The sequence below is a fragment of the Arthrobacter sp. genome (genome assembly GCF_031179985.1).
Classification (GTDB): Bacteria; Actinomycetota; Actinomycetes; order Actinomycetales; family Micrococcaceae; genus Arthrobacter.
The window spans coordinates 1-57,525 of sequence record NZ_JAPSHJ010000022.1 but is presented as its reverse complement, the minus strand read 5'-3'; the positions used below and the strand labels follow the sequence as shown (position 1 = coordinate 57,525).

Annotated in this window: 53 protein-coding genes (1 of these 53 only partly in view); 32 read left to right on the top strand and 21 right to left on the bottom strand. The window is 62.7% G+C overall.

Annotated features, from left to right (window positions below; all coding sequences use genetic code 11):
- From RIN13_RS12020 to RIN13_RS12000, 5 genes are all read right to left on the bottom strand, one after another.
- Nucleotides 1-1,612: the 5' portion of a sarcosine oxidase subunit alpha family protein gene (locus RIN13_RS12020; protein WP_309107570.1), read on the bottom strand. It extends 1,346 nt beyond the left edge of the window; only the first 1,612 of its 2,958 coding nucleotides appear in the window; its start codon is at nt 1,610-1,612; its stop codon lies beyond the left edge, outside the window.
- Nucleotides 1,609-2,022, bottom strand: a complete 414-nt coding sequence (locus RIN13_RS12015) for a sarcosine oxidase subunit delta (protein WP_309107569.1) — start codon at nt 2,020-2,022, stop codon at nt 1,609-1,611. The genes RIN13_RS12020 and RIN13_RS12015 overlap by 4 nt, the downstream gene beginning before the upstream one ends.
- 15 nt (nt 2,023-2,037) lie before the next feature.
- On the bottom strand, nt 2,038-3,258 hold the full coding sequence (locus tag RIN13_RS12010; RefSeq protein WP_375164768.1) for a sarcosine oxidase subunit beta family protein: 1,221 nt from the start codon (nt 3,256-3,258) through the stop codon (nt 2,038-2,040).
- A complete protein-coding gene (gene glyA, locus RIN13_RS12005; protein WP_309107584.1) occupies nt 3,255-4,553 on the bottom strand; it encodes a serine hydroxymethyltransferase in 1,299 nt (432 codons plus the stop codon). Before glyA ends, RIN13_RS12010 begins: the two co-directional genes overlap by 4 nt.
- 172 nt (nt 4,554-4,725) lie before the next feature.
- Nucleotides 4,726-5,403, bottom strand: coding sequence for a GntR family transcriptional regulator (locus RIN13_RS12000; RefSeq protein WP_309107568.1), 678 nt, complete (start codon nt 5,401-5,403; stop codon nt 4,726-4,728).
- A 119-nt stretch (nt 5,404-5,522) separates the two neighbouring features.
- Here RIN13_RS12000 and purU point away from each other — a divergent pair, with 119 nt between their 5' ends.
- From purU to RIN13_RS11930, 14 genes are all read left to right on the top strand, one after another.
- Nucleotides 5,523-6,437 carry a formyltetrahydrofolate deformylase gene (gene purU / locus RIN13_RS11995; RefSeq protein WP_309107567.1) on the top strand — a complete coding sequence of 305 codons (915 nt, stop codon included), beginning with the start codon at nt 5,523-5,525 and terminating at the stop codon, nt 6,435-6,437.
- A 54-nt stretch (nt 6,438-6,491) separates the two neighbouring features.
- Entirely contained in the window at nt 6,492-8,984 is a 2,493-nt protein-coding gene (locus tag RIN13_RS11990) for an FAD-dependent oxidoreductase (protein WP_309107566.1), read from the top strand.
- Nucleotides 8,985-9,115: 131 nt separating this feature from the next.
- The gene (locus RIN13_RS11985; protein ID WP_309107565.1) at nt 9,116-9,742 is read left to right on the top strand and encodes a cyclodeaminase/cyclohydrolase family protein; all 627 of its coding nucleotides are present in this window, start codon (nt 9,116-9,118) and stop codon (nt 9,740-9,742) included.
- Complete coding sequence (locus RIN13_RS11980) at nt 9,739-10,614, top strand: bifunctional 5,10-methylenetetrahydrofolate dehydrogenase/5,10-methenyltetrahydrofolate cyclohydrolase (RefSeq protein ID WP_309107564.1); 876 nt, start codon at nt 9,739-9,741, stop codon at nt 10,612-10,614. Before RIN13_RS11985 ends, RIN13_RS11980 begins: the two co-directional genes overlap by 4 nt.
- A gap of 60 nt (nt 10,615-10,674) precedes the next feature.
- Entirely contained in the window at nt 10,675-11,550 is an 876-nt protein-coding gene (locus RIN13_RS11975) for a methylenetetrahydrofolate reductase (RefSeq protein WP_309107563.1), read from the top strand.
- Between the two features lie 12 nt (nt 11,551-11,562).
- A complete protein-coding gene (locus RIN13_RS11970; RefSeq protein ID WP_309107562.1) occupies nt 11,563-13,890 on the top strand; it encodes an FdhF/YdeP family oxidoreductase in 2,328 nt (775 codons plus the stop codon).
- On the top strand, nt 13,887-14,489 hold the full coding sequence (gene folE / locus RIN13_RS11965; protein WP_309107561.1) for a GTP cyclohydrolase I FolE: 603 nt from the start codon (nt 13,887-13,889) through the stop codon (nt 14,487-14,489). The genes RIN13_RS11970 and folE overlap by 4 nt, the downstream gene beginning before the upstream one ends.
- A 311-nt stretch (nt 14,490-14,800) precedes the next feature.
- Nucleotides 14,801-16,018 carry a formaldehyde dehydrogenase, glutathione-independent gene (gene fdhA, locus RIN13_RS11960; RefSeq protein WP_309107560.1) on the top strand — a complete coding sequence of 406 codons (1,218 nt, stop codon included), beginning with the start codon at nt 14,801-14,803 and terminating at the stop codon, nt 16,016-16,018.
- 127 nt (nt 16,019-16,145) lie between these two features.
- Entirely contained in the window at nt 16,146-17,441 is a 1,296-nt protein-coding gene (locus tag RIN13_RS11955) for a molybdopterin molybdotransferase MoeA (RefSeq protein WP_309107559.1), read from the top strand.
- Nucleotides 17,429-18,310, top strand: a complete 882-nt coding sequence (fdhD, locus tag RIN13_RS11950; RefSeq protein ID WP_309107558.1) for a formate dehydrogenase accessory sulfurtransferase FdhD — start codon at nt 17,429-17,431, stop codon at nt 18,308-18,310. Before RIN13_RS11955 ends, fdhD begins: the two co-directional genes overlap by 13 nt.
- A gap of 146 nt (nt 18,311-18,456) precedes the next feature.
- Nucleotides 18,457-19,260 (top strand): IclR family transcriptional regulator, encoded by an 804-nt coding sequence (locus tag RIN13_RS11945; RefSeq protein WP_375164767.1) that lies wholly within the window; start codon nt 18,457-18,459, stop codon nt 19,258-19,260.
- 763 nt (nt 19,261-20,023) lie between these two features.
- Nucleotides 20,024-21,847: a BCCT family transporter gene (locus tag RIN13_RS11940; RefSeq protein ID WP_375164769.1), complete on the top strand. Its 1,824-nt coding sequence runs from the start codon at nt 20,024-20,026 to the stop codon at nt 21,845-21,847.
- Nucleotides 21,848-21,931: 84 nt separating this feature from the next.
- A complete protein-coding gene (locus tag RIN13_RS11935) occupies nt 21,932-22,132 on the top strand; it encodes a hypothetical protein (protein ID WP_309107556.1) in 201 nt (66 codons plus the stop codon).
- 181 nt (nt 22,133-22,313) lie between these two features.
- Nucleotides 22,314-23,369: a DNA polymerase IV gene (locus RIN13_RS11930; protein ID WP_309107582.1), complete on the top strand. Its 1,056-nt coding sequence runs from the start codon at nt 22,314-22,316 to the stop codon at nt 23,367-23,369.
- Between the two features lie 226 nt (nt 23,370-23,595).
- On the opposite strand, the gene RIN13_RS11925 is transcribed toward RIN13_RS11930, so the two are convergent.
- Entirely contained in the window at nt 23,596-23,946 is a 351-nt protein-coding gene (locus RIN13_RS11925; RefSeq protein ID WP_309107555.1) for a cupin domain-containing protein, read from the bottom strand.
- 481 nt (nt 23,947-24,427) lie between these two features.
- Here RIN13_RS11925 and RIN13_RS11920 point away from each other — a divergent pair, with 481 nt between their 5' ends.
- On the top strand, nt 24,428-24,664 hold the full coding sequence (locus tag RIN13_RS11920) for a hypothetical protein (RefSeq protein WP_309107554.1): 237 nt from the start codon (nt 24,428-24,430) through the stop codon (nt 24,662-24,664).
- A 27-nt stretch (nt 24,665-24,691) separates the two neighbouring features.
- Here the strand turns inward: RIN13_RS11920 and RIN13_RS11915 are convergent, their stop codons facing one another.
- Entirely contained in the window at nt 24,692-25,045 is a 354-nt protein-coding gene (locus RIN13_RS11915) for a TraR/DksA C4-type zinc finger protein (RefSeq protein WP_309107581.1), read from the bottom strand.
- A gap of 132 nt (nt 25,046-25,177) precedes the next feature.
- Between RIN13_RS11915 and RIN13_RS11910 the strand changes: the two genes are divergently transcribed.
- Genes RIN13_RS11910 through RIN13_RS11900 form a run of 3 tightly spaced genes read left to right on the top strand, consistent with a single transcriptional unit; the run spans nt 25,178 to nt 27,745 of the window.
- On the top strand, nt 25,178-25,780 hold the full coding sequence (locus RIN13_RS11910) for an XRE family transcriptional regulator (protein WP_309107553.1): 603 nt from the start codon (nt 25,178-25,180) through the stop codon (nt 25,778-25,780).
- On the top strand, nt 25,773-26,495 hold the full coding sequence (locus RIN13_RS11905) for a phenylalanine--tRNA ligase beta subunit-related protein (RefSeq protein WP_309107552.1): 723 nt from the start codon (nt 25,773-25,775) through the stop codon (nt 26,493-26,495). The genes RIN13_RS11910 and RIN13_RS11905 overlap by 8 nt, the downstream gene beginning before the upstream one ends.
- A 32-nt stretch (nt 26,496-26,527) precedes the next feature.
- The gene (locus RIN13_RS11900; protein ID WP_309107551.1) at nt 26,528-27,745 is read left to right on the top strand and encodes an aminotransferase class I/II-fold pyridoxal phosphate-dependent enzyme; all 1,218 of its coding nucleotides are present in this window, start codon (nt 26,528-26,530) and stop codon (nt 27,743-27,745) included.
- Between the two features lie 10 nt (nt 27,746-27,755).
- On the opposite strand, the gene RIN13_RS11895 is transcribed toward RIN13_RS11900, so the two are convergent.
- Both RIN13_RS11895 and RIN13_RS11890 read right to left on the bottom strand, forming a co-directional pair.
- Nucleotides 27,756-28,982 carry an MFS transporter gene (locus tag RIN13_RS11895; RefSeq protein ID WP_309107550.1) on the bottom strand — a complete coding sequence of 409 codons (1,227 nt, stop codon included), beginning with the start codon at nt 28,980-28,982 and terminating at the stop codon, nt 27,756-27,758.
- A gap of 29 nt (nt 28,983-29,011) precedes the next feature.
- Nucleotides 29,012-29,899, bottom strand: a complete 888-nt coding sequence (locus RIN13_RS11890; protein ID WP_309107549.1) for a dihydrodipicolinate synthase family protein — start codon at nt 29,897-29,899, stop codon at nt 29,012-29,014.
- A gap of 126 nt (nt 29,900-30,025) precedes the next feature.
- Here RIN13_RS11890 and RIN13_RS11885 point away from each other — a divergent pair, with 126 nt between their 5' ends.
- Nucleotides 30,026-31,435 carry a PLP-dependent aminotransferase family protein gene (locus RIN13_RS11885; protein WP_309107548.1) on the top strand — a complete coding sequence of 470 codons (1,410 nt, stop codon included), beginning with the start codon at nt 30,026-30,028 and terminating at the stop codon, nt 31,433-31,435.
- A 12-nt stretch (nt 31,436-31,447) separates the two neighbouring features.
- Here the strand turns inward: RIN13_RS11885 and RIN13_RS11880 are convergent, their stop codons facing one another.
- On the bottom strand, nt 31,448-32,248 hold the full coding sequence (locus tag RIN13_RS11880; protein ID WP_309107547.1) for an alpha/beta hydrolase: 801 nt from the start codon (nt 32,246-32,248) through the stop codon (nt 31,448-31,450).
- A 103-nt stretch (nt 32,249-32,351) separates the two neighbouring features.
- The gene (locus tag RIN13_RS11875) at nt 32,352-32,492 is read right to left on the bottom strand and encodes a hypothetical protein (RefSeq protein WP_309107546.1); all 141 of its coding nucleotides are present in this window, start codon (nt 32,490-32,492) and stop codon (nt 32,352-32,354) included.
- Between the two features lie 270 nt (nt 32,493-32,762).
- On the opposite strand from RIN13_RS11875, the gene RIN13_RS11870 reads away from it, so the two are divergent.
- The 7 genes from RIN13_RS11870 (at nt 32,763) to RIN13_RS11840 (ending at nt 39,082) form a co-directional block, all read left to right on the top strand.
- A complete protein-coding gene (locus RIN13_RS11870) occupies nt 32,763-33,032 on the top strand; it encodes a hypothetical protein (RefSeq protein ID WP_309107545.1) in 270 nt (89 codons plus the stop codon).
- An 80-nt stretch (nt 33,033-33,112) separates the two neighbouring features.
- Nucleotides 33,113-33,919, top strand: coding sequence for a hypothetical protein (locus RIN13_RS11865; RefSeq protein WP_309107544.1), 807 nt, complete (start codon nt 33,113-33,115; stop codon nt 33,917-33,919).
- On the top strand, nt 33,916-34,302 hold the full coding sequence (locus RIN13_RS11860) for a VOC family protein (protein WP_309107543.1): 387 nt from the start codon (nt 33,916-33,918) through the stop codon (nt 34,300-34,302). Before RIN13_RS11865 ends, RIN13_RS11860 begins: the two co-directional genes overlap by 4 nt.
- 112 nt (nt 34,303-34,414) lie before the next feature.
- On the top strand, nt 34,415-35,206 hold the full coding sequence (locus RIN13_RS11855; protein ID WP_309107542.1) for a PIG-L family deacetylase: 792 nt from the start codon (nt 34,415-34,417) through the stop codon (nt 35,204-35,206).
- Nucleotides 35,207-35,568: 362 nt separating this feature from the next.
- Nucleotides 35,569-36,000 (top strand): hypothetical protein, encoded by a 432-nt coding sequence (locus tag RIN13_RS11850; RefSeq protein WP_309107541.1) that lies wholly within the window; start codon nt 35,569-35,571, stop codon nt 35,998-36,000.
- Nucleotides 36,001-36,137: 137 nt separating this feature from the next.
- A complete protein-coding gene (locus tag RIN13_RS11845) occupies nt 36,138-36,470 on the top strand; it encodes a hypothetical protein (protein WP_309107540.1) in 333 nt (110 codons plus the stop codon).
- A 308-nt stretch (nt 36,471-36,778) separates the two neighbouring features.
- Nucleotides 36,779-39,082 (top strand): bifunctional SulP family inorganic anion transporter/carbonic anhydrase, encoded by a 2,304-nt coding sequence (locus RIN13_RS11840; protein ID WP_309107539.1) that lies wholly within the window; start codon nt 36,779-36,781, stop codon nt 39,080-39,082.
- A gap of 4 nt (nt 39,083-39,086) precedes the next feature.
- Here RIN13_RS11840 and RIN13_RS11835 read toward each other — a convergent pair whose 3' ends face one another.
- Both RIN13_RS11835 and RIN13_RS11830 read right to left on the bottom strand, forming a co-directional pair.
- On the bottom strand, nt 39,087-39,224 hold the full coding sequence (locus tag RIN13_RS11835; protein WP_309107580.1) for an RCC1 domain-containing protein: 138 nt from the start codon (nt 39,222-39,224) through the stop codon (nt 39,087-39,089).
- A 348-nt stretch (nt 39,225-39,572) separates the two neighbouring features.
- Nucleotides 39,573-40,505 (bottom strand): LysR family transcriptional regulator, encoded by a 933-nt coding sequence (locus tag RIN13_RS11830; protein WP_309107538.1) that lies wholly within the window; start codon nt 40,503-40,505, stop codon nt 39,573-39,575.
- A gap of 159 nt (nt 40,506-40,664) precedes the next feature.
- On the opposite strand from RIN13_RS11830, the gene RIN13_RS11825 reads away from it, so the two are divergent.
- Complete coding sequence (locus tag RIN13_RS11825; RefSeq protein WP_309107537.1) at nt 40,665-41,966, top strand: aromatic ring-hydroxylating dioxygenase subunit alpha; 1,302 nt, start codon at nt 40,665-40,667, stop codon at nt 41,964-41,966.
- Nucleotides 41,963-43,378, top strand: coding sequence for a ferredoxin reductase (locus tag RIN13_RS11820; RefSeq protein WP_309107536.1), 1,416 nt, complete (start codon nt 41,963-41,965; stop codon nt 43,376-43,378). The genes RIN13_RS11825 and RIN13_RS11820 overlap by 4 nt, the downstream gene beginning before the upstream one ends.
- 369 nt (nt 43,379-43,747) lie before the next feature.
- Here RIN13_RS11820 and RIN13_RS11815 read toward each other — a convergent pair whose 3' ends face one another.
- The 5 genes from RIN13_RS11815 to RIN13_RS11795 form a co-directional block, all read right to left on the bottom strand.
- On the bottom strand, nt 43,748-45,442 hold the full coding sequence (locus RIN13_RS11815; protein ID WP_309107535.1) for an APC family permease: 1,695 nt from the start codon (nt 45,440-45,442) through the stop codon (nt 43,748-43,750).
- 121 nt (nt 45,443-45,563) lie between these two features.
- The gene (locus tag RIN13_RS11810) at nt 45,564-47,117 is read right to left on the bottom strand and encodes an aldehyde dehydrogenase family protein (RefSeq protein WP_309107534.1); all 1,554 of its coding nucleotides are present in this window, start codon (nt 47,115-47,117) and stop codon (nt 45,564-45,566) included.
- Between the two features lie 31 nt (nt 47,118-47,148).
- On the bottom strand, nt 47,149-48,876 hold the full coding sequence (betA, locus tag RIN13_RS11805; RefSeq protein ID WP_309107533.1) for a choline dehydrogenase: 1,728 nt from the start codon (nt 48,874-48,876) through the stop codon (nt 47,149-47,151).
- Between the two features lie 396 nt (nt 48,877-49,272).
- Nucleotides 49,273-49,857, bottom strand: coding sequence for a TetR/AcrR family transcriptional regulator (locus RIN13_RS11800; RefSeq protein ID WP_309107532.1), 585 nt, complete (start codon nt 49,855-49,857; stop codon nt 49,273-49,275).
- A gap of 194 nt (nt 49,858-50,051) precedes the next feature.
- Nucleotides 50,052-51,431: an EAL domain-containing protein gene (locus RIN13_RS11795; RefSeq protein WP_309107531.1), complete on the bottom strand. Its 1,380-nt coding sequence runs from the start codon at nt 51,429-51,431 to the stop codon at nt 50,052-50,054.
- 298 nt (nt 51,432-51,729) lie between these two features.
- Between RIN13_RS11795 and RIN13_RS11790 the strand changes: the two genes are divergently transcribed.
- The 3 genes from RIN13_RS11790 (at nt 51,730) to RIN13_RS11780 (ending at nt 54,463) form a co-directional block, all read left to right on the top strand.
- Nucleotides 51,730-52,209, top strand: a complete 480-nt coding sequence (locus RIN13_RS11790) for a hypothetical protein (protein WP_309107530.1) — start codon at nt 51,730-51,732, stop codon at nt 52,207-52,209.
- Nucleotides 52,210-52,533: 324 nt separating this feature from the next.
- Nucleotides 52,534-53,418 carry a TolB family protein gene (locus RIN13_RS11785; protein WP_375164766.1) on the top strand — a complete coding sequence of 295 codons (885 nt, stop codon included), beginning with the start codon at nt 52,534-52,536 and terminating at the stop codon, nt 53,416-53,418.
- A 4-nt stretch (nt 53,419-53,422) separates the two neighbouring features.
- Nucleotides 53,423-54,463 carry a Gfo/Idh/MocA family oxidoreductase gene (locus RIN13_RS11780; protein WP_309107528.1) on the top strand — a complete coding sequence of 347 codons (1,041 nt, stop codon included), beginning with the start codon at nt 53,423-53,425 and terminating at the stop codon, nt 54,461-54,463.
- Here the strand turns inward: RIN13_RS11780 and RIN13_RS11775 are convergent.
- On the bottom strand, nt 54,437-55,471 hold the full coding sequence (locus RIN13_RS11775; protein WP_309107527.1) for an AAA family ATPase: 1,035 nt from the start codon (nt 55,469-55,471) through the stop codon (nt 54,437-54,439). The two genes, RIN13_RS11780 and RIN13_RS11775, sit on opposite strands and share 27 nt — an antisense overlap.
- A gap of 560 nt (nt 55,472-56,031) precedes the next feature.
- Between RIN13_RS11775 and RIN13_RS11770 the strand changes: the two genes are divergently transcribed.
- A complete protein-coding gene (locus RIN13_RS11770; protein ID WP_309107526.1) occupies nt 56,032-56,436 on the top strand; it encodes a VOC family protein in 405 nt (134 codons plus the stop codon).
- Between the two features lie 227 nt (nt 56,437-56,663).
- On the opposite strand, the gene RIN13_RS11765 is transcribed toward RIN13_RS11770, so the two are convergent.
- Together RIN13_RS11765 and RIN13_RS11760 are read right to left on the bottom strand one after the other, a co-directional pair.
- Nucleotides 56,664-57,044, bottom strand: a complete 381-nt coding sequence (locus RIN13_RS11765; RefSeq protein WP_309107525.1) for an STAS/SEC14 domain-containing protein — start codon at nt 57,042-57,044, stop codon at nt 56,664-56,666.
- 136 nt (nt 57,045-57,180) lie between these two features.
- The coding region (locus tag RIN13_RS11760) for a YciI family protein (protein WP_309107524.1) at nt 57,181-57,525 on the bottom strand (345 nt) is incomplete at its 5' end.

Genomic DNA, 57,525 nt, shown 5'->3' with positions numbered 1-57,525 from the left:
CGTTGACGCCGGAGGTCTTGCCCTGGTCATTTGCGGTGCTGATGGAGGTGTAGCGCTTGATGTGCTCCACGGACCGCATTCCGGCTCCGGTGGAGCGCAGGACGTCGGCGACGCTCTGGTCGCGCTGGAAGTCAACGAAGTGGTGATGCCAGTCATCCGGGGTGCCGCTCTGCCCTGGAACCAGCCACAGCTGCCGGGTGGGCGCGGACGCCTTCGGCTCGGGAAGGGCTGGGGGCTCGTCGGCTGCGGCTGAATTTTCCGGCCTGAAGCCGGCGGCAACGGCTGCCGCGACGCCGGCGGAGATGCCTTCGGCGACGCAGTCCTGGAGTTCGAAGCTGCCGCGGCCGGAGCCGATTATCTGCTGGTTCGGGACAGCGGTGCTGGGCACAAAGGCGGCCAGGTCGTCGTCCCAGCGCAGCTTGCCCTGCCGCTGGGAGTGGAGGTGTACCAGCGGGCTCCAGCCGCCGGAGACTGCCAGCAGGTCGCAGGCGATCTCTTCGATGCCGGAGGTGAGTTCGCCGTTGTCGTTGATACTGCGGACGGTGACGCCGTCCAGCCGGCCATCCGTTCCACCCGCGGTGGCGGCCACCGCGCTGCCGATCAACACGCGCGTCCCGGCTTCGACGGCGGCAGCAGCTACCTCCGTGAGCTTGGGACGTGCGTCAACGACGGCAGCGATCCTGATCCCGGCGGCGCGCAGGTCCGCGGCCAGGGCGTAGGCGCTGTCGTTGGTGGTGCTGATGACCAGGCGCTGTCCGGGGGCCACAGCGTAGCGGTTGAGGTAGCTGCGAACGGCCGAGGCGAGCATGATGCCGGGGCGGTCGTTATTTTCGAAGACCAGGGGGCGTTCGTGGGCGCCTGGGGCCAGCACAACCTGATTGGCGCGGATGTGCCAGATGCGCTGCCTGGACACGCCGGGTGCCGCCGGGGTGGAGAGGTGGTCAGTGCGGTTCTGGACGGCGATGACGTAGTTGGCATCGTAGGCACCGAAGGCGGTGGTGCGGTTCAGGACCGTGGATTCGGCGCCGGACACGAGCTCGGCTTCGATGTCCGCCACCCATTCAAGGGCCGGCTTGCCTTCGATGGTCTGAGCCAGTTCGGGCGCCGTGGAACCGGACAGCAGGGAACCGCCCAGCTCGGGCTGGTCGTCCAGCAGCATGACCCGTGCTCCGGTGCGGACGGCTTCGCGGGCTGCGGCCAGCCCGGCTGGGCCGCCGCCGATCACCAGGACGTCGGTGTGGACGTACTTCTTGTCGTACTCCGCGCGGTCCTCCTCGGGATCGAGGCGTCCCAGACCGTTAAGCAGTTCAGCCTTCAGGCCGTCCACCAGGGTGACGGTGGTGGCGGGGAGCATGGATTCGGCCACGTGGCCGGGGAATCGCGGTTCCACCCTGACCAGTGCGTTGGATTCCTCAACCCCGGCGGACATGATGCCGCGGGGCCGGTCCTCGTAGAGGGAGTTGCCGACGGCAATGCGGCCGTTGGCGAGCAGGGCGGAGGCGAGGGTGTCGCCCGGGTGACCTGTGAACTCCTCACCGTCCACGGTGAAACGCCAGGAAATGGTGCGGTCGATCCGGCCGCCGGCGGTGAGGCGTGCTTTCTGGGAAGTCACTTTGTTGCTCCTTCCGGGGCGGTGGTGCTGCGTGATGCGGTACTTGTGCTGGTTGCAGCGATGCTGGGCCGGGCAGTTCCAGTTGTGGTGCTGTCCGGGGCGGTGCTGGCGGTTCCGGATTCGGCTGCTGGCGGGGCGGCTGCAGGCCGGGGGGCGCCCATCGGGTAGACAGCCTGGATCTCGTAAGTGACTGTGTCGCGGAGCATGTTGAACCACTGGCGGCAGCCGGTGCTGTGGAGCCAGCGTTCGGCGAAGGCGCCCTTGGTGTTGTCCCGATAGAACAGGAACTCGGCCCATTCGCGGTCGTTCAGTTCGTTCGGGTTTTCCGGATAGGCCACATGGGCCTGGCCGCCGTAGTGGAACTCGGTTTCGTCGCGGGAGCCGCAGTTGGGGCATGAAATGAGAAGCATGACCGGACTCTCTTCTTAGTGGGCCACGGCGGCTGCGCCGTGTTCATCGATCAGGGCGCCGGTTTCGAATCGCTCCAGCGCAAACGGCTTGTTCAGGTGGTGCGGCGTTCCCGTGGCGATGGTGTGCGCAAAGGTGAGGCCGGCGGCAGGAGTACCCTTGAAGCCGCCGGTGCCCCAACCACAGTTGACGAACATGTTTTCCACCGGGGTGATGCCCACAATCGGGGAAGCGTCGAGGGTGGTGTCAACGATTCCACCCCAGGTCCGGAGTACGTGCGCACGGGCGAAGATCGGGAAAAGTTCGACGGCGGCCGCCATCTGGTGCTCGATCACGTGGAAGGACCCGCGCTGTCCGTAACCGTTGTAGGAGTCCACGCCGGCGCCCATGACCAGTTCGCCCTTGTGTGCTTGGGAAACGTAGACGTGCACGTGATTGGACATGACCACTGTCGGGTGGACCGGCTCATGCAGCTCGGAGACCAGCGCCTGCAGCGGGTGGGACTGGATGGGGAGCCGGAAGCCTGCCATCTCGGCCAGGACTGAACTGTGCCCGGCGGCGCAGAGGCCCACCTTTTCGGTGTTGATGGTGCCGCGGTTGGTCTTGACGCCCACCACCTTGTTGCCGTCCTTGAGGAAACCGGTGACTTCGCAGTTCTGGATGATATCCACGCCCAGCTCGTCGCACTTGCGGGCGAAGGCCCAGGCCACGTGGTCGTGCTTGGCGATGCCTGCCCGGGGCTGGTAGGTGGCGCCCATGACGGGGTAACGGATGTTGTCGTTGATGTTCAGGATGGGGCAGAGTTCCTTGACCTGCTGCGGATCCAGCCACTCCGCGTCCACACCGTTGAGTTTGTTCGCTCCGACGCGCCGCATGCTTTCGCGGACATCACCCAGGGTGTGGGCGAGGTTCATCACGCCGCGCTGGCTGAAGAGGAAATCGTATTCGAGTTCCTCCGGCAGGATTTCCCAGAGTTTGAGGGCGTGCTCGTAAATGGCGGCGCTCTCGTCCCACAGGTAGTTGGACCGGATGATGGTGGTGTTCCGGGCCATGTTACCGCCGGCCAGCCACCCCTTTTCGAGGACGGCAATATTGGTCATGCCGTGGTTTTTGGCGAGGAAGTAGGCGGTGGCCAGCCCATGCCCGCCGCCGCCAACGATCACGGCGTCGTAGGAGGACTTGGGCTCAGGGTTCCGCCACAGGAAATCCGGGTGCTCCGGAAGCAGATCGGCCATCATGCCACCTCGGTCGTGTCAGAGGAAAGGTTGGGGTAGAGCGGGAACTTCCCGGCCAGGTTTTCAACCCGCTGCCGAAGTTCTGCCACGGTCTCATCATTGAAATCGTGCTTGAGGGCTGCGGCGATAATGTCTGCCACCTCGGTGAACTCTGCCTTCCCGAAGCCACGTGTGGCCAGTGCCGGCGTGCCGATTCGAAGGCCGGATGAAACCATCGGCGGACGCGGGTCGAAGGGGACGGCGTTGCGGTTGACCGTGATCCCGATCCGGTGCAGGCGGTCTTCGCCCTGCTGGCCGTCCAGTTCCGAGTTGCGCAGGTCCACCAGGACCAGGTGCACGTCGGTCCCGCCGCTGACCACGGTCACGTTGGACTCGGCAACATCAGCAGCCAGCAGGCGCTCGGCGATGATGCGGGCCCCTTCCAGGGTGCGTTCCTGGCGGTCACGGAACGCCGGCTCCGCTGCAAGCTTGAATGCAACGGCCTTGGCGGCAATAACGTGCTCCAACGGGCCGCCCTGTTGTCCCGGGAACACGGCGGAGTTGACCTTCTTGGCGATGTCGGCGTCGTTGGTCAGGATGACTCCGCCGCGCGGACCGCCAAGGGTCTTGTGGGTGGTGCTCGTAACGATGTGGGCGTGAGGGACGGGGTTTGGGTGGAGTCCTGCAGCCACCAGGCCGGCGAAATGTGCCATATCCACCATCAGGTACGCGCCCACCAGGTCCGCGATACGGCGGAATTCGGCGAAGTCCAGCTGGCGGGAGTAGGCGGACCAGCCGGCAACGATCAGTTTCGGCTTGTTCTCAACCGCCAGGCGCTCCACTTCAGCCATGTCGATCAGCATGGTGTCCTCGCGGACTCCGTACGGAACCACCTTGTAGAGCTTGCCGGAGAAGTTGATTCGCATGCCATGGGTCAGGTGGCCGCCGTGCGCGAGGTTCAGGCCCAGTATGGTGTCGCCCGGCTGGATCAGGGCGAACATCGCCGCTGCGTTGGCCTGCGCGCCCGAGTGGGGCTGTACGTTGGCGAATTCCGAGCCGAACAATGACTTGAGCCGGTCGATGGCGAGCTGCTCGACCACATCGACGTGTTCGCAGCCACCGTAATACCGCTTCCCAGGGTAACCCTCGGCGTACTTGTTGGTCAGTACAGACCCCTGCGCTTCCATCACGGCAGTGGGCGCAAAGTTTTCGGAGGCGATCATCTCCAGCGTGCCCTGCTGACGCAGGAGTTCCTGCTCCACAGCGGCGTGGATCGCAGGATCGGTCTCTGCGAGCGTGCGGGTCAGAACGTCGACCATCATTTCTCCCTAGCTGTTGCCTAATATCCTGTTGATATATTAGTTGCGTAGCTCCCAGTATGCTACCGGCAGCTATGGGTGTCAACAGATTTTCAGGGTCAGTGCAGAGATGCCGAAAGCGCGGCGTTGAGGGCCGCGCTTTCGGGTGACAACTGGAGAGATAAGGCTTGGACTAGGTGAATAGAGCCCTGCGGACGGCATCCTCGAAGCCGCTGACATGCGCCCTGGCAAGATCCGCGGCCAGGGCTTCGTCCCCCTCAATCACTGCTCCGAGCAGTTCCACATGCTCATGCACGTGGTGGGAGAGATCAGGAAGGCGATCCAGCACCATGCACCAGATGCGCGTGGCGAGATTGTCATAGCGGATCAGGACATCTTCGAGGTGGGGGTTGGCTGCGGCGGCATAGATTCCCTGGTGAACCTGTGCGTCCAGCCGCAGGGTTTCGACGACGGAGGCCGCGTGCGCGTCAAACGACTCAATCGCCCGCACAACAGTGCGCAACTTCTCACGCTGCCCCTCTGTGGCCACGCGGGCAGCCCGGGCGGCTGCGAGGGGTTCAAGCTGGGTCCGGATCTCGGAAATGAATGCAAGATCGGTTACTTCCACCCGCGTGGCAAAAGTTCCCCGGCGCGGGTACGAAACAACCAGGCGGTCAAGCTCAAGCCGCTTCAAGGCTTCCCGCACGGGAGTCCTTCCCATACCCAGATCCTTGGCGAGGTGGTCGTCATTGAGAAGATCACCCGGCTTAATGTCAAGCATGAGCAGCCGATCGCGGATGCGCTCATACGCCTCTTCCGCCAGCGACTTCTTGACGGTATCGTCCGCGATAGCCAAGACTCCCACTGCCATAACCGGACCCCTTTCCGTTGGAGCAAACAGGCTATTGACCTCGCCCAATGACCAGTATACGCTGATGCCAACCCTAATATATCAGTTCACGATTTGAAAATATATCTAAAGGAGTTGACATGGCTCTAGTAGCTACAGACTTATCAACCAGCACCCTGGCTCAGACTGAGCCCCGCTTGGAAGACAAGGCCCAGAAGTTCGTGCTCACATTGTCGTGCGTCGAACGCGCCGGGATCGTCCAGGCGGTCACTACCTTTCTCTTCGAACGTGGCTTTAACATCGACGAGCACCAGCAGTTCGACGACGGGCTCCGCCAGACACTGCACCTGCGCACGGCATTCTCGGGTACCCCTGACTACACGCCGGCGAGGCTCCAGGAGGAGTTCAGCGCGATCGCGGACCGCTTCGAGATGAAGTTCAGCTTCCATGACCAGACCAAGCAGCGCGTCCTGGTGATGGTGTCCAAGTTCGGGCATTGCCTGAACGACCTGATCTTCCGCTGGCGGGGCGGCAGCCTCGGCGGCGACATTGTCCTGATCGTTTCAAACCACGAGACCCACCGGGCCATGGCGGAGGCAGCCGGCCTCCCCTTCCTCTACGTCCCGGTAACAGCCGAGACGAAGGCAGACGCCGAACAGCGCCTGCTGGATCTCATCGACGAATATGACATCGACCTCGTGGTACTGGCCCGTTACATGCAGGTGCTCTCCGATGACCTCTGCCGCTCCCTTGAGGGCCGTGCCATCAATATCCATCATTCCTTCCTCCCTGGATTCAAGGGCGCCCGCCCGTATCACCAGGCGTACGATCGTGGAGTCAAGCTGGTGGGCGCCACAGCCCACTACGTGACCGCTGAACTCGATGAGGGTCCAATCATCGAACAGGAAGTCATCCGGGTGGACCACAGCTACGGTCCCACCGCACTGTCAACAGTCGGGCAGGACGCGGAAGCGCTGGCACTGTCCCGCGCCGTGCGGTGGCACTGCGAGCACCGTGTGTTGCTGGACCAAACCAGCACTGTCGTGTTCCGGTAAGCACGACCACCACATCAGCAGAGACAACACACGAAGATCAGCAGGAGAAACCACATGGCTTCAACGCCAAGCATTGTCATTATTGGAGCTGGAATCGTCGGCACCAACCTGGCCGATGAACTGGTCACGCGGGGTTGGAACAACATCACTGTCCTGGACCAGGGCCCGCTGAATATGCCTGGAGGCTCCACGTCCCACGCCCCGGGCCTCGTTTTTCAGACCAACCCTTCAAAGACCATGGCACTTTTCGCCAAGTACACAGTGGAAAAGCTCCTGTCCCTCACGGAGGACGGCCAAAGCTGCTTCAACCAGGTGGGCGGCCTTGAAGTTGCCACCACGGAAACCCGTCTGGGAGACCTCAAGCGCAAGCTCGGTTACGCGCAGTCGTGGGGCATCGACGGCAAGATCCTCTCCCGCGAAGAGTGCAAGGAACTCTACCCGCTGATCAACGAGGAAGACATCCTGGGCGGCCTCCATGTACCTACCGACGGCCTGGCCCTGGCTGCCCGCGCAGTCCAGTTGCTCATCAAGCGCACCGAAGCAGCCGGCGTGAAGTACATCGGCAACACCGAGGTGACCGGGATCGAACAGTCCAACCGCCGCGTCACCGGCGTCGAGACCGCCGACGGCGTGATCCCGGCGGACATCGTGGTTTCCTGCGCAGGCTTCTGGGGCGCCAAGGTGGGCGAGCTGATCGGGATGTCCGTCCCGCTCCTCCCGCTGGCCCACCAGTACGTTAAGACCACGCCGGTTCCCGCCCAGAAGGGCAAGAACGAACTGCCCAACGGCGCCCAGCTCCCCATCCTGCGCCACCAGGACCAGGACCTCTACTACCGCGAGCATGGCGAACGCTACGGCATCGGCTCCTACGCACACCGACCCATGCCCGTGGACCTGGACGAACTGGGCAGCTACGAGCCCGGCAGCATCAGCGAACACAACATGCCTTCCCGCCTGGACTTCACCCTGGAAGACTTCCTTCCCGCGTGGGAAGCAACCAAGCAGATCCTGCCGGCACTGCGTGAAAGCGAAATCGAGGATGGCTTCAACGGCATCTTCTCCTTCACCCCGGACGGCGGCTCCCTGGTGGGCGAGTCCAAGGAAGTGGACGGCTTCTTCGTTGCCGAGGCCGTGTGGGTCACACACTCCGCCGGCATCGCCCGTGCCGTGGCAGAGCTCCTCGTGGACGGAAAGTCGCAGATTGACCTCGGCGACTGCGATATCCACCGCTTCGAAGAGGTCCAGCTGACCCCCGAGTACGTCAGCGAGACCTCCCAGCAGAACTTCGTGGAAATCTACGATGTCCTGCACCCGCTTCAGCCCAAGCTCTCTCCGCGCAACCTTCGCGTCAGCCCCTTCCACGCCCGCCACAAGCAGCTGGGCGGCTTCTTCCTGGAGGGCGGCGGATGGGAGCGCCCCTACTGGTTTGAAGCCAACGCGGAACTGCTCAAGGAGATGCCTGACGAATGGCAGCCGCCGGCACGTGACGCCTGGTCCGGGATGTTCAGCTCGCCCATCGCCGCGGCCGAAGCCTGGAAGACCCGCACCGCGGTGGCCATGTATGACATGACTCCGCTCAAGCGCCTTGAGGTCTCCGGCCCCGGAGCCATGAAGCTGCTGCAGGAGCTGACCACCGCCGACATGACCAAGAAGCCGGGGGCCGTCACCTACACCCTCTTGCTGGACCCCGCAGGCGGGATCCGAAGCGACATCACCGTGGCCCGACTGAGCGAAGACACCTTCCAGCTCGGCGCCAACGGAAACATCGACACCGCCTACTTCGAGCGGGCCGCACGCCACCAGACGGAAAGCGGTAACGCCAGTGACTGGGTCCAGGTGCGCGACACGACCGGCGGAACGTGCTGCATCGGCTTGTGGGGACCCCTCGCCCGGGACCTGATCGGCACGGTCAGCAGCGACGACTTCTCCAACGAAGGCCTCCGTTACTTCCGGGCGAAGAAAGTAGTCATTGGCGGCGTCACTGTAACCGCAATGCGCCTGTCCTACGTGGGAGAGCTGGGCTGGGAGCTATACACCAGTGCAGACAACGGCCAGCGCCTGTGGGATGCGCTCTGGAAGGCCGGGCAGCCATTTGGTGTCATCGCTGCGGGCCGCGCCGCATTCAGCTCGCTGCGCCTGGAAAAGGGCTACCGCTCGTGGGGCACAGATATGACCACCGAGCATGACCCGCTGGAAGCAGGACTCGGCTTCGCAGTGAAGATGGCCAAGGAAAACTTCGTCGGAAAGGCAGCACTGGAAGGCCGGACCGAGGAAAACTCCGCCCGCCGCCTGCGCTGCCTGACCATTGACGACGGCCGCAGCATCGTCCTGGGCAAGGAACCTGTCTTCTACAAGGACCAGGCAGTCGGCTACGTCACGAGCGCTGCCTACGGCTACACCGTAGCCAAGCCCATCGCCTACGCGTACCTTCCCGCCGTCGTCTCTTTGGGCGACTCGGTTGAGGTGGAGTACTTTGGCAGGCGCATCCAGGCCACCGTCACGGCGGATCCGCTGTACGACCCCACAATGACCAGGCTCCGCGGCTAACAGCCCACGGGCCATTCAAAGGCACGCGGCCCGGACCCAATCCCCTTCGCAACAAGGATCCGGGCCGCTGCTTTTCCAGTGCCCGCCGCTCCCCCTGCCCGGTCGACTCGAGCTTCAGCCCAGGAAGACACATGATCAGTTCAGAAACAATAAACGACTATCTCACCAGGCTTGCCTCGCGTGAACCCACCCCCGGCGGCGGCGCAGCCGCGGCGCTCCACGCAGCCCAGGGAGCGGCACTCGTCGGAATGGTTGCCAGATACACCACCGGCACGAAATACGAGCAGCATGCCGAACTCGTGACAAGGGTCATCGCCTCTGCCGACAGGCTGGTGGTCGAGGCCCTGCGCCTCGCGGACGCCGATCAGCATGCGTTCCAGGGTGTCATCGATGCGTACAAGCTGCCCGCCGGTACTGACGATCTCAAGGCCGCACGAACGGCATCCGTCCAAAACGCACTCAGCCTGGCCGCGAAAACGCCGGCGCAACTCATCCTCCTTGCCGGCGATGTTGTGGATCTTGCCACGGAACTCTTCGAGGTGGCCAATAGCAACGTGATCAGTGACGTCGCCGCCGCCGTCGACGCCGCGCGGGCAGCCGCCACGACTGCTCGAGTGAACATCGACATCAATGTGGTTGCCATCAAGGACACCGAAGCCCGGTCCCGGCTGGCCGAGCAGACCGACGGCCTTGAGGAAAAAGTCATACTTGCAGCCGACTCGCTCGCCAAGCGCGTTCGCGAAAGGATACTCGGTTGAACACCACACTCCTCTCCGGACGGACCCTGGCCAGGCTCATGCAACAGAGGGCCCACGACAACGCCAGGGACCTCGAAACCGAAGGCCTGCACCCGACGCTTGCAGTTGTTGTGGCCACCGACGACGGCTCCACTCACTGGTATGTCCGGTCGATCGAACGGGCTGCAGAAAACGCCGGCATCATGTGCCGGATCGTGGACCTGGGCCGTGACGCGACAGAACAGGTGCTGGCCAGTGTCCTGAAAGACCTCAGCGCTGAGCCGTCGGTACACGGCATCATCCTGCAGACGCCGTTGCCGCCCGGCGTCGATGCAGATGCCCTCGTTGGGCATATCGCCCCTGAGAAGGACATCGACGGCGCAAATCCGCTGAGCCTCGGCCGCCTGGCTGTCGGCCACCCCTCGTTTGCACCCGCCACGGCCCGCGCCGTCATCGAGATCCTTGACCACTTTGACATACCGGTGGCGGGCCGGAACGTCGTCGTCATTGGACGCTCGGCCGTTGTAGGAAAACCGCTGTCCCTGCTGCTGCTGGAACGCGACGCCGCCGTAACCGTCTGCCATTCCAGGTCAGGGCCGCTGGAGAAATACACCAAGACGGCCGACGTCGTGATCGTTGCCGCCGGGCGGATCGGCCTGCTGAACAGCAGCCATATTTCTTCCGACGCTGTAGTGATCGACGTCGGCACCAACGTCCTTCCGGACGGGTCCCTCGTAGGGGACGTGGATCAAGCCAGCGTCCTGGGCGTTGCTGCCGCACTGACGCCCGTTCCTGGCGGGGTCGGGTCAGTCACCACCTCCCTTCTTCTCCTGCACACCATCGAAGCCGCGCGGGAACAGTCGCGTTCCTTCGTCCGGGGAGGAGCCGCGTAATGTCGGATAAATGCAATCCGCCCGAGGGGTTATTGCTGTGATGCGGAAGAACGGAGAGCAATGAGCAAGGAAGCTGTTGCACGGGTACGGCTGGAAGTTGTTCCGTCTCCCGACCTCCTCAAGCAACTCTCCGCGGCTTTTGACACCAAGAGTTCCGTCAGCGTGACGTGCCTCCCCCACCACGGGCCCGGCCAGACTGTGGAAGCGTCGGTAATCCTGGCACGCAAGGGTTATTACACAGTTCCCCATCTCGCGGCCCGCAGCATCACCAGCCAAGCGGAACTGCATTCGCTTCTGCTGCCACTCCAGGAAGCGGGGGTCTCGGAGCTTTTTCTTGTCGCCGGGGACCGGCGAACGCCTGCAGGGCCCTACTCGTGGAGCGGAGAACTTCTCGAGGCGGTCAAAGCGTATTCTTCTGAATTCTCCATAGGCATTGCCGGCTACCCGGAAGGCCACCCGCACCTAAGCCAGGAGCAACTCAGCAGCAGCCTGCATACGAAAGCACCCTATGCGTCGTCTATAGTCACGCAAATGTGCTTCTCAGCCGAGGCGATCAGCCGCTACATCACGACAATCCGCAACAGCGGCCTGGAGTTACCCGTCTGGGTTGGAGTGCCCGGCCCGGTTTCCGTCAGGAAGCTGATGTCCCTGGGGGCACGCCTCGGGGTCGGCCGCTCTCTCAAGCTTGCCCGGGGGACGGGGATGGCGGGAGCACTCGTGCGCGGGAACGACTTCCTCAGCTACGACAGCGGACGCCTGATTCGCGAGGTCCACCAGGAGTTGGCGGGCGACCCCCTCTTTGCCGGGTTCCATGTCTATACCTTTAATGACCTCGGCCGCTTGCCTGGCCTCCTGGATGATCTGCCGGCATTGCAGCCGACCGCCACGTTGGCTCCCCGCAATGCCGCCGCCCCACTGTTTCCTGCCAAGATCTGAAGGGAAGATCACATGGCTTCCAAAGCCCCCAAACACAATATCGACGAGTCAGAACTGAGCGTGACGAAGCCGAAGTCGAAGGCTGTCGGCATCCCAGCGGTCATGAACTCGCTGAAGATCTCCCTCGAGCAGATGGGTCCGCTGCGCAGCGTCCAAACGCTGCTGGCAGTCAACCAGGTTGATGGCTTCGACTGCATGGGTTGCGCCTGGCCTGAACACGAAAAGCGCAACGCCGCAGAATTCTGCGAGAACGGCGCCAAGGCAGTGGCGGAAGAAGCCACACGCCGACGCGTCACGCCTGAGTTCTTCGCACAGCACTCGATTGCTGACCTGAAGACGCGCGACGACTACTGGCTGGGTCAACAAGGCCGCTTGACGCACCCAATGCTGCTCGACGAAGGTGCCACCCACTACAGGCCGATCGACTGGGACGACGCCTATCAACTGATCGCCGAGGAAATCAGGGACATGGAGCACCCCGACCAATCGGTCTTCTACACTTCCGGCCGGACGTCGAATGAGGCAGCCTTCGCCTACCAGCTGCTCGTCCGGGGCATCGGGACGAACAATTTGCCGGACTGCTCGAACATGTGTCATGAATCATCCGGCTCAGCACTGGTCGAGACCATCGGCATCGGCAAAGGCTCTGTCAGCCTCACTGATGTGGAGACGGCGTCGCTGATTTTCGTGGCGGGCCAAAATCCAGGCACCAACCACCCCCGCATGCTCAGCGCCCTGGAGAAGGCAAAGAAGAACGGCGCCGTCATCGTCTCCGTGAATCCGCTTCCCGAGGCCGGGCTGCTTCGGTTCGAGAACCCGCAGACCATTTCCGGAATGGTGACGGGAACCGAATTGACCGACGACTTCCTGCAGATCCGTGCAGGTGGCGATCAGGCCCTCTTCCAGGGGCTCGGCAAGTACCTGCTCGAAGCCGAAGCCCAGGGGCGCAAGACCCCTGGCCTGAGCACAGTGCTGGACCATGAATTCATCAAGCACCACACCGTGGGCGTTGACGAGTACCTCCGGCACCTTGAAAAGGCCGAATGGGACGACATCGTCGAGGCCACCGGACTCACACTGGAACAGATCGAGTCCACGGGCGAACGCCTGCTGGCCTCGAGCGCCACCATCGTCTGCTGGGCCATGGGCCTGACCCAGCACAAGCATTCCGTACCCACCCTCCGTGACGTGGTCAACGTCCTGCTTCTCCAAGGCAACATCGGGAAGCCCGGAGCCGGCGTCTGCCCTGTCCGCGGCCACTCCAACGTCCAGGGTGACAGGACCATGGGCATCTTCGAAAAGATGCCGGAGACCTTCCACGACCGGCTTGACGACGAATTCCGGTTCCTCTCCCCCAGGGCCCATGGGTTCGATACCGTGGCTGCCATCCGCGCCATGCGGGACGGAAAGGTGCGCGTCTTTATTGGCATGGGCGGCAACTTCGTGCGGGCCGCCCCGGATTCCGAGGTTACCGAACAGGCGCTGGCAAACACACGCCTGACCGTGCAGATCTCCACGAAACTGAATCATTCCCACGTCTCGACGGGCCGTCGCGCCCTGATTCTTCCGACGCTGGGGCGCACCGAGAAGGACACCCAACGTACAGGCGACCAGCGGGTGACCGTGGAAGATTCCATGAGTGCGGTCCACGCCTCCCGCGGACGCCTTAAGCCCGCCAGCGAGCACCTGCAGTCGGAAGTGGCCATTGTGTGCAACCTCGCCCATAAGCTGTTCACGGACGATGCAAACCACCCGCTGCCCAATACTCCCAAAGCCGACTGGCTCGCCATGCGGGACGACTACTCGGTTATCAGGAAACATATCGAGGCCGTCCTCAGCGGCTTCGAGAATTTCGAGGAACGGATCCAGAACCCCGGCGGGTTCATCCTCCCCCACCCGCCCCGCGACGCCAGGAAGTTCGACACCGCTTCAGGCAAGGCCCACTTCACAGGAAATGACCTCGAATTCATCAGGGTCCCTGCAGGACGGCTGGTCCTTCAAACACTGCGCTCCCACGACCAGTACAACACCACTATCTACGGCAAGGATGACCGCTATCGCGGAATCCATGGCGGGCGCCGGGTCGTCATGATCAACGCCGAGGACATAGCGGAACTGGGGTTCACGGACGGGACCATGGTGCATCTCATCTCCGAATTCAAAGGGACGGAACGCCGGGCCGAAAATTTCCGCATCGTGGCGTACTCGACGCCCAAGGGCTGCGCGGCAGCCTACTACCCCGAAACCAATGTCCTCGTTCCGCTTGATTCAGTAGCAGACACCAGCGGCACGCCCACCTCCAAGTCCGTCATCATCCGACTCGAACGCGCTGAACCGTGAGCGCCCGCCTGAGCACACAAACGACAGTGGCCAAGGGGGTGGACGGGCCCAGGGTGGAACGGGCAGTCCGCGAATACCTTCTGGCTATCGGGGAGGATCCTGACAGGCCCGGGCTGTCGGACACCCCTGCCCGAGTCGCCCGGGCCGCCGCGGAAACGTTTGGCGGGCTCCATGAGGATCCTCTGGCAGCCCTGGACAGGACCTTTGACCTGGGCCACGGTGAAATGGTCATCGTCAAGGACATCCCTTTCTATTCCACCTGCGAACACCACCTGGTGCCCTTCCATGGTGTGGCGCATGTGGGCTACATCCCTTCGGCTGAGGGACTCGTAACCGGCCTGAGCAAGCTGGCAAGGCTGGTGGACGTGTTTGCGCGACGCCCCCAGGTCCAGGAGCGGCTTACCACCGAGGTGGTAGACGCGCTGGTCACATCACTGCGTCCGCTGGGCGCGATTGTGGTGGTCGAATGCGAACACCTGTGTATGTCCATGAGGGGCGTCCGCAAGCCAGGGGCAAAGACCATCACCTCCGCAGTCCGCGGCGAACTACGCCTGCCGGCCGCCCGTGCTGAGGCACTGAGCCTCATTCGCAGCCGCTAAGAAATGTCTGGACACTGCCTTGGGACTCCCCTACGATGTAACTGATATATCTTTAGTTGTCATGCAAAAATATCAGTCGTTTTGCATGACCGGTACGGCATCCCGCTGACAGTCTTCGTCTTCGCGAAGTATGAGCTGTCCCGTTCCCGTGAAGGGTGCTTCGGTGGTTTTTGACGCCTGGGGAGGTACATCGAAGCACCGTTTTCGGGTGACGGGGCACTCCGGCGATTTGCCGGACCAGTGCAGGGCCAACCGTGAGGCAGGCCTGGCATCAAAATCCCAGCACCACCCCCGTATCCAAAGGAGTGTCCATGTCAGGAAACAGAGCCGTCGCCTATAAGGAACCCGGCGTCGTCGAGATCATCAATACCGACTACCCGACGTTCGAACTTAAGGATGGACCCGGCGTCAATCCCGCCAATGTCGGCCGGAAGGTTCGCCACGGTGTGGTCCTCCGCACGGTTACCACCAACATCTGCGGGTCGGACCAGCACATGGTGCGCGGCCGCACCACGGCGCCGCGGGACTTGGTCCTGGGGCACGAAATCACCGGTGAGGTGGTGGAAGTCGGCCCGGATGTCGAATTCATCAAGGTCGGCGATATCGTCTCCGTGCCCTTCAATATCTCCTGCGGCCGGTGCCGCAACTGCAAGGAACGCAAGACAGGTATCTGCCTGAACGTTAACCCCGACAGGCCCGGCAGCGCCTACGGCTACGTGGACATGGGCGGCTGGGTTGGCGGCCAGGCGGAGTACGTATTGGTTCCCTACGCAGACTGGAACCTGTTGAAGTTCCCCGACCGGGACCAGGCCTTGGAGAAGATCATGGACTTGACCATGCTCTCGGACATCTTCCCCACTGGCTTCCACGGAGCAGTCACGGCAGGAGTGGGCGTCGGTTCCACTGTCTACATCGCAGGCGCTGGTCCGGTGGGTCTGGCAGCCGCCGTCGGTGCGCAACTGCTCGGTGCGGCAGTCGTCATTGTCGGAGACATCAACGAAGACCGCCTCGTTCAGGCCAGGTCCTTCGGATGCGAAACGGTGAACGTCTCCAAGGGTGACCCGAAGGACCAGATTGAGCAGATCCTCGGCGTGCCCGAAGTGGACTGTGGTGTGGACGCAGTCGGATTCGAAGCCCGCGGGCATGGCAAGGACGCCTCGCACGAAGCGCCGGCCACTGTGCTGAACTCCCTCATGGACATCACTGCAGCAGGTGGCGCCCTGGGCATCCCGGGACTCTACGTGACCGGCGACCCCGGGGGAATCGACGAGGCGGCCCAGCATGGATCCCTCTCCCTGTCGCTGGGAACCGGGTGGGCGAAATCTTTGTCCTTCACCACCGGGCAGTGCCCCGTGATGAAGTACAACCGCCAACTGATGATGGCCATCCTGCATGACAAGGTGCAGATCGCCAAGGCAGTGAATGCCAAGGCAATCCCGCTCGATGAAGCGCCGCGCGGATACGCGGAATTCGACGCCGGCTCAGCAACAAAGTTCGTGCTGAACCCGAATGGATACGTTAAGGCGTAGCAGGCCGCTGACGGGGCCGGAGATCGGGGCAAACACCGTACGGTGCGATCCCACATTCTCCGGCCCCTCCTTTCAGTGCATCATTACCTTCAGAAAAGGGGCACCTTTGCTCGTCCAGGAAACTACCGTGAGCAGTCGCACATCGAAGTTGCTCCCTGCTTGGGGACCATCCGGGCATACCTCCCCCACCTGGTCCGAAGCGCGCCAGCTGGCTTTCGATTGTGCTGCCCCGCTCGCACCGGTGGAGGTCCCGCTCTCATCGGCAGCAGGCCGCACCCTGACCCGCGACGTCGCCGCCCTGCAGGAGCTCCCCCACTACGACTCCTCTGCCATGGACGGCTGGGCCATTAGCGGATGCGGTCCATGGGTCATTACCGACAAACGGAAATTTCTCCTACCCGGGAGTGCCGGCGTCATAGCCACCGGCGGGCTGGTACCTGCCGGTGCCACGTCGATACTCCGCAAAGAAAGCGGAGAGATCCACCAAGACGCTGCAGGCAACACTCTCCTGCGGCTTAATGACACTGCAAAGCATGGTGAGCCGGGTCAGGGCCGCCATATCCGTCCTGCCGGCGAAGAAGCTGCGGCCGGTGAAGTGCTGATCCCCGCCGGTACGGAATTGAACCCCGGCCACGTTGCGCTCGCAGCCGTGGCCGGCCATGACCATCTCCAGGTGCGGGGCAAACCGCTGGTCGGAATCGTACTGACAGGTTCCGAAGTAGTGACGGCGGGTGTTCCGGAACCAGGACACGTCAGAGACGCTTTTGGTCCCCAGCTGGGCTTAGTCATTTCCCTTCTGGGCGGCACACCCGCCGGCTCCGTGCGCATCGGGGATTCCTACGGTGAATGGCTCACGGCATTGGGCGGCTCAGAAACATTACCGGGACCAAGGCCGGACGTAACCATAACCACTGGTGGAACCGGATGTTCCGGGACAGATCATTTTCGCAATGCCGTCGCCGCTCTCGGCGGACACCTGCTGCTGGATGGCATCGCCATGCGCCCCGGCCATCCGGCTGTCCTGGCCGGGCTGCCGGACGGCCGCTTCGTCGTCGGACTCCCCGGCAACCCCTTGGCAGCAATGATGGCCCTCATCAGTATTGGTGCACCACTGCTGGATGCACTGGGAGGAAGGTCCCTCTCCGCCGTCGGGCAGGTGACGTCTGCAGCAGACGTTGATCCCTGCCCCGGCCGTACTAGCCTGATTCCCTTCAGGCTCATCGAGGGGTTGGCTTTTCCCGTCCCGCACACCGGCCCCGGAATGCTCCGAGGACTGGCCGCAGCTGATGGTGTCATGGCTGTCCCCCCTGGCGGACTCCTGTCCGGCGAGACGGTCTCTGTGCTCCCGCTCCCCTGGACAGAGTCCAACAACACGATCCTGTCCACCGCCAACCGAGGGCGGAGCACCACATGGCACGCATGACTCAACGCCGGAGGATCCATCGCTTCCACCTCGATGGATCCGGCACTGAATACCCGGTACGGTTCAAAGAAGACTTACTTGCCGCTGAGGAGCCCCTGGAAATCCGTATCAGCGGCCGCTCTTTCGCGGTCACCATGAGGACCCCTGGGGACGATTTTGACCTGGTGGCAGGGTTTCTGGTTTCGGAAGGCATCATCAGCTCCCACTCCGAGCTGGTATCACTGCGCTTTTGCAGCGGAGATGCGGGGGCAGAACAGACGTATAACGTCATCGATGCCCAGCTGAGACCGGATGTTCCCATGCCCGACACGATGCGGCATGTCTACACTTCAAGCTCCTGCGGCATCTGCGGGACGGACTCAATCGATTCCGTCCGCAAGACCCTTCGCTTTGACCCGTCCCGTGACGCGCTGCGGGTTCCCGTGGATGTCCTCGCCGAACTCCCGGAGCGGCTTCGCGAGGCCCAGGCGGTGTTCGATAAGACGGGCGGCGTGCATGCGGCCGGCCTGTTTAAAGTGGACGGCACCACCCCGGAGTTACTCTGTCTCCGTGAGGATGTTGGACGCCATAACGCCGTGGACAAAGTTGTAGGTTGGGCGTTACGACAGAACCTGTTGCCGTTGAGCGGCATCGTCCTCCAGGTTTCAGGACGGGCATCCTTCGAGCTTGTCCAGAAGGCAGCTATGGCGGGCATTCCTGTCTTATCTGCCGTGAGTGCGCCGTCAAGCCTTGCCGCCGAGCTCGCCGTCGAAACCGGGGTGACATTGGTTGGCTTCAACCGGGGGCACAGCCTGAATGTCTATGCCGGCAGGGACAGGCTGGGCCGCCCGCAGAACGTGAGCCGAGAGGAGAACTATGTCCTGCTTTGACGTCATCTAGGCCGCAAGACTGAACGGACACATGCTTCCGTTGTAACAGGGGAATTGCGGGGGTCTAACCATTCCGGTCTAGGATCAAACACAAGGCGGGTATTTTCAGCCTCTTGTTTGGCCACAGAAAGACGTAGGTGTGGATCATGGCCAGAAATGACCTTGACGCCCAAAAGAATGCAAACGGGCAGGCTGGCGGCGTGCAGTCCGTTGACCGTGCCCTGCAGATCCTCGAGATCCTCTCACGCGACGGACATGCAGGCGTGAGTGACATCGCGGAGGAAATGGGCGTTCACAAGTCCACCGTCTTTCGGCTGCTCGAATCCCTTGCGGGCTCTGAGATGGTCCAGCAGAACAGCGGCCGTGGAAAGTATCAGCTTGGCTTCGGCATCCTCCGCCTCGCCGCCTCCATCCCCGCCCGCCTCAGCCTGGTGCGGGAGGCCCGGCCGATCCTGGAGGATCTGGCGCATCAGAGCAAGGAAACGGTCAACCTTGCAGTCCTGCGTTCAGGTTACGCCGTCAACGTTGACCAGGCGCTTGGACCCTCCAGTCTGGCCACGCACGACTGGGTTGGAGGCCTGACCCCTCTCCATGCCACTTCCAGTGGCAAGGTTTTTCTGGCAGCGCTGCCCGCCGATGAACGCCGGAAGATCCTTGATGAGGTTGGCCTGTCTGCCCGCACACCCCGCACCATCACCAGCCGGGAAGCACTGGAAAAGCAGTTGCTGGATGTCGCCCATAACGGGTATGCGGAGTCGAGAGAGGAACTCGAGATCGGCTTGAACGCTCTTGCTGTTCCGGTCTATAACCACGTGGCCGCAGTAGTTGGCTCGGTGAGCATTTCAGGACCGGCCTTCCGCTTCGACACTGATAAGGTCCCCGAGCTCATCACATCCCTCCGCGAAGCGGGATTGCGGATCAGCGAGAAAATGGGCTACACGCAACGGTGACCCCGCACCTTGGCCGGCGTCGACGTTCTACTGGTTGATGCGCTGGACGAGCTCCACTGAGGCGGCCGCAAAGCTCAAGACCCCGCGGGCGGCCCGTGCTAACGACAGGTCGGCCCAGGAAGCTCCCACGACCGCTGGTGTCTCTTAAGATTGACCCTTAAATCCATCTCAATTGCTCATTACGCAACAGCTATCAGCATCTGCAACAGAGGACGTAGGGCCACGCTTACTGTCAAGGGTGGTTTGAAGGTTCAGAAATATCTTGACATTGAGTGTGACGTGACGCACGCTGTTGCTTAGCGCGAATTCTGTTGTTCCATGCGGAACGATGTGAAAGCCCCCTGCAGCATTCGCCAACCTGATTCCCGGACCCTGGAAAGGTGAAACGTGTACAAGCCCTGCCCTCTCACTGAACCCGCCCCAGGGGAGGCGCTTCGGCTTGCTACGGCTCCGCCGATTGCCTGCAAACAGGCAACATTGACGCACCGCCAGCCAAGCTGCCCGTCCGGACCCACGAGGTCAAAGTTGTCGACGGCGACATCATGATCATCGAATCTGAGGAAGCCCCCAACCTTCCTCCCGGCCTGACAGCTAACGGCCACATCTAAAACAAGCAGTCCATGACTCCCAAGCAAAGGACACACTCATGGCTATAAACAGTGACATCAAACCCCCCAAGAAACCTCCCGTCAGCGAAAGCGAAGCGGACGGCCTAATAATCGAGGACGTGGCTTCAGAAGACGGGATTGAATCAGTCGTGCTCATGCCCGAGGATGGAACGCCAACTGCCCTGCCGGATTCAGAAGAATACGATCAGATCCTGGAAGAGCTGCGCAACGCCAAGACCGAGCAGGCCGTTTCGGCACGCCGGAAGACGAAACTTACCCTGGACAAAGTCACCTTTGGGATCACAGGCGCCATTGCCGTCGCCTTCGTGATCTGGGGGTTCGTTGGCCGGGACAGCCTCTCCGCCTCTTCGACAGGTGCCCTGAACTGGGTTATGGAGTACACAGGATGGCTCTTTATGGTCCTGGCCTCACTCTTCGTCATCTTTGTGCTCTGGCTGGCCTTGGGCAAGTTCGGCAACATTCCGCTGGGCAAGGACGGCGAGAAGCCTGAGTTCCGCACCGTCTCCTGGGTGGCGATGATGTTCGCCGCCGGCATGGGCATCGGGCTGATGTTCTACGGTGTGGCCGAGCCTCTCTACCACTACGTTTCGCCGCCGCCGGGAACCGTTGACGGCAGCACCCCGGCTGCCATCCAGACTGCAATGGCCACGTCCATCTTCCACTGGACCCTGCACCCCTGGGCAATGTATGCAGTGGTGGGCATAGCCATGGCCTACGGAACCTACCGGCTGGGCCGCAAACAGCTGATCTCCGCCGCCTTCACGTCCCTTTTTGGCATCCGGGTAGTTGAAGGTCCGGTCGGCAAGTTCATCAATATCCTTGCCATTTTCGCCACGCTCTTCGGCACAGCGGCGTCGCTGGGCCTTGGCGCGCTGCAAATCGGCAGCGGCATGACGTCCAACGGCTGGGTGGGAGAAATCGGCACCCCGGTGCTCGTGGCCATCGTGGCCGTCCTGACAACCTGTTTCGTCGCCTCCGCCGTTTCCGGCATCAGCCGCGGAATCCAGTGGCTCTCCAATATCAACATGGTCCTGGCCGTGATCCTGGCCCTGATCGTCTTCGTTGCAGGACCCACCCTTTTCATTCTCAACCTGATCCCCGCAGCAGTCGGCGACTACGCGAGGGACCTCGCGGAAATGTCCTCCCGGACCGAAGCCGTCGGCGACGAGGCGCTGCGCAGCTGGATGTCCGGCTGGACCATCTTCTACTGGGCCTGGTGGGTATCCTGGACGCCCTTCGTGGGCATGTTCATCGCCCGCATCAGCCGCGGACGCACTATCCGGCAGTTTGTCACCGGCGTGCTGCTGGTGCCCAGCGTCGTCAGTGTGATCTGGTTCGGCATCTTCGGCGGCACCGCCTTCCATGTGCAGCAGGAAGCCGATAAGGCCGGCACGCCCGGCCTGGTCACCATGGTCGACGGCGTCCCGTCCGTTAGCTTCGACGGCGCTCTTTTCGATCTGGTCAAGAACCTGGGCATGCCGGCCTGGGCTGTCGGGGCGGTCATCGTCCTGGCAATGGTCCTGGTGGGGATCTTCTTTATCACCGGCGCAGACGCGGCCTCCATCGTGATGGGATCGCTCAGCTCCAACGGTGCCGAGGAACCCCGCCGCGGAGTGGTCATTTTCTGGGGCACCCTCACCGGGGCCGTCGCCGCCGTCATGCTCCTGGCGGGCGGAGACGTGCCCTCCGAGGCCCTGTCCGGCCTCCAACGCATCACCATCGTCGCCGCCCTTCCCTTCGTGGTGGTGATGCTGCTGCTGTGCTTCGCCCTCGTCAAGGACCTCCGCCGCGACCCGCTGGCGCTGCGGCAACGGCTGGCCACCAATGTGATGGAACGTGCGATCCGTACGGGCGTGGAGCAACACGGCCATGTCCAGTTCGACCTCGTTACCAGGCATGAACACCACGACGGTTGTTCGGACGGGACGCCCTGCCCGGGGAACGACAGAACCAACTAGATACGGCGGCCGAAGATCCTGGCCCTCCGGTGTCAGGATCTTCGGCCTCCCCTTGTCCTCTTGCCTTTAGAAGAACGGAAGCAAATGCACGACTCCCAGCAAAAAGAGAAGGTCCTTCGCATATCAGGTGAAGGCAACACCTCGTTCACCGTCAGCCTCGAAGATGCCGAACCCGTTACAGTCCGGCTGGAAATCGACGCCAAGTGCGGCTGCCAGGGGGACGGCCGCGCAGTTAGCCGCCCCGGGTCATATATCGATACCGAGGTGCTCGGCCAAAAGAACTAGCCACCCATCGTTCATGCGCAGCCGTCGAGTGCTGAGTAGGTGCCGTTTTGGAGGTTCAAAAGGGCATCAACTCAGCACCCGACGGCTTTAATCCATACGCCCAGACAGCAAAAACAGTGGCGGCGAAGCAGTGGTGCGGAACGCCTGCCCGGGGCAGACTGGGGCTGTGAGCGAACCATGGGTGCTGCATGTGGACCTTGACCAGTTCATTGCAGCCGTCGAAGTGCTGCGCCGGCCTGAGCTTGCGGGCAAGGCGGTGATCGTTGGCGGACGCGGTGATCCGACGGAACGGGCGGTCGTCTCGACAGCGTCCTACGAAGCAAGGAAGTTCGGCGTCGGCTCGGGAATGCCGCTGCGCATCGCCGCACGGAAGGTGCCCGACGCCGTCATCCTGCCCGTAGACGCCGATACTTACCTCGCCGCCTCCGAAAAAGTCATGTCGGTGCTCCACTCGCAACCTGGCGCCACGGTCCAGGTGCTCGGCTGGGATGAAGCTTTCGTTGGGGTGCTGACGGAGAACCCCGAGGCGTACGCCCGGCGATTGCAGCAGGCGGTCCTTGAGGAGACCATGTTGCACTGCAGTGTCGGCATCGGTGACACCTTGGTCCGCGCCAAGGTTGCAACGAGGTTCGGCAAGCCTGCCGGTGTCTTCCGGCTCACGAATGCCAACTGGCTCGAGGTCATGGGGAGCCGGCCGACGATCGAGCTGTGGGGCGTGGGGACAAAGGTGTCGCGTCGCCTTGCCACGCTCGGCATCCGGACAGTTGCACAGCTTGCAGCGTCCAATCCTGATGACCTTGTCCCCGAGTTCGGTCCGAAGATGGGCCCCTGGTATGCCCAGCTCGGGCGGGGTGACGGCGCACGGACAGTCGATGACACACCTTGGGTGGCCCGCGGGCACAGCCGGGAAACCACCTTCCAGCGGGATCTGACTGAGTCCGGGCAGATTCACGACGCCGTCAGGGAGTTGGCGGCGCAGGTCCTGGAAGATGTCGCGGCTGAGGGGCGGCCGGTGATCGGGCTGACGCTCAAGGTCCGCTACGCCCCGTTCCTCACCAAGACGTACGGCCGCAAGATCCCCCAGACGTCGGACCCGGCAGAAGTGCTCGCACGCACCCTCGACCTCGCGGCGAAGATCGAGCCGGATCGCCCCGTCCGGCTCCTGGGGCTGCGGGCCGAAATGCCGATGCCCGAAGACTCACGGCAAGGGCATACCCCTACCCGCAGCGGATGGTGACGGGCCTGCCACAGACCGCTCAGCGATGTGGTGCCCCTGTTCGTAGGTGCGGGATGCCGAGAGTTGGGCGGTTTTGGGAGCTTGGAGCGATCGTTTCGCGTGGCCTTGGAGAAGAACGAAGAGCGGTGCTGTTTCTTCTGCGACCTGCTGCTGTGCCGGAGACCCGCGTGGGCCGCACCCTCAATGAGGGTACGGCCCGTTAACCCAGCGTCGGGTCACACGACGATCAGTCGAAGCCGTGGCAGTAGACCTTGCGGATGGTCTCGGTGACCACCCAGCGGCCCGACCAGCCCTTGGGCTGCACGACTACATCGCCGGCAGACACTTCGTAGACATTGCCGGTGGCGCCGTCGGTGACGGTCACACGGCCGCTCACGATGTAGCAGAGCTCGGTGTCCTCGCGAGGGGTTATATCCCAGCCGCCGGGCTGGCACTCCCAGACACCGGTCTTGACCTCAGTGTCGAACTTCAGGATTGCCGTCTTGGGGTCTCCTGAGTCATAGCCAGCGCGGTAGCCGTTGGGCTCGAGCTCGCCCTGAACCTCAGCTGCAGGGACGTATACGTATGGACGCATCATTTTTCCTTCCAATGGGAATCGTCAATTGTTGACAATTGTAGCCTAGTGGATCATCAGGCGTCTACGCGCTCGCGGTTCGGACCTACTACCTTGATCCGGGATTAACGGCTGGTGCTTGCCGCTGAGGACTACCAGCCTTCATAAGTCAGTTCGGCGTCCGATGTCGAATATGTGCGCGACCGCCGCATGTACCTGCTCCGTCATCCCGTTGCCGGCCTCAATGCGAATTTGTCCGCGATCATCCGGGCAGTTTCGGTTGCGACCCTGCTTCTCCATACCGGTTTTGATACCGCACTGCTGGCAGGGGCTGCCGTGTTCGCCGTCATGGCGCTGGTCTTTTGGCTGTTCATCCCCAAACCTCAAAATTCAAGCCCCCAAAACCTCAACCGAATTGCGCGGCCATTCACAGACGTCCGGCCTTTGGTCCTGCCTCAGGGAGAAAAAGTTCATCGGGTTCGCCGCCTTTTACAGTGTCAATCTGGTGGCGGCCAACCAACTCTACTTCGCTCTTCCCAGGCCGCTCGCCAGCGCCGGAGGGCTCGCCGTTGTCATCGGCAACACCGCCCTGGCCCCACGTTATGAACTCGCCTACACGCCCTCAATCACTACACCCGCTCCCTGGCTCCTCCTGTCCCTGCTCGGAGCGATAACCGCAACGTTCATCGCAGCTTCGTCCCAAAATCGCCCGTCCATGCAGCTGGTCGACGAGAATTCCTGACTGCCCGAGTCCTGTCACCTGGACAAATCAGCGCCTTCCTGAAGCATGGTCGATGCAGAAAGGTGTCCAGGGCCTGGCCTCTAGGCGACCTTCTGGAATGGCCGCCCCGCACACTACACAAACTCCATAACTTCCATCGGATATCCGCTCAAGGGCGCCCTCAATCTGCTCCAGTCCTGCCCGGCTTTGCTCCATCAGCGCAGATGCCTGGGAAAGCTCGAAAGCGATGGTGCTGCCTTCCGGATCATGCTCATCATCCACATTGGAGTTCTTCCGCGACGCACTCACCGAGCCAATGTCCTGACGGAGTGCCTTCAGGAGGGCATACTTGCGGTCCCGCTCTCCCTCGAGAAGGACCCGGAAACGCGCGATGTCCACCATGGCCTGCAAGGCTACCGCCATCACCCGGTACCGTCGAGGCTTCCAGCACTAAGGACTGCGCCAACCTGGGCAAACGGGCTTAGCGAGTTGATCGTTGTTGTACATGCACTATTAGTGCACTATGCTGCATCCATGAATGAAAGCATAGCCTCCCTGGCGTTGGCCATCGGCGCCCGGGTAAAGCAGGAACGTCAGGCCCGCCGCTGGACCTTGGACCAGTTGGCCGAAGCCGCCGGGGTCAGCCGTCGCATGATCATCAATGTGGAACAGGCAACAATGAACCCAAGCGTGGGCACGCTGCTGCGAATCAGCGAGGCTCTCGGAGTGGGTCTCCCGGATCTGGTCCAATCCCCCGAGCCCAAGGCCGTCAAGGTGATCCGGAAGGGTGAGGGTGCTGTCCTTTGGAGCAGTGAATCCGGCGGCCGCGGCGTGCTGGTGGCCGGAACAGAACCTCCAGAAGTTCTTGAACTCTGGGACTGGATCCTCGGCCCGGGCGACAAACACACCAGCGAGGCCCACACGCCCGGCACCAAAGAACTCCTGCAGGTTCAGGAAGGCTCAGTCGCCGTCAGCGTCGCGGACCAAACGGTCGCCCTCGACGCCGGGGATTCGATAACCTTCCCCGGGGACGTGGCCCACTCATACGCCAACAACCGCACCGAACCGGCCAGGTTCTCGCTCGCCGTCTTCGAGCGTGGCGTGGGGTCACAGCATCGGGAGGCCGGCAATGCGTAACGCCGAAGCACTCCAGGAAATCCTCAAGGCAGCGCACGTCGAGCCCGCGGTATTCGAGCTTCGGCCCGACTACCGTGCCCTGCTGATCGCCGTCGACGGACTCGTGCCGGGGCCGAGCGATGACGCCAGCAACGCCTTGCTGGAGCAGGCGGAAGCAGCAGCCAAAGCGGCACTCGCGGAGCAAAAAGTGGAACACCTCCCCCACGTCGCAGCATGGCGGGAGGCGTACCAAGCCTTTGGAGCTAAGCCCAACCGCACGCGCAACAGCCTTGAAGCACTGGTCCGCCGCGCTGATGCCGGGCTCCCCAGGGTCAACAGGCTCACCGACCTCTATAACGCTGTCTCGGTGCTGCACCAGATTCCGCTCGGCGGCGAAGACCTCGCAGGCTACGTCGGGGCACCGCGTCTTATCCGAGCCAGGGGTCAGGAACCGTTCGACACAGTGGCAAACGGAGCGCCACTGATTGAATACCCGGATCCAGGTGAGGTTGTCTGGTGTGATGACGACGGCGTGACCTGCCGCCGCTGGAACTGGCGTCAGGGCCGGCGCACTCAACTCCGCGACGAGACCACCACCGCCTTGTTTATCCTCGACGCACTCGAGCCAATGACCACGGAAGCCCTCCTCGCCGCGGGCGAAGACCTGACAACACACATAGTCCGCCTTGGCCCCGACGTCGTCACCACCCATCACCTCATTGAGTCCGCTCAGTGAAGCCCAATACTTTCCGAAGGAAAACCACTGCAATGAAGCGAACCCCTGATAAGCACAACCGGGCCTCCGTCCATGACTCCACCTGGGCCGTCCATGGAGGAAACAGCATCGACAAAGGTACCGGCGCGCTCCGCACGCCCTTGGTCATGGCGAATTCCTATGTGCTGCCGGACGACCCCTCAGCAATGGATTGGTCGGGAGTTGACGAAGGGCTGGTCTACACGCGAAACGCCGGCGCCAACCAGGTGGCTCTTGAGACCAAGCTCGCGGCGATGGAGGGCGCTGAAGCTGCCGCAGCCTTCGCGACTGGTGTGGCGGCACTGCACGGCGTCTTCTTCACCCTGCTGAAATCAGGGGATCACGTTGTGGTCTCCAATGTGACGTACGAAGCGGTGTACCGCCTGTTCGGCGAACTTCTTCCGGAGAAATACGGTATCCAGGCGACGTTCGTAGACGCCGATGATCTCGACGCAGTACGGGCTGCTGTGCGTCCCAACACGAAGCTGATCCATGCTGAAACGATTGCGAACCCGACAACCAAGGTGGCCAACGTCGCAGCACTCGCAGCCATCGCCAAAGACGCCGGCGTACTGCTGACCATCGACGCCACGTTCACGCCGGCACCCTTCTACCGTGCACTTGACGACGGGGCCGACCTTGTCATCCACTCGCTGACCAAATACATTAACGGCCACGGCGACGCCATGGGCGGAGTGGTCATCGGGCGACGTGAACTGGTCCAGCACATACGGCACGACGCTATCGTGGATGCCGGTGGCGTGATTTCCCCGTTCAACGCATGGATGATCATGCGCGGCTCGGTCACGTTGCCGCTGCGCCTCAAGCAGCAGTTCTCAAGCGCCGAGAAAGTGGCGGCGCTCCTGGAATCCGATCCGCGGATTGCCTACGTCCTCTACCCAGGCTTGGCCTCCCACCCGCAGCACGAACTGGCCGGCAAACAGTTCGGTGGCAACGGATACGGCGGCGTGCTTGCGTTCGCCGTCGAAGGAGACTCGAACACCCAAAACCGCTTTGTGAGGAACCTGCAGGTCATCACGTCCGCTGTGTCCCTTGGACATGATGAAACGCTCATCGTGCACGTGGGCCCGGACGCCCGTGGCGGATCGGAAAACTACCCGGCCTCGTTTCACAAGTACGGTCATTTGCGACTTTCGATCGGCCTCGAAGATCCGGAAGACATTATCGACGACATCCTCAGCGCACTGGACAAGACGTTCGGGGAACAGTAGCGCCGAAAGCCTAGAGCCCAGCAGTCCGGCTCCGATAGCGGTCCAGGATGGAAGCAATTACAGCTACACCAATGAATCCGGATGCCAGGAACAAGGGAAGCTGGGCAGCAGATGCGACCATTGCCCCTGCCAAGGCGGTGCCGGCCGAGCCGGCGGTAATCTTCAAGGCGCCTACCCAGACAAACACCTGACCGCGCGCCTCGGCAGGTGCGTACTCACTACGGGCTGCCAGAGTTGCGGCAAAGAAGCAGGAGTTGAGTAGCCCAGCCAAAGCGTAGGCCACGACGGCCGCCGGAAATACTCCGACGAGCGCTGCCCCGCAAAGGGCAGCACCCACGGCAGCACCCAGCCAGGTCATCAGCGGGTCCGCATCGGTTCTCATGGGCCGGATCATGACGCCCGCGGATCCGATCAGTCCGCCCAGACCGTAGGCGGCCGTCAGTATCCCGGCTGCAGCCGGTTCAACGCGGAGCATCCCGGTGGAGGCGACGGCGGTGATGGGCAGCGCTGCAACACACAGGGCGACGACGACAGTCAGGTAGAGCGTGCGGCGTAAGGGACCGCTTCCGAGCATCATCCGCAGTGTCTGGCCCGGCCGGGGAACGTCCGACGGAACAGCTGCAGGCGGCGAATAGGGCAAAAGCCTCACCACAGCTGCCGCAATAACTGTTGATGCGGCAAGGAGAAGTGCCGCGATGGCGGGATCCGCCCACGCCGAGACACCCGCCACCAGCGCAGGCCCAATGGTGCCGCCGATACCGTACGTGGCAACGTCCCACCCCTGGGCCCGGCGCTGGCTAGTTCTGTCACTGCCGGCGATAGCTGCCAGGCGGCTACTGATGCCACCGGTCAGGAGCGGGCCAACCAGCCCGGAGGCCAGGAGCAGTCCGCCCGGCAGGATGGGCGGTGTCACCGGATACAGCAGGACAGCAGCAGCCAGGGTCACGCCATGCGCAATGCAGGCCAAGGCGATCACTGTTCGACCATCACGGGCGGTGTCCAGGCGCCTGGCAATGAGGGGACCAAAAAGATGCGGGGCGGTGATGCACGCACCAAGGATCCCGGCCAACCACCCGGGGGCGCCGCTGGTGGTCACAAGCAGGACGATGGCGACGACGGCACCGCCGTCTGCACTGCGGGCCAGCGTGGCCGCTAGAACGTAACGTGCAAGACCTCCGGAAACCGAGGACTTTCCCGTGTCCGTCCGGGGCCGGCTTTTTCCACCGAGAAGACTCACGGTGCCCTCCTCCACGTCACTGCCACTGGTTATGCCTCCAGCCTGATCTGGCGGATGGCTTGTGAAACCTTGTCCCTGCCCTCGGTGTCCAGCCCGCGGAGGGGTGGCGGCAGCGCAGAAGACCTTACGATTCCGAGGTCTTCTGCAAGGGCCGCCGTCACCCGGAGGCCGCCGTAGGTTCGGAACAAAGACCAGACAGGTTCAAGCTCTGCCGACGCTTTCAAAGCAAGCTCATGGCGACCCGCCAGGGCATGATCCACGAGGGTCTTGGCCTGGTGGGGAAGTACCCCTGCGATCACGGAGTACCAGACGTCACAACCGGCAACAAGCGCTTCGGCCGCAACCCAGTCGCCGCTGATCCCCACGGATGTTCCCTGCGGCAGCCGGGAGCGGAAGTCTCCGATGCGGGCGGAAACCAGTCCGGTAGGGGGTGGCGGTATCTTTATCGCTGCTATTCCCGGGATCCCGGCGATGCGGGCGTGAAGATCGTCCGAGAAGGTGAAGCCCGTGGTGCCCGGGTTGTCATAGACGACGATGGGAAGGGCTGTTTCAGCTGCGACGTCCTCATACAGGCCGAATACCTCTGCATCGGTGAGTCGCTGGTAGGAGACAGGAGCCAGCAGCAAGGCAGAAGCACGTGCTGCCTGCGCATCCCCAGCCAGTGTGAGCACGTCCCGCAGGCGCAGTGCCCCTATGCCGGCGAGGACGGGAACACCGTCAGCAGCATCCACAGAAGCCTCCAGGACGGCCCGACGTTCATCGCGGGAAAGGTAGGCATAGTTTCCCGTCGAGCCAAGGACGCCCAGGGAGTCCACTCCGGCCTTGGCTGCGCGGGATACCAGCAAGGAAACGGCTTTGAGGTCGACATTTTCACCCTGCATGGGAGTGAGGGGGAATGCACTGAGGCCGTTGAACACGGAGTCCTTCTTTCATCGGGCTGTGCAGGCCGAGTCCGGAGCGCAGCGTGAGGTACTTACCGATTTCATGCTGTCAAAGGCTTTGGTCCTACACTAGGTCCAAGAATCACCAAGTTTGGAGGTCCAATGAGCGAAGCCGAACTTCCCATCGAACTGGACAGGGAGAGCTCCGTTTCCTTGGCCGCGCAAGTAGCCAACCAGCTGCGTGCCGCCATCCTCAGCGGAATCCTGCAGCCCGAACACACACTTCCCGCAACCCGCAGGATGGCCTCGGACCTCGGCATTTCACGGGGTGTGGTGGTTCGCGCGTTCGAGCAGCTGTCCGGGGAAGGATTCCTCGAGAGCAGCGGAGCAGGCGGGACCAGGGTGGCCGTCCGGCCCGACATCCAACGACCCCCCAAAAAGGAGCAGTATCCCAACCGCGGCACCGAGACGGCTGACCAGATAGATCTGACTCCCGGGCGGCCATCCGGGTCACCGTTCAAGGACCGCGAATGGCGCAATGCCTGGAAAAAGGCAATATCGGAACAGGGAAACACCCACCTGCCGCCGGCACTTGGAACGGTCGAGCTGAGGAAAGCTGTCGCAGGGCATCTGGCGGTGTCACGCGGCCTCGCGGTCGAACCTGAAGATGTCATTATCACTGGCGGAACCAGTGATGCGCTGCACCTGATTGTGTCCATGCTGCGCACCGGCGGAGCTAATCCTCGTATACTGCTGGAGGATCCCGGCTACCCAAGAGCCCGCAGCGTCATGAGAGCCGCCGGCGCTCAGCTGCAGACTGTTCCGGTGGACGAAGACGGTCTGCGGACTTCACAGCTGGCCGCTCTCGAGGACATTCCGGACGCGGTTCTCATAACGCCCAGCCACCAGTACCCCCTTGGTGGCAGAATGACCGTCCAGGAACGGCTGGGGCTCCTGAAGTGGGCCGACCAACACAATGTGCTCGTTCTGGAAGATGACTACGACAGCGAATTCCGCCACAGCAGAATGCCCCTTCCTGCCGTTGCCGCACTTCCCACGAATGCTGAGGTGGTGCTTCTGGGAACGTTTTCCAAGAACCTGAGCCCATGGCTGCGTTCCGGTTACCTGGTAGTTCGCGGCGAATCGGGCCGCGGGCTGAAAGCACTACGTGAAGCACTGGACACGCCTGTGGCAGGAGTGCTGCAATCAGCCCTGGCGCACTACATCCAAGCGGGCGGACTTTCACGCCACATCACCCGCGCGCGTCGGGAGTACTCGCACCGCCGCGCCTTGCTAATTGACCGCCTCGGGACTCGGCAAGACCTGGAGCTCGGCGCTCTTGAGGGAGGGCTCCATGCTGTTATCCGTTTCCGCGAACCGAACGCAACAGCTCTGGCCGCGGAGGCGCTCAAAAAGGGAGTTCGCGTGATACCGCTGGCTGGCTACTACGCCGACAGGCCACCAGTGAACGGCCTGGTCATAGGATATGGCGCCGTCACCGACCTCCAGCTGTCCGAAGCTCTCAACGTCCTGGGAAACCTTCTCGACGCCGGGCCAGTAGCGGAAGATTAGCTGCCGGCGTCGTCAATCGAGAAAGGTGGTCACAACCTCCCGCACCAGTTCGGTCCTTGCCAGTCCGAAGAAATGTGTTGTGCCGGGAAACACTGCGAGCTGCGAAGCGGGCACCCCCTCAAAGTCACCGTTCACGTCTCCCCCGCGCAGCTGAAGGAAACGCACCGCGTGCTCGAGCTTGACCATGTCGCAATCACCGACGGTGATCAGCGTAGGTGCGGTGATGCTGCGGATCTCGTCATCACTCCAACCTGTGGCACCCGCATCGTAGCCTCCGAGCTTGTCCAAGAGCGCCTGGAGATGCTCGTGGTCCGGGTGCGGCGAAACGGCCAGATAGCGCTCTTCCATTGGGGTTCCGGCAATCATATCGACGGTCATCGCGGCAACCGATTCGGCGTTTCCGCCCCGGTCGCCGTCGGGGCGGAATGACACCGAAGAGACAATGAGTTTGCGCACAAGGTCCGGACGGTTGACCGCAAGATGCAGTGCAACCGCGCCGCCGACGCTGAATCCGAACACATCGACCTCCCGGACCTCCAGATGGGCAAGAAGCCCGACGACGTCGGTGGCCAGGTCGGGGGTGTTCAGTGGACGGTCAACGTCGTTGGTACGGCCGTGACCTTGAAAGTCCGTGGCGATGACCTTGCGTCCGGCCGACAAGCTTGGGATCAATGCCCCAAACTGCTGCTGGATATCAAACAGCCCGCCATGCAGGAGCAAGAGCGGTGTGCCGCCGGCACCATGCAGCTCGTAGTACATCTGCATTCCGTTAACTGGGGCATACCCGCTTTCGGGACCTTCTTCCGGGTGCATCGCCGCGTCCTCCGCTCCACGTCCACGGCTTCCTTTCGGGCCATCCTAGTCCGGATGCTGCCTCGGCGGCAGGGCTATCCGACGCCCCCTGCAAGCCCCTGCTTTAGTGGGCCTCGCTTCCGAGTTCGATGACCAGGACGTCGACTGCGATGGGGACGATGCCTGCGCCCATGCGCAGGGTGAGCCTCTCCTTGAAAAAGACGTGGGCACCAGCAGCCGTGAGTGAAACCCTTGACGCGCCCAATCACCGTAGGTCACACCGGAACGCCGTTGGCCAAAGCGATGGTCAGGGGCGAAACGCTGCGTTATTACGCAACCAAGGGGGCAATCCACTTCCTTTTCCGAAGCCCCTCGGAGGCTCGAAGAGAGAGTTTCGGGGCGACCTCTGTGATGATCGCGCCGACCAGGAGGAACCAGCCCATGAACCCGCCTCGGCCGCTTTGGGCTTTGCCGCACCGTGTCCTGTTTCCACAAGGACGACTCCAGCGATAACGATTGCAATGCTGCTTTGTTCATGCTTAGTACGGTGCTGAGCTTCGCTGGTTGTAACGATCATGAGATCACCCAGGGCGGACCCCAGCTTTCTGCTGTCGGTGCAGTCACAGTTACCCTGGACCCCGAGTCCGTGTATTTTGTGGGACGGTCGAGCCCCCTCGTGGACGAGGTCCTGCCAGAGGCGCGCAGGCGGCTGGCGCAAAGCCTCCCCATCGTCCCGGAGGTCAGGGTCGTGTCCCAAGAGATCGGGCTATCGGTGGCCCGGGGGGGGCGTATGCCCGATGCTTGAGACCCGCGGCGAGGACTAAAGCCTGCAGCCTGTGCCATCCCCTGCCCGACGAATCCCGGCCGCGATAAACTGGATTGATCATGACCGGTGCCCAGCTCCGTCTTCTGGCGTGGTTCGTCATCCCAGCCACGCTCCTCTCGGCATGCGTGCCCGCTGTCAGGCTCGATGAGGCTGCCACCGGTCAACCGAGCCAGATCTCCTCGGCGCCCGCAGCCGCAGCCGATAACGTCACTGCTCCTCCTCCCACCCCGACACCGGTTCCCACGCCGCCCCCGGCCCCCCAGCCGTTCGCCCTAAACCTCTATCAGGAGGGCGACTTCGTGCCGCAGTACACCTTTGAGTGGTGTGTGGCGGCGAGCATCCAGATGATGCACAACCTCATCGACGACACGGGAGCCGGCACTTGGGCCGATAGCGTTCAGCAGGGCGAGCTGTGGGAGATGGCCCGGGCAAGGTCGTCCAACTCTTTCAACGGCGCCAACCCCTTGGGCTGGGCGCAGGTGCTGAACGAAGTTGGAATGGGACCGTACACGGTGGTCAGCATCGCCGACTACGAGGAAGCACTGCAGACTGCTGCTCGCGCCATCGTCGAGACGGACCGGCCGGTGGGACTGGTCCTGTGGCGTGGCCGCCATGTCTCAGTGATGAGCGGCTTCGAGTCACTCGGCGATCCGGGCCAGTTCCGGGAGTTCTCCGTCACGGGCATCCGAGTCCAGGATCCGCTCTACCCGTACGGCGGCGATCCGTGGGGACCCTCCCCTGCACCCAACTCCCTGCTCACTCCTGAGCAGTTGGCCACGCAATTCGTCGTCCGCGAGCCCCGACGCTGGAGCAGTAACCTACCGACCGGTTACATGCTGGTACTGCCGGTCGGGCAGTCATCATGACCGTCAGTTTCAACCACACCATCGTCTATGCAACGGACAAGCGCCGGTCTGCGGAGTTCCTCACAAACGTGCTCGGTCTGCCGAAACCCCAAGCAATGTGGTCGTTTATGACCGTGCCCCTCGACCACGGAGTGGCCCTCGATTTCGCCACGGCGGACCGGCCCATCACCCCGCAGCACTACGCCTTCCTGGTCAGCGAAGAGGACTTCGACGGAATCTTCGCAAGGATCCAGACCCAGGGCGTCCCCTACTGGGCAGACCCGGGACGGTCCCGCCCACAGCAGATCAACCACAACGACGGCGGACGTGGCGTCTACTTCACGGATCCCGACGGGCATTTCCTCGAGGCGATCACGCGACCGTACGGATCGGGTGCTGCTTGAACTCCTGCCTCGCCGATGGTCACCTATCGACGATCTCCTCCGGGAAGGTTCCTCGGTCCGCCATTGGCCGATTGCCTGTTGTTCCGGGGCATAGAGGTTTAGCCTCTCTGGTATGGGTGAACCACATTCGCTGGCAGTTGTGGTTGCGCATCCGGACGACGATGCCTACGGTTGCGCGGGGTCGATTGCCATGCATGAGAACGACCCCGGGTTCCGGTTCTGCCTGGTCCTTGCGACCGACGGTGGAGCCGGACAGATCGCCGAGGGCGTCCCGACAACCCCTCAGGAGTTAGGTGGTTGGCGCCGGAAGGAAAGCGTCAATGCTTGGCGGGCCCACGGCACAATTCCGGACCGGCACGAATGGCTGGACTACGCGGACGGGCATGTGGCGGAAGTGGCTTTTGACGAGCTGGCAGAGAGGATTCTGGCGATCCTCCTTCAGGAACGCCCGCAGGTAGTGGTGACTTTTGGGCCCGACGGGATCACGGGACACCGGGACCACATCGCCGTCGGCAGGGCCACAGATGAAGCCTTCACACGGGCGCGACAGGTGCCGGGGCCCGGCCTGAAACGACTCGTCCATGGGGCCTTGCGCGCGTCAACCTTCGAACGCTGGAACCGAACGAGACAACAACAGGGATTGGAACCTTGGAATCCTGCTCGCGAGTATCACCTGCGCCCGGTGCCTGATGAATTAATCGATATCGACGTGGACACGAGCCAGGTAGCGCACCGGATAGTCGCAGGCCTGTTGGAGCACAAATCCCAGCGACACGTCATCGTCGACCCAGGAGTGAACGAGCGCCGGTGGGCCAGAATCGTATCCAGGGAATCCTCAGTCATGGCGTGGCCTCCGAGGCCGCCTGGCAGTCCATTGCTGACAGATCTGTTTGAGGGGCTCTGAGCCGTCTCAAACCTTCTGGGCGAAGCACCTAGCAGTCCCCGAACGGACCTCCCCCACCACCGGCCCCCACCGCCGTTGAGACCAGATGAACTCAGGCGGTTATACAGCGGCACGGACCGCTCTATACAGCCGGGCCCACACAAGGTATTTTCGGTGTAGGCCTCCTGCGTGTCAGTGCTTTTCCGCAGGGGAACCACTCCCGGCGTTGTGCACAGCCCGGAGGTAGCGCTGCTGTAGCCTCACGGCGGCCCATTGTGCACCCCGAGGAAAGAGCCTGACATGGCCACCTCCCAACTCCAGCGGTTCCTTCACGACGCCACCTCCCTCGCTCCCGACACGGAATTCCCCCTGGGGGCATGATCATGTCACTTGGATCACCGGGCTTCCGCAATGACGGTGCCGGCCAGCCGCCCCGCGTGCTGCCCGTAATGTGCTTCAACTGCGGCACCGATCGCCGTCTCAGCATCTCAGCGGTCATTCATTTTCCTGATCATCCTGCCGATGTAGTCATGGTGTCCTACACTTGCAGCCGGTGCGGACGCTTCGACGAACACCTTGCCGGGGTTGCAGACGTGTCCTTGGTCCTGGCCAACACTGATCAAACAGGCGAAGTGCTCATATTCGGCGGGCATTACATGCACTGCGGACAACCAATGGAAAAGGCAGGCTCAGACCTGCGCAGACTTTCCGCTCCCCTATCCACCGAAGGTGCCGCCGAGGACGCCCTGGACGTCTACCTCTCCACCAGGGTTCTCAGATGCGCTTGCGGCTTCCAAATGGAACTGCCCGAATGATACTCCATTAGAACGCCCTGACCTTCGGGCCGGCACGAAACGGCAGCTCACGACGGCGACTCCCGCCGTCGTGAGGAAAACGCCCGCTTTGGGTACTTCTCCTTTAGGAACAGTAAGGACCACTGTCAGGAGGATCTGTGAGCGAGAGGCTACCAGGAATCAAAGGCACAGTGGGTGGAGTCCTGGTGCTGGCGTTGTTGTCCCTCCTGGGTTGCGCGCCCGAGGGAAGCGGAGCAGCCGAGGCGGCCTCGTCGTTCCGCGAGGAAATCACGTCCGGGAACACCGCCGGCGCTTGCTTGAAGGACACCGGAGGACCTGTGCGGACTGAAATCTATGGGCGGGACGCATTCGTCGAATTCGAAAATGATGCTGTGTTCCTCAATTCCTCGGCCTCCGGCTGGAAAATCACGGGCGCCGGCTGCACGCCCGAAGGAGAATCCCCGTACAAGTGCGAAGTAGGAGGCGAGTAGGAATGCGCTGGAGTTTTGCGCTTTACCTGATCCTGATCCTGATACTGGGCGGGCTGGTGTACATGGCCGCCGTCGGACTTGCGTACGAATAGGGGAAGAACGTGAAAACATGCGATCCGCGCCGCCACCTCCGCTCAACACGGTCCGACGAGATCGTCCAACGCACAGCACCCCTGAAAGGTTCCTGTTGGTCCCCACATGACGGCCCTTGCTCACAAATCTTGTCACACCGGTCACATCGCCTTGTCACCACACGTGACAGGTTTTCTAGGCTGGAGGAGTCATCATTCGCGAGCCAAGGAGAACCAATGCCGCATTCGTCAGATTCCACCGCCATCCCCAACGACGCCCACAGCCCGCCCGGCAAGAAGGCAACCAGGCATGGCAAGGCCGGCCTTCTCAGCAATCTCGGGGCCGACCTCCCCGCATCCCTGGTGGTCTTCCTTGTCGCCCTCCCCCTCTCGCTCGGTATTGCCGCTGCCTCCGGAGCACCGATTATGGCCGGGCTCATCGCAGCAGCCGTCGGAGGAATAGTCGCGGGCAGCCTGGGTGGATCCCCGTTGCAGGTGAGTGGCCCGGCTGCCGGCCTGACCGTCGTCGTGGCCGGTCTGGTTGACGAGTTCGGCTGGCAGGTGACATGCGCGATTACTGCTGGAGCCGGCGTCGTACAGCTGTTGCTGGGCATCAGCCGCGTTGGGCGGGCCGCACTGGCAGTGTCGCCCGTGGTGGTCAAAGCCATGCTCGCCGGTATTGGCATAACGATCATCCTGCAGCAGATGCATGTGCTGCTCGGCGGCCACGCTGCTGGTTCCGCCGTAGAGAACCTGACTGGCCTGCCAGCAGCCGTCGTCAACGTGGAGCTGCATTCGGCGCTGCTCGGTTTGGCGGTTGTCGCCGTCCTTCTCGGCTGGAAGTACCTGCCGGCGGCCGCGCGCAGGATCCCGGGACCCCTGGCTGCCGTCGTCGCGGTCACCGCACTGTCCGTGCCGATGGCCCCCGACGTCGAACGCATCAGCTTCAGCGGTTCGCTGTTCGACGCAGTTGCCTTGCCCAGCTTGCCTGACGGTAACTGGCGTGCCGCGGCCATGGCAGTCATTACCGTGGCCCTGATCGCAAGCATCGAATCACTGCTGTCCGCCGTTGCCGTGGACAAGATGCATGCCGGCGCCCGCACCAACCTTAACCGAGAGCTTGTGGGGCAAGGTTCCGCCAACGTGGTTTCCGGTATGCTCGGCGGCCTCCCGGTTACCGGTGTGATTGTCCGCAGCGCCACCAACGTCGAAGCCGGCGCCGCGAGCCGGGCATCCGCCATACTTCACGGCATCTGGGTACTGGTGTTCTCTGCCCTGTTCGCCGGCCTCATCCAGCTGATTCCGCTGTCAGTGCTGGCGGGCCTGTTGCTAGTCATCGGTGCGAAGCTCATCAAGGTCGCCGACATCAAAACAAGCCTGCGCACCGGTGACCTTCTCGTCTACGTGGTCACCTTGGCTTGCGTGGTCATACTTAACCTGCTCGAAGGCGTCATCATCGGGCTGGCACTCGCAGCTCTCTGCGTGCTGTGGCGCGTGCTCCGGGCACAGATCCACGCACACACACCCTCAGCTGGCTCCCTGCCATGGCGTGTCACCATCGACGGGTCCTGCAGCTTCTTCGCCCTGCCCCGCCTGAATCGCGTACTCCATAGCGTGCCCGCCAGCGAGGACGTCGTCGTGGAGCTCAACGCCGACTACCTCGACCACGCCTTCCGCGAGGCCCTGGTCGCCTGGCAGACGCAGCATCGGAATACCGGAGCCTCCGTAACCCTCGAGGAGCACGGCACCACCGCCTTCCGCGATGCCGCAGACAACACCCCCCAGCGACAGGACCCCCGGGAGTTCCCCCTGCCGCCCCGGACTTCCTGGCAGCCGGCACTGCCGGGCGCAGCTCACCAATCCGGACACGGCGACGGCGGGCCGCTGCCGCTGCGGTCAATCCTCCTGGGCATCGATAAGTACCATCGGCGTCACGCGGACAAGGTGCGCCCGCTGGTGCAGGAGCTCACTGAAGGTCAGAACCCGGACACCCTGTTCGTGGCCTGCGTGGATTCCAGGGTCAATCCGAACCTCATCACCAGCAGTGGCCCCGGCGACCTTCTGACACTTCGGAATATCGGGAACGTCGTGTGCAGTGACGGTCGGGATGCCTCGATTGATTCGGCACTGTCGTTCGCTGTCAAAGGCTTGTCCGTTGACTCGATCGTGATCTGCGGACACTCCAACTGTGGCGCCATGAAGGCTGTTATTGCAGACGCGGAGGGTGCTTCTACAGTCGCTTTGGGTGCCGGGTTTGATGCTTGGCTGGAGCACGCACGGCCGAGCCATCGTGAGCTCATTTGCGGTCACCCCGTGGCGCTGGCTGCTGAGGCGGAGGGGTTCAGCCGCCTCGACCAGCTCAGTATGGTGAACGTCGCGGTTCAGCTCCGGAAGCTGGAAGAGCACCCCGTGACGGGTCCCGCCATGGCTTCTGGTGACGTGCAGGCCACGGGTCTGTTCTACGACATCCCTACGGCCCGCGTAGTCTTGGTGACTCCGGAGGGCATTGAGCAACTGGACCCAAGCATGACGCTTCGCTAGAACCTTACTTGAGCTGCCAGCTTGTGGTGTCACACTGACCGTCGTCGTTGTTGCCGGCTGCCAAGACGGACCCATCCGCGCGAAGTCCGAGCGTGTGGGTGGAGCCGGCAGCGACGGCGACGACGTCAGTCCATGACGCAATTCTGCGGTAGCCAAGGTCAATCTGCCGCCGGCCTCACCTTTGCGCACACCATCGGTGCCGGCATGGCTGGCCGGGCGCATGCCCAGGCCTACCCAACACCTTCACCGACCGAAGCCACATCACCGATATCGCCGGGTTCCTTGGCGGCCCTGCCCTCAGTGTCCGGGGCGGGCGTCGGACCACCCTATTTGCCACGAGACCCTTCGCACGGGGAAATGCCAGCGGTCACGGCAACAAGGATGTCACTGCTGAAAGGGGCGACGTCGGGAACGAGGACCATGCAAGCTTCTCCCTACAGCTCGAGTCGGCCCCAGCGACCATCGAGCAACGAATCGCGACGATGCGATTTCAGAGATTTTCTTCGGGTCGGGCGGCGAGGATCCGGTTGGCACTGACCTGCAGGATGGCGAGCGACTCCTGGATCAGGGGCGATGCGATGCTGCCCCTGCGCACTGCAGCGACAATACGGCGCGCGGGCTTCCCCTTGCCGGTAATGCGCAGGCGCACCACGTTTTCGGCACCCCGCAGGGGCGCCAGTCGCGGCAGCAGGCCGACGCCCAGCCCCGCACCAACGAACGCGATCTGGGTTTCCCATTCAATGGCCTCGTGGGCAATCCGCGGCGTCACCCCGACTGCTGTGAACGCCGCGGTGAACAGGGAATGGTAGGTGGAACCGGCGGCCTCGGTGATCCAGGGTTCCGATGCCAACTCTTCGAGCGTCACGGTTTCCCGCGATGCCAAAGGATGGTCGGAGGGAATGATCACGTCCAGGGGATCATCGAGCAGAACGGTCTGCTCGAAGCGCGTATCGTCCTCAACGTAGGTGTCTGACTGCATGGCGACGATGACCGCGAGGTCGATTCTCTCGGCAACCAACAAGTCGAAGCAGCGGGCAGGATTCGCCTCGAGTACCTGCACTTCCAGCAGGGGGCGTGTTGAGCGCAGGGTGGCGGCCAGCGGCGCGAGCAACTGGGCGGCCGCCGTGGAGAACCCGCCGAGGCCAAAACGGGACTGCACCTGGTCGCCTGCCTCCATGGCCGCGGCGCGCAGGCTCTCCCATTCGGCAATGAGGGTATCCGAGCCCGCCACGAGAAAACGGCCCGTGGCGGTCAGCCGCACCCCACGGCCGTCCTTCGTCAGCAGCTGCATTCCAAGCACGCGCTGGAGCTCCCGCAATTGCGCTGAGACTGCGGAGGGAGAATAACCTGTGAGCTCCGCGGTTGCGCCAACAGTGCCGCACCGGGCGAATACCCGAAGGGTTATGAGCCGAGGATCGATCATGCACCCATTGTGCACTGTTATCTCCAGAATGTTGCGCTTTTGCTGCAGATCGATCGGCTCTAATCTCGTGAATACAAGGTTTTCGACAACGCCGCTTGCACTGACGCAGCCGTGGTCGCAACGCATCGCCCGCTATTCACGCCTCCCGGGAGGAAACACATGTCTGCTCCAGTCTTGCCCCTCAATTCACGCGGAAAACTCGCTTCATCATTGCCTGCCGAGCAGCTGGCGGAAATCAAGGAGTTGTTCGATTTCCGGCGCGTGGGATACTCCCTCGATGCCCCCTTCTACACCGACCCGACGATTTTCAACATCGACATGCAGGCCATTTTTGGCCAGCACTGGATTTTTGCCGGCAGCATCGCCGAACTCCCGGAGCCGGGCGACTACATCACCGTCGACTACGGGCCCTACTCCCTGATCGTGCTGCGCAACGACGACGGGGGCGTGAACGTCCTGCACAACGTGTGCCGCCACCGCGGCGCCCGCGTCCTGACCGAACCCGCGGGGTCAACAGGAAACCTGGTCTGCGGCTATCACTCCTGGACCTACTCCCCCGAGGGCAATCTGATCCACGCCTCGGCACCCGGGGAGACGAAGTTCGACAAAGGTTGCTTCGGCCTCAAGCGCGCCCACAGCCGCGTGGTGGCAGGACTCATCTTTGTCTGCATTGCGGACGAACCGCCGGCGGATTTTGACGAAACCGCCAAGATCTTCGAGCCTTACCTCGCGCCCCATGATCTGTCGAAGACGAAAATCGCCTACCAGCAGAACATCGTCGAGGAGGGCAACTGGAAGCTCGTCATGGAGAACAACCGTGAGTGCTACCACTGTGACGGCCACCCGGAGCTGGCCTGCTCCCTCTTTCCCACCTGGGGCCTGACGGAGGGCCTGATCCCGGCCCACCTTGAAGAAGTATGGGACCGTAACAAGGAAGCACAGTCCTCGCTCGAGGAACGGTGCCGCCGCTACGGCCTACCCTATGAGGTCGTCGAGGAGCTCGACACGCGCATCGCGGGTATCCGCATCTCACGGGAATCGCTCGACGGTGAAGGCGAATCGTTCTCGCCCGATGGGCGCAGGCTCTCCAAGAAACTGCTCGGCGACTTGCGGGACTTCCGCCTTGGCCGCTGCTCGATGCACCTGCAACCCAACAGCTGGTTCCATTTCCAAGGGGACCACGTCATCACCTTCGCCGTCTTCCCCGTTAACGAACACCAGACACTGGTACGCACCACTTGGCTGGTGGCTGACGACGCCGAGGAAGGCGTCGATTACGACCTGGAGAAACTCACGTACACGTGGAAGCAGACAAATCTTCAGGACAAGGCGTTCGTGGAGCTGTGCCAGAAGGGCGCCGGCAGCCCCGCCTACGAGCCCGGGCCGTACATGAAGAGTGAATACCAGGTTGAGGCGTTCATCAACTGGTACGTGCAGCGTGTCCAGGAGCACCTGGCATGACGGAACTCCTCACTGAGACGGTAGTCCAGGAACCACATCGCATCCGCGGTCTTGAGATGCCGTGGAACAGGGTCATGGGCACCACCGAGGGACCAGCAACTGCAGCCCGTGCCCTGGGTCCCTGGCATCCGCAGGAGTTCATGGCCGAATGCGTCGAGATTGTTCCCGAAGTGGGCGGCATGATGACGTTCGTGTTCCGTCGCTCCGACGGTGCGCCCCTGGCGTTCCGTGCTGGCCAGTACGTCAATGTTGCCTTCCCCGTGAATGGCGATGACCAGGACCCGGCGGACCGCAGCTACTCGCTGTCCAGCGCACCCACCAAGCCGTGGACCTTCGACATCACGGTCAAGCGCGATCCCACGGGGCTGGTCTCACCATGGGTGCACGACAACATCAAACCCGGCACCGTCCTTGAGATGCTCGGACCGGTGGGGGCATTCCACCTTCCCGATGCAGACCGGCGGGCACGGTACCTCCTGCTGGCCGCCGGAGCAGGTATCACCCCCATCATGTCCATGGTGCGGACCATTCACTCCCTGCCCGGACAGGCCGATGTGGTGGTGCTTTACCACGGAGCTGCGGCCGAAGGCTTTGCCTTTAACAAGGAGCTCGCCTACATCGCCTCCGTGGACTCGCGCATCAAGGTCTTCTACTCCCTGGGCGACCGCGGCAAACCCGAGGACTGGGAAGGGCTCAGCGGAAGGCTGACGGCCGCCATGCTCGACCACGTGGCCCCCGACGCCAACGGCCGCCAGGTCTATGCCTGCGGCCCCGAGGGCTACCTGAACACCGCCACCGAGCTCCTGGGGAAGGTGGGCGTCGACGACACGTCCATCCACATGGAGTTCTTTACAGGAGATCGCCAGACGATCCTTGAATACCAGGCGGAGCTCGCGCTGGCAGTGGACATTGCCGAGGAAATCGCTGAAGAAATCGCCGATTCCGCCGAGGACTACTACGAAAGCCAGCCCACGGCGTTCGGGCTCTACGAGCCAGGGTATGACGCCGAGGGAACCCTGAAGGCCACCGGGCTGCCGCTGGAAACCGGCGACCCCGACGCGTCCTTTTCCCAGGCCTCCGACGGCCGTCCTGAAGTGGGGCCGGAGGCCGGGTCCACCGATGCCTCGAGCTTCGACACGGTCGGAACGGGAAGCCTCACTCTGTCCTTCATGCGCACCGGCATCAATGTGCGCATCGACCCCGACGAACACATCCTAGGGGTGGCCCAGCGTGCGGGCGTCAGGATCGGCGCGAACTGCAAGGAAGGCATGTGCGGCTCCTGCAAGGTCGTCAAGTTTTCCGGCGAGGTCGACATGAACCATCAGGGCGGGATCCGGGCACGGGAAATCGATGCAGGCAAATTCCTGCCTTGCTGCTCCACCGCACGGACCGATTTGGTGATCGACGCCTAGCCCCAGCTGCTCCAGGCCGGGCAGCATCAGGGATTGTTTTGAGGGCACGAATACAAGTGCGAGAACGCCACGCGTGGCGTTCTCGCACTTGTGGATCCGCGGCTCCCCCGACCACGTCGCGCCTTCCGGGGGATATAAACGCACCACCGGCTTGAGGGCATGTGCAATCACTTACAGCTGTTTGTCATTCCGCTGCTCCATCCGCCCTGGACGCCCACCGCCTCAATTCGCCACTACGGATGTGCTCCATCTCTTAGTAAGTAGTCAGGCACGCCGGAAAGGCATCCCTCCGCCGGACCCTGGCGAAGGGATGCCTGAGCTGGGCTGACTACACCCCGCCGTCGTGCTCAGTCCGGAAAGAGGACCCGGCTACGACCCCGGACCTTTCCCTGATGTGGCACCCTGGACTGCCATTTCATCGGCAATCTCACCGCCCAGCTCTGGAGAGGACGGTCCCGCCGCGGCATGGGCAGGGGACGAATCGAGTCCAGTGGCAGCCGGGGAGCCGGTTGCAACGGTGCCCTGCGAAGGGTCCACGGAGACCGGCGCCGCATGTGCGGCCAGCACACCGGTCTGATGCCTGATCTTCAACCGGTAGAGGAGCGCGCCGCCGCCCGTGACGGCGCCGACAAACAAGACACCGCCCCACTGCAGGTACCACTCAAACGGGGGCACCGAGTTGTAGATTTCCGGGCGGGGCCAGATCAGGTTCACGGTCATGGCGCCGCCCCACAGCACCGCCACAATGTTCACGGGCAGCCCCCACTTGCCCAGGCTGAAGCCCGGCTCGGTGTCGTCGTCCGCGAGAGGCCATTTCTTCTGGAGCCGCTTGCGGAGCAGCGGAACGGTGACCAGCAGGTAGGACAGGTAAATCAGGACGATGCTGATGCTGGAAAGGATGGTGAAGATCGCGGGCTGGGAGACGTTGACGATCAATGGAATGATAGCGATGATTCCGATGACGATGGCCGCCACCGTGGGCGTCTTCCGCTCCGGATGCACCTTGCTGAGCTGGCGGCTGAAGGGCAAGTTGTTGTCCCGGGCCATAGCGAACATCATGCGGATGGCGGCGGCGTGAACGGCCAGGGTACAGACGGTCACTGCCACGACGATACACACCAGGAACGCCTTGCCGAAGGGGCCTCCCAACACGGAGAGCACGATATACTGCAGGCCGCCGTCGGCAGCGCCCAGCTTGGGGTCGTTGAGGTCGGGGGCGGCCAGGAGACCGCCAAGGAGAATCAGGCCACCCAGGATGAAAGACGCCGTAATTGCACGGAGGATGGCCTTGGGGGCTGTCTTTTTCGGGTCCTTCGTCTCCTCGCCGAGGGAACTGGCGGTGTCAAAGCCGTACATCACGTAACCCGAGGCCATGGCGCCGATGAGGAACACGCCGAAGAAGCCAAGGTCGTGGTCCATGCCGTAGCCTGCGGTGCTGAAAAGGACTTCCGGCCCACGCACCACATGCCAGGCAAGGGCCAGGATGAGGAGCACGGCGGCAGCGAGCTCCACGAAGACGCCTATGCTGTTAATCTTGGTCATCAGCTTCACGCCAAAGGCGTTAATCATGGTGGAGATGGAAATCATGATGCTGGCGAGCAGCACGCCGTTGAGGGCGAAATCGTAGGTGCCCGTGCCGTCGCCGATGATCTGGAAACCGGACCAGATCTGGGGCAGGGTGAGCTGCAGCGCAAGGGCCACGGCTCCGAGCGCCACGATCGAGGAGATGAGCAGCAGCCAGCCGGCCAGCCAGGCGAACGTCCCCGACGAGAGCCGCTTGGCCCAGTTGTACACCGAGCCGGCCACCGGGTAGCGGCCTGCCAGCTCAGCGAAGCACAGCGCCACCATCAGCTGGCCGGCGAAAACCAGGGGCCAGGACCACGCGTAGGCGGGGCCGGCCATGGAAAAGCCAAAGTAGAAGAGTTGGAATACGCCGGTAAGGATGGAGATGTAGCTGACTCCTGCCGCGAAGCTGGCGAACTTGCCGATGCTGCGGTCCAGGGTCTGGGCATAGCCGAATTCGTCCATGCCGCTGGCGTCTGCACGTTTTGTGGGTTCTAACATCTGAGCTCCTAAGTGAGAAAAGCACGATGGTGATGACCCGCGGCCGCCATTGGACGCGGGTTTAGATCAGGGCCGGGCGCCGCGCTGGTCAGCGCCCCGGCCGTTCCCCCAATGCCGTTGGCTATTCGGCCTGACCCGCCCCCGTTCCGTCCGGAGATGAGCCGAACCAGCCGCTGGGTGCGGGCTGGATGTTCTGCCAGATATGTTTTGCCTCGCGGTATTCGTTGAGGCCCGCGCTGCCAAGTTCACGGCCAATGCCGGACTTGCCGAAACCGCCCCACTCCGCCTGCGGGACGTACGGGTGGTAGTCATTGATCCACACTGTTCCGTGCCGGAGGGCCCCCGCAACGCGCTGCGCTTTGGACGCGTCAGATGTCCAGACCGCCCCGGCCAGGCCGTACTCCGTATCGTTGGCTATGGCTACGGCCTCGGCTTCGGTTCGGAACGTCTCGACGGTCAGCACCGGGCCGAATGACTCCTCCCGCAGCACGCTCATACCGGAGCGGCAGTTACCGAGCACGGTGGGCGGGTAGAAGAAACCGTCCGCGAGCGTCCCGTCGTCAGGGATGTAACCGCCGCACAAAAGCTCCGCGCCCTCTGCGATGCCGGCCTGGACGTAGGCGTGAACCTGTTCGCGGTGTCTGGCGGAAATCAGCGGGCCCGTTTCCGCGTCAGGATCAAACGGCCCGCCCATTCGGATCTTTTTCGCCCGTTCCACTACCTCAGCCACGAAGCGCTGCGCAATTGTCTCCTCAACGACGAGCCTCGCCCCTGCCGAGCAGACCTGGCCGGAGTGCAGGAAAACAGCTGTCAGGGCATTGTCGACGGCGGAGTCCCAGTCCGCGTCCGCAAAGACGACATTGGGGTTCTTCCCGCCCAGTTCGAAGGCGACGCGCTTCACGGTCTCCGCGGCCGCCGCCATGATCGTCTGGCCCGTGGCCAGGCTTCCGGTCAGGGAGACGAGATCCACGCGCGCGTCGGAACTCAACGGAGGACCCACCCTCGATCCGCTTCCCGTGACCAGGTTTGCGACGCCGGCGGGAACCCCGGCCTCTGCCAGCGTTTCCATAAGCAGGATGGAAGTGGACGGGGTGAGCTCGCTGGGCTTGAGCACGAAAGAGTTTCCCGCGACGAGTGCCGGTGCCACTTTCCAGGCCGCCTGGAGGAGCGGGTAGTTCCATGGTGCGATGAGGGAACAGACGCCAAGCGGTTCGTAGACCACGCGGCTGATGGCATTCGGCCGGCCAGTGTCAATGACCCTGCCCGCATCGAGCCCTGCAATCTTGCCGTAGTAGCGGAAGCAGGCGGCAATGTCGTCAATATCGTATTCGGCCTCGACAAGGCGCTTGCCTGTGTCCAGCGCCTCGGCCCGGGCATAAGCCGCCTTGTCCCGTTCAAGCAGCCCAGCGATGTGAAGCAGGACTTCGCCGCGTTCGAGGTCCGTTAGCCGGCGCCATGCACCGTCGTCGAACGCTGCCCGGGCACTGGCGATTGCCCGCTCCGCGTCCTCGACGGTGGACGAGGTGACAACAGCCACCTCGCGCCCGTCCGCTGGGCAGCGCACAACTGTTGTCCCGCCGTCGGATGCCTGCTGCCAGGCGCCGTCAATGTACAGGCCCTTGATGGCGCCCTGCCCTTTCCCTGCGTGGTGGATTTGTTCAACGGTGGCGGTCATGGTTTCTCCTTCTCCAGTCCATCAATCATGTCTAGGCCCCAGCCGCAGGGGCAGCCGCAGTACCGGCGCCGTTACGCTCTGTGCCGTCCTTCTCAAGGGGTGAGATCCCGTGGCGGTAGAACTCGGCGTGCTGGGCGGCCAGCGGCGCCTTCCCGGAGATCAGATCGGCGGCCTTCTCGGCGAGCATCATAACGGGGGCATAGATGTTGCCGTTGGTCACGTACGGCATGGCCGAGGCATCCACAACGCGAAGGCCCTGGGTTCCATGGACGGACATGTCGAGCGGGTTCACCACCGCCATCGGATCCGACTCCGGGCCCATCTTCGCGGTGCAGGATGGGTGCAGGGCGGTTTCGGCGTCCTTGGCCACCCAGTCAAGGATTTCGGCGTCGGTCCGGACGCTTTGTCCAGGTGAAAGCTCCCCGCCGCTGAAGGGCATCATTGCGGACTGGCCCAGGATATCGCGGGCCACGTGGACCGCTTCCACCCATTCGCGCCGGTCCTGCTCAGTGGAGAGGTAGTTAAAGAGCATGGACGGATGGACGGTGGGGTCAGTGGACTTGATCTTCAAGGTGCCGCGGGCATCGGAGTACATGGGGCCGATGTGCACCTGGTAGCCGTGCTTTGCGTCCGCCTTCTGGCCGTCATAGCGAACAGCCACAGGCAGGAAGTGGAACATCAGGTTCGGGTACGCAACGTCCTCGTTGGAGCGGACGAACCCGCCCCCTTCGAAGTGGTTCGTGGCCGCGGGGCCCTTGCGTCCCAGCAGCCACTGCAGGCCGATCAGGGGGTAACGCCAGAGGTCCAGGTTTGGCTGCATGGACACCGGCTGGGTGCAGGCGTGCTGGATATAGACCTCCAGGTGGTCCTGCAGGTTCTCCCCCACGCCGGGAAGGTTGACCACAGGCTTGATACCCAGGGAGTTCAGATGTTCGGCTTCGCCAACGCCGGAGAGCTGCAGCAGCTGCGGGGTGTTGATGGCACCGCCTGACAGGATGACCTCGCCGGCGTTGACCAGATGGGTCTGTCCATTGCGGCGGTAGGTGACGCCGGTGGCCATGGCGCCCTTGAAGTTGACCTTGGTAACCATCGCCCGGGTGAGGACTGTCAGGTTGGAACGGCTCGTGTTGGGGCGGATGTGCGCCCTGGAAGCTGAGAGGCGCTGGCCCTTGTGGACGTTGCGGTCAAAGGCCGCAAAGCCCTCCTGGCGGTAGCCGTTGACGTCATCGGTCAAGGGGTAGCCGGCTTCCTGCGCGGCCTTAAAGAACGCCTGGAAGAGCGGGTTGGTGGCCGGACCGCGTTCCAGGACCAGCGGGCCGTCGTGGCCGCGGAGTTCGTCGTCCGGATCGGCTGCCAGGGCGTTTTCCATTTTGTTGAAGTAGGGCAGGCAGTGGGCGAAGTCCCACGTGCCCATTCCGGCGTCAGCGCCCCACCGCTCGTAGTCAAGGGGGTTGCCGCGCTGGAAGATCATGCCATTGATGGAGCTTGAGCCGCCCAGGACCTTGCCGCGGGCGTGGGCCACGCGGCGGCCGCCCATGTACGGTTCAGGATCGGACTGGTAGCGCCAGTCATATAGCGGGTTGCCGCTGGGGAACGTCAGCGCGGCCGGCATCTGGATAAAAAGGTCCCAAGGGTAGTCGCTGCGTCCGGCTTCGAGGACGAGGACGCTGCTCTGACCTCCTTCGCTCAGCCGGTTGGCGAGCACGGAACCGGCGCTTCCGCCGCCGACGATGACGTAGTCGTAGTGGGTTTTTGTCATGCTGGAAACTCTCCTTCTACCTGAATGCAGAACTTGCCGCTGGGGCTGGTGGTCCGCCATGCGCGGGCCGGCGATAGATCGCCGTGCCCTGGAAAAGCCTTATAAATTCCTGCGTTGGTTGATGCTCACCGTTGCGGGGCAATAGGCCGGTAACGACCTGAATGCGGCGGTGTGGTGTAGGTCATATCCATGCACAGTAGTGCACCTTGAACAAGCGTTCAATAGGTCGACTGAACAAATGTTCAAGATTTACAGCGACGAAACAAAGCACCGCAATATGGTTGGAAATGCTGCACCCGGCCACTGAAATGTGACGAGCGTAGGTCATGAAGAGAGGGGGCAGGCCCTGCCACGGCGGTCGGCTTCGGCGTCCGTGAATGAGTATTGCAGCAGCGGCTAAGCCGCGAAGGCGATCTCTTCGGTGCGGGCGACGCTCCGCCGGATGGATTCCTTGTCAACACCAAGGAGCGCGGTTAACCACATCCCGTTTTGCACGACGACGATGTCAGCTGCCCGTTCCCGGCACGCCTCAGTGGAAAGCTCGGGCCTGACATTTCCGATGAGCCTGGCGAGCCCGTGGAGATAGCCCTCGAACGCTGCCGCATTGATGGACGCGAAGTCTTCATGGGCTTGCGCAAGCGCCCACAGATGGAGACGCAGGGACAGATACTGTGTGGTCAGGAGGTCCGGGCCCGCAACGCGACGGAGGGCCTTCCGGAGCTGTTCTTCCGGGGGTAATTCCGGGTCAGGCGCGACCAGCATCAGGTCATGCTGGTCAATCCGGTGCAGGGCCGCACGGATCAGGCTCAGCTTGTCTTCGTAGTAGTAGTTCACGAGCCCGAGTGCGACGCCGGCTTCACGGGCCACCGCCCGCATATTGACTCCTGCGATGCCGTGCCGTGACAACAGGCCCAGCGCCGCTTCAAGGATGCGCGACTGCCTGTCGACTTGTTCGCCGGACTTCACGGTGTTGGTATCCACTTTGCCAGACTATGGGCAAAGCCGTGGTGGCGCATCTCGCCTCCAGGATCGGGTCTGTTCGTGCTCCAGACGAAACCGGACGTACAAGCGAGCTCCAGCATTTTGCGGGTGCCTCTGCATAGTCGTTACCTGCTGGGGCGCGTTTGTTGATGCCAGCCGGGTTGGATTTTCTGCTACTGATCTGTGGGAAGTCTTCAGTCCGTGTCGCGGCCTTGCATGGCTTCCCAAGCAGTCCAATTCTGCGGATCCGCTGAGGGCCGCCCCAACAAGTACCCCTGACCGGCAAACATTCCCAGTCCTGTCACCGCTGTCAGTTCGGCCTCGCTCTCGATACCTTCAGCGACGAGCTGCGCCCGGATGCGTTGTGCGAATTCCACCATGGCGGCGCCAAGGGCGCGCTGGCCGGGGTCCCTATCTATTCCGGCGATGAGGCTCCGATCGAGTTTGATGATGTCGGGGTGCAGATGGAGGATATGCCGCATTGAGGCGAAACCTGCCCCGGCGTCGTCAACCGCCACCCTCAGGCCGCGCGTCCGGAGCGGGGCCAGGGCGGCCACAAGGGGTGCGTAAGCGGCGACGGCCAGGTTTTCGGTCAGTTCCAGCACCAACCGGTCCGGACTTACACCTGATCTGGTAAGAAACCCCGGCAGCCGTGGATCCAGGCAGGTTTCAGGTGAGAGGTTAAGAGCCACGTACAGGTGGGACGGGAGCCCGGTCGCTGCGGCGAGCGCCGATTCGAGGGCTGCGAATTCGAGGTCAGCGGCAAGACCCACAGTCACCGCCTCGGAAAACCAGCGCTCCGGGCTGCCGCCGGCGTCGTCAACGAAGCGCGCCAACGCCTCCACTCCGATGACCCTGCCGGTAGCGAGTTCGTGAATGGGTTGGAAGGCCGTCAGGAACGTCCGTTCCCGTAGCACCTGCTCGATCCGCCTCCTGGTGCGCTCCAGAGCCAACACCCTCTCGGTTTGGGGGCTAAGTGGCCTGCAGGAACCTTCGAATCCTGTGCTGGCTCCGCCGACGGCGGGGCGGGCGTGTCCAGATACCTCCATCCACAAGGCGGTCCCGTCCCGGTGCCGGCACCTGACAACGACTCCGGACCAGCTGGAACCGTCAGGTGCCAGGGCAGCGGCAACTGATTGGCGGGCCTTGGCCAGATCGTCCAGATCAATCACAATACTGGCCGGTTGCCCTTCCAGTTCAAACGGGGCGTACCCGAGGAGATCCAATGAGGCGCTGCTGGAGAAAGTGAACGTCCCGGCGTCATCCATAGCCCACCACCATTCCTGGCGGGGATGCAGAACCGAGTCCATAAGATCCAAAAGTCCCTCAGCCCTGGACCTCTCACCGTGCCGGACCCTCGTATCACGCCACGCTGCATAAAGTGCCACAAGGATCAGGAATCCCGCGATTGAACCCAGAATCCCCCGCAGCGCAGGAGAATCCAGCGAAACCAGATCTCCTGATCCCAGCAACGCCAGAATCGCGACAATAAATGCCACTTGCACGCACAAAACGCTCACCAGCACGTGACCGCCGACAAAGGACAGCAAGCTGTTACCGCGCAATTCCGGCATTTGTACCCCCATGCACAGGATAAACCGCCAAAGACAAAATTTGTGGGAAGGGAACCCCTTCCCCCGACAGCCTTGACGAGGTCACTCCCATGGCGCCATAAGTGCCCAGGCACGGTCCAGTTCTCCGGATTTCATCACTCTGGCAGCAGACACAGGCCCTTCTGGATCGTTCGACATGGTGTGAGGTGCTGCCCCTTCCCACAAGCGGGCCATGAGACCATGAGGAAGTTGGGCCGACCCCAGGGTCGTCCAGAGAGCAGCTAGTTTCCGTAACAAGTTCTACGGAGGATGCGTAACAGTGACGAACACCTCAGAGTTCTGGCGTACCGACCCTGCCACGCTCCACGATGTGGTGCTCAACCGCAAGGCTCTCGAGAGCGCCCTCTCCAACGGCTGCACGCCCTTGGAGCGGGTTCGGTTTCTTGCCCTGCTCAACCGGGAAACTGAGGCTTTACAAGTAGGATTCCAAGTCCTGGCTGAATCCGGGCACCGGAGGCAATCGCTGCTCGTAGTCGCCCAGGTATACCAACGTCAGTATCGCTGGCATGAAGCTGCGCGGCTGCAGGAAGAGGCCCTGCAACTGGCTTCGACCTGGGTAGAAGAAGCTGACGTAAGGCACCACATCGGACGACGGCTCTTTGACGAAGCCCGATACCGCGACGCTGCCAATGAATTTCAATGGGCCTCCGACCTCTACCGGGTCTCCGGCCAGCACCAGCTCTCTGAGCAATCCACACGAGCCATGCGACGCTCCCGCGAAGTGCACGCCAGACAATGAGACCACCGCCTGGTTGCCTTGCTTGTGTGGGACACAAGCCATCGATGTTGTGGAAAAAATGAGCCCACGGATCCATCCGAAGACGGCGATCATGGACCTTTATCAACTCGAAGTCATAATTCCACCTATGTAATCTTCCAGTGGAAGGTCCGTCGATCCCCCAATTGTCGGCGGACCTTCTTCACGCCCAAGGCAACAGGGAGCTCAAGGAACATACTGCTTCAGCACCGGCCTTCTCCGGTGTTCAGTAGGCTGGCGGGATGGACTTCCTTTCGATCCCCGGTGGCCGAACATCCCTGTCAAGAAACTGACGGCGGTGGCTGAGTGATGCGCGCCCTTCAACGAGGCCAGTGCTGCGAGGTGTGGATCGCTTCTACGACTGGGGAATCTCAGCTGCTGTTCAAGACTGATGAGGTGTTGTTCGAAGCGCCCAACTGGGCCTTGGACGGCACGAAACTCGTTCTCAACGGATACGGAAAGCTGTGGTCGTTGGACGTTTCCGGTGGCGGGCCCATGGCAGTTCCTCTCATTGGCGTCCCGGATCTGAACAACGATCACGTACTGGCACCGGACGGCGAGGCCGTCTTCCTCTCAGCCAACGACGGCCACATCTACCGGGCCTCCCTGGACGGCGGACCGGCCACCCGCATCACGGAGGACGACGGCTCGTTCCACTTCCTCCACGGTGTCAGCCCGGACGGCAACGAACTCGCATATGTAGTTATTGAGACCGGCGACTTCACACAGCCCGGACGCCTCATGACCATAGCGTCCGACGGCGGTGCTGCCGCCCGCCTTGACGTCGGTCCCGGCCACTGCGACGGGCCGGAATACTCACCGGACGGGAAATGGCTCTACCTGAACACGGAATCCTTTACCACAGAGCCCGGCCACGCCCAGCTAGCCCGCGTGGGGGTGGACGGCAGCGGATTCGAGCAGCTCCTTCAGTCCCAAACCGTCGACTGGTTCCCGCACCTGTCCCCGGATGGCCGCTACGCCAGCTACATCCGGTTCCCCAGCGGAACGGTGGGGCACCCCGCTGACTTACCTGTCGACGTCGTACTCGTTTCGACCGGGGACTGGACCACACCCCTCCACACATGGCCACTTTTCGGTGGCCAAGGTACTCTCAACGTCAACAGCTGGTCGCCGGATTCAGCACGCTTTGCATTTGTGGCTTACCCGCTCACTGAATCGACAAAGGACTAAGCACGTGACAATCAGCAATGGCACCTCCGACGGAACAATCCGCTGGGGAATCCTCGGCACCGGATTCATTGCCGGGCTCCAAACGCAGGACCTGAACGAGAATGGCTTTGCTGTGCAGGCTGTGGGGTCCCGCTCCCTGGACCTGAGCAAGGCGTTCGCCGAGCAATACGGCTTGGCCACCGCGCACGGCAGCTATGAGGATTTGGTGGCAGACCCGCTGGTTGACGTGGTCTACATCGCCACACCGCACCCGTTCCACCATGCGAATGCACTGTTGGCGTTGCATGCGGGCAAGCACGTCTTGGTGGAGAAGTCGTTCACTATGAACGCCCGCGAAGCGCAGGACATTGTTGACCTGGCCGAATCCAAGGGGCTCGTGGCGCTGGAAGCCATGTGGACGCGGTTCCTTCCGCATATGGTCCGCATCCGCGACGTCATTCAAGAAGGCACTATCGGGGAGGTCCGGAAGGTAGTCGCCAGCCACAATCAGAGCCTGCCCAAGGATCCTGCGCACCGGCTTAATGACCCTGCGCTGGGTGGCGGGGCACTGCTGGACCTGGGCGTTTACCCGATCTCCTTTGCGATCGACATCCTGGGCACCCCCGAAACCATCCGGGCCAGTGCGTCCATGTCGGCGACGGGAGTAGACCGCCAGACGGCAGCCATCTTTGAGTACGCCAAAGGGCAGCAGGCCATAGTGGATTGCGAACTGGATGCTGCCAGTGCCAACCGGGCCATGGTTATCGGGACCGAAGGATGGATCGACATCGAAGACACTTGGTACAACCCCGTGCCATTCACCGTTCATTCCGTTGACGGGAGCGTTGTTGAACGGTACCAGCAGCCGGTCAGCAGCCGGGGAATGCAGTACCAAGCTGCGGAACTGGAACGCCTCGTCCGTGCCGGCGACATCGCCGGCACCATCCTGCCACCGGGCGAGAGCGTGGCCATCATGGCGGTGATGGACGAGATCCGGAAGCAGATCGGGCTAAGCTATGAGGCCGACGCCGCGGTTGGCTCAGACCAACCAGCGCCACCAGCGTGACCGCTCCGGTTCCGGCGTCGGTTCCGGCTCCGGCTCCTCGCCCAAGGCCAGCGCGGCCTCGACGATGTCGTCCGCGGTGAGCGTCATGACGGCCTCACGATCGAGCGCGTCGAGACTATGTTCCTGGTCGAGCGACAGCCGCAGCGCCTGGCGATTGAGCGCCTGCTCGAACAGCGTGCGGGCGAACCGTGCGTTGCCGGAATCCTCGCCCGCGTGGAGCCCGGTGAAGATGCGGCGCAGCATCTGGTCCGCACCCGGCCCCAGTGTGTACTCGTGCTGGGCCAGCATCTGGTGGAAGATCGTCTGGAGTGCGTCGACGGAGTAATCGGGAAACGTGATCTCGCGGGCGAACCGGGAGCGCAGTCCGGGGTTCGAGAGCAAGAAGGACTCCATCAGCCGCGGGTACCCGGCCACGATCACGACCAGGCGGTGGCGGTGGTCCTCCATCCGCTTGAGCAGGACCTCGATCGCCTCAGGGCCGAAGTCCATCCGGCCGTCCTCCGGGGCCAGCGCGTAGGCCTCGTCGATGAACAGAACGCCGTCCAGCGCACGGCGGATCACCCGGTCCGTCTTGATGGCGGTCGCGCCGACGTACTGCCCCACCAGGCCCGAACGATCGACCTCGACCAGGTGGCCTTTCTGCAGCAGGCCGACCGCGCGGTACATCTCGGCCAGGAGCCGCGCCACGGTGGTCTTGCCCGTGCCAGGGTTTCCGAGGAACACCAGATGCTGTGATGTGGCCACCTCAGGCAGGCCGTGCGTCTTACGTCGGGCCTGAACCTGGAGGAGTGCGACGAGGGCCCGCACCTGTTCCTTCACGGTCTCCAGCCCGACCAGCGCGTCGAGCTCGGCCTGCACCTCGGACAGCGGCCGGGCCGGCCCGGGCCTCGCACCGATGAGATCGCCCACCAGGTCGTCGACCCGCTCGGAACCGGGCAGCTTGAGCTGATCGGCCAGATGGCCGATGGTTTCGCGCAGGTCCTCAAGCGGATTGCGGCTGGCAGCCATGCATCCACTGTAGTACCCGATTCCCGATCGGGGTGGGGTTGGCCTCACCAGTATCAACTCCCTTTCGGGCGTAGTACTCACGCGGTGCAGGCAGTCTCCGTTGGATAATACGGGCACTGGCGGTACTTTCGGGCTGGCATTGTGGAACTGAACGGCGGTTCCCAACTGCTGGAAGTCCATGTATGACGACTTGACCAGCGGCCTTAGCTCCCACCCATCCACAGCAGGAGTCGGGTGCCGGTGTCTCATTCCCTGGGAACTCCCTCCCCGCAGCAGCTGAAAGACTGGAAGATAGACGAGGAGACCATCAGATTTTGGCACCTCAGGGGACAGCGATGTTTCCTAAGTGCCCGTTGAGATAGAGAATCACGAATGCAGCCACGACAAGCAGCGCGATGATGGGCATTTGCCATCTCTTCATCGCTCGTCCTTCCACCGCCTCTTAAGTGATGAGAGTACGTTATCCAGCTATTCACCGTTCCTCCCGAAAAATGTGCATCCCACATCCTTGGAATCGGGAGCGTTCGGCGGCCGGGACTGCCGCATGTAAGACTCGGAAGATGACTGCAACCAGTGTGGGCGCACTGCACCACCTTGAGCTCTGGGTACCAAGCTTCACCAGGGCTGAAAGCGAATGGGGTTGGCTACTGTCTCGACTTGGCTACGAGACATATCAGGAATGGCCTAACGGGCGCAGTTGGCGGCGGGGGCAAACGTACATCGTGCTCGAGGAATCTCCGGATCTATCCAGCAGGGTCCACGAACGGACCTTCCCCGGCTTGAATCACCTTGCGTTTCGTGCGGGAACAGAGGCACAAGTGGATGCCCTCGCCCAGGAAGCCTCGGCCAATGGCTGGGACTCCCTGTTCCAGGACAAGTATCCGCATGCCGGCGGGCCGGGGCACTACGCGGCTTACCTCACGAACTCCCACGGTTTCGAAGTCGAACTCATCGCCACGGAATGACTTCCAGTACCGGAGAATGCACGAGGAATGAGGAATCCGCTGTCTCACCTCGGCGGCAACCTAGTGCTCGGCGCCTCTTGGTTTGGACTGCCCATATCTACGTGTCACCACTGCACGAGACAGAACGGATGCCCTGCCGGGTTCAAAAAGACGCAGAACGCATCAGTGCCAATTCCTCAGTAAAGACGAGGACGTGGGGCCAGGTCGCTGGAAGACTTCTGGCGTATCTAGGCCTGGGGTGTCGGGTGAAGCCAGTTCATGGCCTCGTCGCGGGAGGTGAAGAACCGGGTGGGACACGGGAGCGTTCGCCGTGCCATAGCGAAGTTGGCAATGACACGACTGACCGGGCTTGAGCCAAGCAGGGCAATTCGCGAAGCGGCGCACTTTACGCTGAAAACGGACTTGGCCTGGCGGGTGACAGCTTGGGTGTTCGATATGTCGATCAACATCGGATACTCGGCACCGTCGGCAATCTCATTGACGCTTGCCATCGCCGCATGAACATCATCGGCCGTCAGAACAGTCTCCGGCTTCCACACAAGGAGGAGAACTCCGTCGGAATCGAGTTCCACAGTGCCCTTGCCGCCGTCAACAGTGATTAAATTCACTTCTACTCCCCCAAAGCATCTCTTGAAGCTAAGACTAACTGCCTGCTTGCAGGTAGGCAGGGAAACGACACCGCAGATAATGCTCGCGAAGGGATCCGGCCTGTTGGCGGCATGGGTAAACTTCGACGGCGTCTCCTCAGGTACGGGCGGCGAGGACCCCGCCGCTGTGGACAGGACGGACCTCCACTCCACCGCCGGTGAGGATGGCAGGATCTTTGCGGGCCAGGTGTAGCGCTTCCTCGATATCCGTCGCGTTCAGGATGTAGAACCCGGCGACGACGTCACCGCCCGCGCCATAAGGGCCGTCCGCGCGACCGGCCGCTCGGATCGTGCGCGCATGGTCCCGCGGCGTGAGGGCATACGCGATGTGCATGCGACCGGTGGCGACGAGAGAGTCGAAGTGCTCGTCGCACTCCTTGAGCTCCTCTTTCGTGGCGTTAGGTGCGTGCAGGGAGTCGTTTGCGTAGATCAATACAGCAAA

Excerpts from the sequence above, each read along its gene's own strand:
- RIN13_RS12015 (WP_309107569.1), bottom strand. The coding sequence starts at position 2,022 with ATGCTTCTCATTTCATGCCCCAACTGCGGCTCCCGCGACGAAACCGAG.
- RIN13_RS12010 (WP_375164768.1), bottom strand. The coding sequence starts at position 3,258 with ATGATGGCCGATCTGCTTCCGGAGCACCCGGATTTCCTGTGGCGGAAC.
- glyA (WP_309107584.1), bottom strand. The coding sequence starts at position 4,553 with ATGGTCGACGTTCTGACCCGCACGCTCGCAGAGACCGATCCTGCGATC.
- RIN13_RS12000 (WP_309107568.1), bottom strand. The coding sequence starts at position 5,403 with ATGGCAGTGGGAGTCTTGGCTATCGCGGACGATACCGTCAAGAAGTCG.
- purU (WP_309107567.1), top strand. The coding sequence starts at position 5,523 with ATGGCTCTAGTAGCTACAGACTTATCAACCAGCACCCTGGCTCAGACT.
- RIN13_RS11990 (WP_309107566.1), top strand. The coding sequence starts at position 6,492 with ATGGCTTCAACGCCAAGCATTGTCATTATTGGAGCTGGAATCGTCGGC.
- RIN13_RS11985 (WP_309107565.1), top strand. The coding sequence starts at position 9,116 with ATGATCAGTTCAGAAACAATAAACGACTATCTCACCAGGCTTGCCTCG.
- RIN13_RS11975 (WP_309107563.1), top strand. The coding sequence starts at position 10,675 with ATGAGCAAGGAAGCTGTTGCACGGGTACGGCTGGAAGTTGTTCCGTCT.
- RIN13_RS11970 (WP_309107562.1), top strand. The coding sequence starts at position 11,563 with ATGGCTTCCAAAGCCCCCAAACACAATATCGACGAGTCAGAACTGAGC.
- fdhA (WP_309107560.1), top strand. The coding sequence starts at position 14,801 with ATGTCAGGAAACAGAGCCGTCGCCTATAAGGAACCCGGCGTCGTCGAG.
- fdhD (WP_309107558.1), top strand. The coding sequence starts at position 17,429 with ATGGCACGCATGACTCAACGCCGGAGGATCCATCGCTTCCACCTCGAT.
- RIN13_RS11945 (WP_375164767.1), top strand. The coding sequence starts at position 18,457 with ATGGCCAGAAATGACCTTGACGCCCAAAAGAATGCAAACGGGCAGGCT.
- RIN13_RS11940 (WP_375164769.1), top strand. The coding sequence starts at position 20,024 with ATGCCCGAGGATGGAACGCCAACTGCCCTGCCGGATTCAGAAGAATAC.
- RIN13_RS11935 (WP_309107556.1), top strand. The coding sequence starts at position 21,932 with ATGCACGACTCCCAGCAAAAAGAGAAGGTCCTTCGCATATCAGGTGAA.
- RIN13_RS11925 (WP_309107555.1), bottom strand. The coding sequence starts at position 23,946 with ATGATGCGTCCATACGTATACGTCCCTGCAGCTGAGGTTCAGGGCGAG.
- RIN13_RS11915 (WP_309107581.1), bottom strand. The coding sequence starts at position 25,045 with ATGGTGGACATCGCGCGTTTCCGGGTCCTTCTCGAGGGAGAGCGGGAC.
- RIN13_RS11910 (WP_309107553.1), top strand. The coding sequence starts at position 25,178 with ATGAATGAAAGCATAGCCTCCCTGGCGTTGGCCATCGGCGCCCGGGTA.
- RIN13_RS11905 (WP_309107552.1), top strand. The coding sequence starts at position 25,773 with ATGCGTAACGCCGAAGCACTCCAGGAAATCCTCAAGGCAGCGCACGTC.
- RIN13_RS11900 (WP_309107551.1), top strand. The coding sequence starts at position 26,528 with ATGAAGCGAACCCCTGATAAGCACAACCGGGCCTCCGTCCATGACTCC.
- RIN13_RS11885 (WP_309107548.1), top strand. The coding sequence starts at position 30,026 with ATGAGCGAAGCCGAACTTCCCATCGAACTGGACAGGGAGAGCTCCGTT.
- RIN13_RS11880 (WP_309107547.1), bottom strand. The coding sequence starts at position 32,248 with ATGCACCCGGAAGAAGGTCCCGAAAGCGGGTATGCCCCAGTTAACGGA.
- RIN13_RS11870 (WP_309107545.1), top strand. The coding sequence starts at position 32,763 with ATGCTTAGTACGGTGCTGAGCTTCGCTGGTTGTAACGATCATGAGATC.
- RIN13_RS11865 (WP_309107544.1), top strand. The coding sequence starts at position 33,113 with ATGACCGGTGCCCAGCTCCGTCTTCTGGCGTGGTTCGTCATCCCAGCC.
- RIN13_RS11860 (WP_309107543.1), top strand. The coding sequence starts at position 33,916 with ATGACCGTCAGTTTCAACCACACCATCGTCTATGCAACGGACAAGCGC.
- RIN13_RS11855 (WP_309107542.1), top strand. The coding sequence starts at position 34,415 with ATGGGTGAACCACATTCGCTGGCAGTTGTGGTTGCGCATCCGGACGAC.
- RIN13_RS11850 (WP_309107541.1), top strand. The coding sequence starts at position 35,569 with ATGTCACTTGGATCACCGGGCTTCCGCAATGACGGTGCCGGCCAGCCG.
- RIN13_RS11840 (WP_309107539.1), top strand. The coding sequence starts at position 36,779 with ATGCCGCATTCGTCAGATTCCACCGCCATCCCCAACGACGCCCACAGC.
- RIN13_RS11830 (WP_309107538.1), bottom strand. The coding sequence starts at position 40,505 with ATGATCGATCCTCGGCTCATAACCCTTCGGGTATTCGCCCGGTGCGGC.
- RIN13_RS11825 (WP_309107537.1), top strand. The coding sequence starts at position 40,665 with ATGTCTGCTCCAGTCTTGCCCCTCAATTCACGCGGAAAACTCGCTTCA.
- RIN13_RS11820 (WP_309107536.1), top strand. The coding sequence starts at position 41,963 with ATGACGGAACTCCTCACTGAGACGGTAGTCCAGGAACCACATCGCATC.
- RIN13_RS11815 (WP_309107535.1), bottom strand. The coding sequence starts at position 45,442 with ATGTTAGAACCCACAAAACGTGCAGACGCCAGCGGCATGGACGAATTC.
- RIN13_RS11810 (WP_309107534.1), bottom strand. The coding sequence starts at position 47,117 with ATGACCGCCACCGTTGAACAAATCCACCACGCAGGGAAAGGGCAGGGC.
- betA (WP_309107533.1), bottom strand. The coding sequence starts at position 48,876 with ATGACAAAAACCCACTACGACTACGTCATCGTCGGCGGCGGAAGCGCC.
- RIN13_RS11795 (WP_309107531.1), bottom strand. The coding sequence starts at position 51,431 with ATGCCGGAATTGCGCGGTAACAGCTTGCTGTCCTTTGTCGGCGGTCAC.
- RIN13_RS11775 (WP_309107527.1), bottom strand. The coding sequence starts at position 55,471 with ATGGCTGCCAGCCGCAATCCGCTTGAGGACCTGCGCGAAACCATCGGC.
- RIN13_RS11770 (WP_309107526.1), top strand. The coding sequence starts at position 56,032 with ATGACTGCAACCAGTGTGGGCGCACTGCACCACCTTGAGCTCTGGGTA.